General features: G+C 71.3%; 54 protein-coding genes and 1 riboswitch (1 of these 55 cut by a window edge). Of the genes, 29 read left to right on the forward strand and 25 right to left on the reverse strand.

Going from position 1 to position 55,679, the window contains the following annotated elements; genetic code table 11:
• A protein-coding gene (locus tag AB0C75_RS05935; protein ID WP_362887475.1) for an aminotransferase class V-fold PLP-dependent enzyme crosses the window boundary here: on the reverse strand, positions 1 to 19 show its 5' end (the start). 1,088 nt of this gene lie to the left of the window's left edge; only the first 19 of its 1,107 coding nucleotides appear in the window; its start codon is at positions 17 to 19; the stop codon falls past the left edge of the window.
• Between the two features lie 100 nt (positions 20 to 119).
• Between AB0C75_RS05935 and AB0C75_RS05940 the strand changes: the two genes are divergently transcribed.
• A complete protein-coding gene (locus tag AB0C75_RS05940) occupies positions 120 to 1,220 on the forward strand; it encodes an amidohydrolase family protein (RefSeq protein ID WP_362887477.1) in 1,101 nt (366 codons plus the stop codon).
• A 321-nt stretch (positions 1,221 to 1,541) separates the two neighbouring features.
• Positions 1,542 to 2,576, forward strand: a complete 1,035-nt coding sequence (locus AB0C75_RS05945; RefSeq protein ID WP_362887479.1) for an SCO1860 family LAETG-anchored protein — start codon at positions 1,542 to 1,544, stop codon at positions 2,574 to 2,576.
• Positions 2,577 to 2,638: 62 nt separating this feature from the next.
• Here the strand turns inward: AB0C75_RS05945 and cobC are convergent, their stop codons facing one another.
• Positions 2,639 to 4,150, reverse strand: a complete 1,512-nt coding sequence (gene cobC, locus AB0C75_RS05950; RefSeq protein ID WP_362887481.1) for an Rv2231c family pyridoxal phosphate-dependent protein CobC — start codon at positions 4,148 to 4,150, stop codon at positions 2,639 to 2,641.
• A 152-nt stretch (positions 4,151 to 4,302) separates the two neighbouring features.
• Here cobC and AB0C75_RS05955 point away from each other — a divergent pair, with 152 nt between their 5' ends.
• A complete protein-coding gene (locus AB0C75_RS05955) occupies positions 4,303 to 5,025 on the forward strand; it encodes a ZIP family metal transporter (RefSeq protein ID WP_362887483.1) in 723 nt (240 codons plus the stop codon).
• Positions 5,026 to 5,027: 2 nt separating this feature from the next.
• On the opposite strand, the gene AB0C75_RS05960 is transcribed toward AB0C75_RS05955, so the two are convergent.
• From AB0C75_RS05960 to AB0C75_RS05990, 7 genes are all read right to left on the reverse strand, one after another.
• Positions 5,028 to 6,374, reverse strand: a complete 1,347-nt coding sequence (locus AB0C75_RS05960) for a cobyrinate a,c-diamide synthase (protein ID WP_362887485.1) — start codon at positions 6,372 to 6,374, stop codon at positions 5,028 to 5,030.
• A complete protein-coding gene (gene cobO / locus AB0C75_RS05965; RefSeq protein WP_147962028.1) occupies positions 6,368 to 6,967 on the reverse strand; it encodes a cob(I)yrinic acid a,c-diamide adenosyltransferase in 600 nt (199 codons plus the stop codon). Before cobO ends, AB0C75_RS05960 begins: the two co-directional genes overlap by 7 nt.
• Positions 6,967 to 9,033: a putative cobaltochelatase gene (locus tag AB0C75_RS05970; protein WP_362887487.1), complete on the reverse strand. Its 2,067-nt coding sequence runs from the start codon at positions 9,031 to 9,033 to the stop codon at positions 6,967 to 6,969. The genes cobO and AB0C75_RS05970 overlap by 1 nt, the downstream gene beginning before the upstream one ends.
• Positions 9,030 to 10,640 carry a cobyric acid synthase gene (locus AB0C75_RS05975; protein ID WP_362887489.1) on the reverse strand — a complete coding sequence of 537 codons (1,611 nt, stop codon included), beginning with the start codon at positions 10,638 to 10,640 and terminating at the stop codon, positions 9,030 to 9,032. Before AB0C75_RS05975 ends, AB0C75_RS05970 begins: the two co-directional genes overlap by 4 nt.
• On the reverse strand, positions 10,637 to 11,581 hold the full coding sequence (locus AB0C75_RS05980; protein WP_362887491.1) for a cobalamin biosynthesis protein: 945 nt from the start codon (positions 11,579 to 11,581) through the stop codon (positions 10,637 to 10,639). Before AB0C75_RS05980 ends, AB0C75_RS05975 begins: the two co-directional genes overlap by 4 nt.
• A 143-nt stretch (positions 11,582 to 11,724) precedes the next feature.
• A riboswitch (cobalamin riboswitch) is annotated at positions 11,725 to 11,854 on the reverse strand.
• Between the two features lie 150 nt (positions 11,855 to 12,004).
• Positions 12,005 to 12,229: a hypothetical protein gene (locus tag AB0C75_RS05985; protein WP_362887493.1), complete on the reverse strand. Its 225-nt coding sequence runs from the start codon at positions 12,227 to 12,229 to the stop codon at positions 12,005 to 12,007.
• Between the two features lie 12 nt (positions 12,230 to 12,241).
• Positions 12,242 to 13,486: an inorganic phosphate transporter gene (locus AB0C75_RS05990; RefSeq protein WP_362887495.1), complete on the reverse strand. Its 1,245-nt coding sequence runs from the start codon at positions 13,484 to 13,486 to the stop codon at positions 12,242 to 12,244.
• A 208-nt stretch (positions 13,487 to 13,694) separates the two neighbouring features.
• Between AB0C75_RS05990 and AB0C75_RS05995 the strand changes: the two genes are divergently transcribed.
• The 6 genes from AB0C75_RS05995 (at position 13,695) to AB0C75_RS06020 (ending at position 20,546) form a co-directional block, all read left to right on the forward strand.
• Positions 13,695 to 14,354, forward strand: coding sequence for a class II aldolase/adducin family protein (locus AB0C75_RS05995; protein WP_362887497.1), 660 nt, complete (start codon positions 13,695 to 13,697; stop codon positions 14,352 to 14,354).
• A 70-nt stretch (positions 14,355 to 14,424) separates the two neighbouring features.
• Positions 14,425 to 15,579: an alpha/beta fold hydrolase gene (locus tag AB0C75_RS06000; RefSeq protein ID WP_362887499.1), complete on the forward strand. Its 1,155-nt coding sequence runs from the start codon at positions 14,425 to 14,427 to the stop codon at positions 15,577 to 15,579.
• 185 nt (positions 15,580 to 15,764) lie between these two features.
• Complete coding sequence (locus AB0C75_RS06005; protein WP_362887619.1) at positions 15,765 to 17,081, forward strand: hypothetical protein; 1,317 nt, start codon at positions 15,765 to 15,767, stop codon at positions 17,079 to 17,081.
• A 332-nt stretch (positions 17,082 to 17,413) separates the two neighbouring features.
• Entirely contained in the window at positions 17,414 to 19,012 is a 1,599-nt protein-coding gene (abc-f, locus tag AB0C75_RS06010; RefSeq protein WP_362887501.1) for a ribosomal protection-like ABC-F family protein, read from the forward strand.
• Between the two features lie 358 nt (positions 19,013 to 19,370).
• Positions 19,371 to 19,592, forward strand: a complete 222-nt coding sequence (locus AB0C75_RS06015) for a helix-turn-helix domain-containing protein (RefSeq protein ID WP_006123601.1) — start codon at positions 19,371 to 19,373, stop codon at positions 19,590 to 19,592.
• A gap of 162 nt (positions 19,593 to 19,754) precedes the next feature.
• On the forward strand, positions 19,755 to 20,546 hold the full coding sequence (locus AB0C75_RS06020) for an enoyl-CoA hydratase/isomerase family protein (protein ID WP_362887503.1): 792 nt from the start codon (positions 19,755 to 19,757) through the stop codon (positions 20,544 to 20,546).
• A 69-nt stretch (positions 20,547 to 20,615) separates the two neighbouring features.
• Here the strand turns inward: AB0C75_RS06020 and AB0C75_RS06025 are convergent, their stop codons facing one another.
• Complete coding sequence (locus tag AB0C75_RS06025; protein ID WP_362887505.1) at positions 20,616 to 21,311, reverse strand: hypothetical protein; 696 nt, start codon at positions 21,309 to 21,311, stop codon at positions 20,616 to 20,618.
• 92 nt (positions 21,312 to 21,403) lie between these two features.
• On the opposite strand from AB0C75_RS06025, the gene AB0C75_RS06030 reads away from it, so the two are divergent.
• Genes AB0C75_RS06030 through amaP form a run of 5 tightly spaced genes read left to right on the forward strand, consistent with a single transcriptional unit; the run spans position 21,404 to position 23,739 of the window.
• Positions 21,404 to 21,898 (forward strand): Asp23/Gls24 family envelope stress response protein, encoded by a 495-nt coding sequence (locus tag AB0C75_RS06030; RefSeq protein ID WP_362887507.1) that lies wholly within the window; start codon positions 21,404 to 21,406, stop codon positions 21,896 to 21,898.
• 33 nt (positions 21,899 to 21,931) lie between these two features.
• Positions 21,932 to 22,123, forward strand: coding sequence for a hypothetical protein (locus tag AB0C75_RS06035; protein WP_073720205.1), 192 nt, complete (start codon positions 21,932 to 21,934; stop codon positions 22,121 to 22,123).
• The gene (locus AB0C75_RS06040; RefSeq protein WP_362887509.1) at positions 22,120 to 22,473 is read left to right on the forward strand and encodes a hypothetical protein; all 354 of its coding nucleotides are present in this window, start codon (positions 22,120 to 22,122) and stop codon (positions 22,471 to 22,473) included. The genes AB0C75_RS06035 and AB0C75_RS06040 overlap by 4 nt, the downstream gene beginning before the upstream one ends.
• Positions 22,470 to 23,156 carry a DUF6286 domain-containing protein gene (locus tag AB0C75_RS06045; protein ID WP_362887511.1) on the forward strand — a complete coding sequence of 229 codons (687 nt, stop codon included), beginning with the start codon at positions 22,470 to 22,472 and terminating at the stop codon, positions 23,154 to 23,156. The genes AB0C75_RS06040 and AB0C75_RS06045 overlap by 4 nt, the downstream gene beginning before the upstream one ends.
• Positions 23,157 to 23,160: 4 nt before the next feature.
• Complete coding sequence (gene amaP, locus AB0C75_RS06050; protein WP_362887513.1) at positions 23,161 to 23,739, forward strand: alkaline shock response membrane anchor protein AmaP; 579 nt, start codon at positions 23,161 to 23,163, stop codon at positions 23,737 to 23,739.
• 54 nt (positions 23,740 to 23,793) lie between these two features.
• On the opposite strand, the gene AB0C75_RS06055 is transcribed toward amaP, so the two are convergent.
• The 5 genes from AB0C75_RS06055 to AB0C75_RS06075 form a co-directional block, all read right to left on the reverse strand.
• Positions 23,794 to 24,549, reverse strand: coding sequence for an SDR family oxidoreductase (locus AB0C75_RS06055; RefSeq protein ID WP_362887515.1), 756 nt, complete (start codon positions 24,547 to 24,549; stop codon positions 23,794 to 23,796).
• Positions 24,550 to 24,554: 5 nt separating this feature from the next.
• A complete protein-coding gene (locus AB0C75_RS06060; RefSeq protein ID WP_362887517.1) occupies positions 24,555 to 26,348 on the reverse strand; it encodes a glycoside hydrolase family 15 protein in 1,794 nt (597 codons plus the stop codon).
• A gap of 76 nt (positions 26,349 to 26,424) precedes the next feature.
• Positions 26,425 to 27,240, reverse strand: a complete 816-nt coding sequence (locus AB0C75_RS06065; RefSeq protein WP_362887519.1) for an SURF1 family protein — start codon at positions 27,238 to 27,240, stop codon at positions 26,425 to 26,427.
• Between the two features lie 69 nt (positions 27,241 to 27,309).
• Positions 27,310 to 27,543, reverse strand: a complete 234-nt coding sequence (locus AB0C75_RS06070; protein WP_014156997.1) for a hypothetical protein — start codon at positions 27,541 to 27,543, stop codon at positions 27,310 to 27,312.
• Positions 27,544 to 27,606: 63 nt separating this feature from the next.
• Complete coding sequence (locus AB0C75_RS06075) at positions 27,607 to 28,614, reverse strand: DEDDh family exonuclease (protein WP_362887521.1); 1,008 nt, start codon at positions 28,612 to 28,614, stop codon at positions 27,607 to 27,609.
• A 142-nt stretch (positions 28,615 to 28,756) separates the two neighbouring features.
• On the opposite strand from AB0C75_RS06075, the gene AB0C75_RS06080 reads away from it, so the two are divergent.
• The gene (locus tag AB0C75_RS06080) at positions 28,757 to 29,476 is read left to right on the forward strand and encodes a VIT family protein (protein WP_362887523.1); all 720 of its coding nucleotides are present in this window, start codon (positions 28,757 to 28,759) and stop codon (positions 29,474 to 29,476) included.
• A 5-nt stretch (positions 29,477 to 29,481) separates the two neighbouring features.
• On the opposite strand, the gene AB0C75_RS06085 is transcribed toward AB0C75_RS06080, so the two are convergent.
• Entirely contained in the window at positions 29,482 to 32,577 is a 3,096-nt protein-coding gene (locus tag AB0C75_RS06085) for an NACHT domain-containing protein (RefSeq protein WP_362887525.1), read from the reverse strand.
• Positions 32,578 to 32,726: 149 nt separating this feature from the next.
• Between AB0C75_RS06085 and AB0C75_RS06090 the strand changes: the two genes are divergently transcribed.
• Positions 32,727 to 33,623, forward strand: a complete 897-nt coding sequence (locus tag AB0C75_RS06090; protein WP_362887527.1) for a sterol desaturase family protein — start codon at positions 32,727 to 32,729, stop codon at positions 33,621 to 33,623.
• A complete protein-coding gene (locus tag AB0C75_RS06095; protein ID WP_362887529.1) occupies positions 33,620 to 34,309 on the forward strand; it encodes a lysoplasmalogenase in 690 nt (229 codons plus the stop codon). Before AB0C75_RS06090 ends, AB0C75_RS06095 begins: the two co-directional genes overlap by 4 nt.
• 144 nt (positions 34,310 to 34,453) lie before the next feature.
• On the opposite strand, the gene AB0C75_RS06100 is transcribed toward AB0C75_RS06095, so the two are convergent.
• Positions 34,454 to 35,989, reverse strand: coding sequence for a S8 family serine peptidase (locus AB0C75_RS06100; RefSeq protein ID WP_362887531.1), 1,536 nt, complete (start codon positions 35,987 to 35,989; stop codon positions 34,454 to 34,456).
• Between the two features lie 302 nt (positions 35,990 to 36,291).
• Here AB0C75_RS06100 and AB0C75_RS06105 point away from each other — a divergent pair, with 302 nt between their 5' ends.
• The 3 genes from AB0C75_RS06105 (at position 36,292) to moaA (ending at position 39,446) form a co-directional block, all read left to right on the forward strand.
• The gene (locus AB0C75_RS06105; protein ID WP_362887533.1) at positions 36,292 to 36,657 is read left to right on the forward strand and encodes a DUF485 domain-containing protein; all 366 of its coding nucleotides are present in this window, start codon (positions 36,292 to 36,294) and stop codon (positions 36,655 to 36,657) included.
• Entirely contained in the window at positions 36,654 to 38,297 is a 1,644-nt protein-coding gene (locus AB0C75_RS06110; RefSeq protein ID WP_362887535.1) for a cation acetate symporter, read from the forward strand. Before AB0C75_RS06105 ends, AB0C75_RS06110 begins: the two co-directional genes overlap by 4 nt.
• Before the next feature lie 87 nt (positions 38,298 to 38,384).
• The gene (moaA, locus tag AB0C75_RS06115) at positions 38,385 to 39,446 is read left to right on the forward strand and encodes a GTP 3',8-cyclase MoaA (RefSeq protein WP_362887537.1); all 1,062 of its coding nucleotides are present in this window, start codon (positions 38,385 to 38,387) and stop codon (positions 39,444 to 39,446) included.
• On the opposite strand, the gene AB0C75_RS06120 is transcribed toward moaA, so the two are convergent.
• Together AB0C75_RS06120 and AB0C75_RS06125 are read right to left on the reverse strand one after the other, a co-directional pair.
• Positions 39,429 to 39,677, reverse strand: a complete 249-nt coding sequence (locus AB0C75_RS06120; RefSeq protein WP_362887538.1) for a hypothetical protein — start codon at positions 39,675 to 39,677, stop codon at positions 39,429 to 39,431. The genes moaA and AB0C75_RS06120 overlap by 18 nt on opposite strands.
• A gap of 219 nt (positions 39,678 to 39,896) precedes the next feature.
• Complete coding sequence (locus tag AB0C75_RS06125) at positions 39,897 to 40,274, reverse strand: DUF3099 domain-containing protein (protein WP_362887540.1); 378 nt, start codon at positions 40,272 to 40,274, stop codon at positions 39,897 to 39,899.
• A gap of 213 nt (positions 40,275 to 40,487) precedes the next feature.
• Here AB0C75_RS06125 and AB0C75_RS06130 point away from each other — a divergent pair, with 213 nt between their 5' ends.
• Positions 40,488 to 40,772 (forward strand): GlsB/YeaQ/YmgE family stress response membrane protein, encoded by a 285-nt coding sequence (locus tag AB0C75_RS06130; protein WP_362887542.1) that lies wholly within the window; start codon positions 40,488 to 40,490, stop codon positions 40,770 to 40,772.
• A gap of 75 nt (positions 40,773 to 40,847) precedes the next feature.
• On the opposite strand, the gene tyrS is transcribed toward AB0C75_RS06130, so the two are convergent.
• The 3 genes from tyrS to AB0C75_RS06145 are packed head-to-tail and all read right to left on the reverse strand — an operon-like array spanning position 40,848 to position 45,132.
• Positions 40,848 to 42,116 (reverse strand): tyrosine--tRNA ligase, encoded by a 1,269-nt coding sequence (tyrS, locus tag AB0C75_RS06135; protein WP_362887544.1) that lies wholly within the window; start codon positions 42,114 to 42,116, stop codon positions 40,848 to 40,850.
• A 53-nt stretch (positions 42,117 to 42,169) separates the two neighbouring features.
• Entirely contained in the window at positions 42,170 to 43,564 is a 1,395-nt protein-coding gene (locus AB0C75_RS06140; RefSeq protein WP_362887545.1) for a metallopeptidase TldD-related protein, read from the reverse strand.
• On the reverse strand, positions 43,561 to 45,132 hold the full coding sequence (locus AB0C75_RS06145) for a TldD/PmbA family protein (protein WP_362887547.1): 1,572 nt from the start codon (positions 45,130 to 45,132) through the stop codon (positions 43,561 to 43,563). Before AB0C75_RS06145 ends, AB0C75_RS06140 begins: the two co-directional genes overlap by 4 nt.
• A gap of 221 nt (positions 45,133 to 45,353) precedes the next feature.
• Between AB0C75_RS06145 and fabG the strand changes: the two genes are divergently transcribed.
• From fabG to AB0C75_RS06160, 3 genes are all read left to right on the forward strand, one after another.
• The gene (fabG, locus tag AB0C75_RS06150; protein ID WP_362887549.1) at positions 45,354 to 46,073 is read left to right on the forward strand and encodes a 3-oxoacyl-[acyl-carrier-protein] reductase; all 720 of its coding nucleotides are present in this window, start codon (positions 45,354 to 45,356) and stop codon (positions 46,071 to 46,073) included.
• A 5-nt stretch (positions 46,074 to 46,078) separates the two neighbouring features.
• A complete protein-coding gene (gene fabI / locus AB0C75_RS06155) occupies positions 46,079 to 46,846 on the forward strand; it encodes an enoyl-ACP reductase FabI (RefSeq protein ID WP_362887551.1) in 768 nt (255 codons plus the stop codon).
• Positions 46,847 to 47,050: 204 nt separating this feature from the next.
• Complete coding sequence (locus AB0C75_RS06160) at positions 47,051 to 47,425, forward strand: hypothetical protein (protein WP_362887553.1); 375 nt, start codon at positions 47,051 to 47,053, stop codon at positions 47,423 to 47,425.
• A 10-nt stretch (positions 47,426 to 47,435) separates the two neighbouring features.
• Here AB0C75_RS06160 and AB0C75_RS06165 read toward each other — a convergent pair whose 3' ends face one another.
• Positions 47,436 to 48,110 (reverse strand): FadR/GntR family transcriptional regulator, encoded by a 675-nt coding sequence (locus tag AB0C75_RS06165; RefSeq protein WP_362887555.1) that lies wholly within the window; start codon positions 48,108 to 48,110, stop codon positions 47,436 to 47,438.
• Between the two features lie 58 nt (positions 48,111 to 48,168).
• Here AB0C75_RS06165 and AB0C75_RS06170 point away from each other — a divergent pair, with 58 nt between their 5' ends.
• The 4 genes from AB0C75_RS06170 (at position 48,169) to AB0C75_RS06185 (ending at position 50,549) form a co-directional block, all read left to right on the forward strand.
• Entirely contained in the window at positions 48,169 to 49,428 is a 1,260-nt protein-coding gene (locus AB0C75_RS06170; RefSeq protein ID WP_362887557.1) for an MFS transporter, read from the forward strand.
• 17 nt (positions 49,429 to 49,445) lie between these two features.
• Positions 49,446 to 49,562, forward strand: a complete 117-nt coding sequence (locus AB0C75_RS06175) for an SGM_5486 family transporter-associated protein (protein WP_362887559.1) — start codon at positions 49,446 to 49,448, stop codon at positions 49,560 to 49,562.
• 150 nt (positions 49,563 to 49,712) lie between these two features.
• Entirely contained in the window at positions 49,713 to 49,931 is a 219-nt protein-coding gene (locus AB0C75_RS06180; RefSeq protein ID WP_362887561.1) for a hypothetical protein, read from the forward strand.
• A 99-nt stretch (positions 49,932 to 50,030) separates the two neighbouring features.
• The gene (locus AB0C75_RS06185) at positions 50,031 to 50,549 is read left to right on the forward strand and encodes a histidine phosphatase family protein (RefSeq protein WP_362887563.1); all 519 of its coding nucleotides are present in this window, start codon (positions 50,031 to 50,033) and stop codon (positions 50,547 to 50,549) included.
• A gap of 90 nt (positions 50,550 to 50,639) precedes the next feature.
• Here AB0C75_RS06185 and serB read toward each other — a convergent pair whose 3' ends face one another.
• Positions 50,640 to 51,899, reverse strand: a complete 1,260-nt coding sequence (gene serB, locus AB0C75_RS06190; RefSeq protein ID WP_362887565.1) for a phosphoserine phosphatase SerB — start codon at positions 51,897 to 51,899, stop codon at positions 50,640 to 50,642.
• 324 nt (positions 51,900 to 52,223) lie between these two features.
• On the opposite strand from serB, the gene AB0C75_RS06195 reads away from it, so the two are divergent.
• On the forward strand, positions 52,224 to 54,815 hold the full coding sequence (locus AB0C75_RS06195) for an FHA domain-containing protein (protein WP_362887567.1): 2,592 nt from the start codon (positions 52,224 to 52,226) through the stop codon (positions 54,813 to 54,815).
• A 142-nt stretch (positions 54,816 to 54,957) separates the two neighbouring features.
• Here AB0C75_RS06195 and AB0C75_RS06200 read toward each other — a convergent pair whose 3' ends face one another.
• Complete coding sequence (locus AB0C75_RS06200) at positions 54,958 to 55,650, reverse strand: transglycosylase SLT domain-containing protein (protein WP_362887569.1); 693 nt, start codon at positions 55,648 to 55,650, stop codon at positions 54,958 to 54,960.
• Between the last annotated feature and the right edge of the window lie 29 nt (positions 55,651 to 55,679).

Below are 55,679 nucleotides of genomic sequence, written 5' to 3' on the forward strand. Positions count from 1 at the left end.
CGAGGAACGGGTGTGTCACGGTGCTGCTCTCTTCGGGTAGGCCGGTGCGCGGTCAGCGCTCGCCGTCGAGGGTACCCAGCACTCCCCGGGCCCCTGGCGGCCCTCGTACAGTGCTGCCCATGAGTGATCACGAGCTGGCGCCGGTGCTGCGGATCAAGGGGCGGGTACTCGTCGGACCCGACGAGGTGCGGGACGGACTCTGGGCGGTCGACGGGCGGATCACCTACGAGAGGCCGCAGGGCGCCGACGACGCCGTGACGCTCACCGGATGGGTGCTGCCCGGCCTCGTCGACGCGCACTGCCATGTGGGGCTGGGTCATGAGGGGCCCGTCGACGCGGCGACCGCGGAGAAGCAGGCGCTCACCGACCGGGAGGCCGGCGCGCTGCTCATCAGGGACGCGGGATCGCCCTCCGACACCCGGTGGACGGACGAGCGTGAGGATCTGCCGAAGATCATCAGGGCGGGGCGGCACATCGCCAGGACGCGTCGCTACATCCGTGACTTCGCCCATGAGATCGAGCCCGGCGACCTCGTCGCCTACGTCGCCCAGGAGGCGCGGCGCGGCGACGGCTGGGTGAAGCTGGTGGGCGACTGGATCGACCGGGACGCAGGTGACCTGGCCGCCTGCTGGCCGCGCGGCGAGGTGGAGGCCGCGATCGCCGAGGCGCACCGGCTCGGCGCCAGGGTCACCGCCCACTGCTTCGCCGAGGACTCGCTGCGGGATCTGGTGGAGGCCGGGATCGACTGCGTCGAGCACGCGACGGGGCTGACCGAGGACACCGTTCCGCTCTTCGCGGAGCGTGGGGTCGCGATCGTCCCGACCCTGGTCAACATCGCCACCTTCCCCCGCCTCGCGGCAGGGGGCGAGGACCGGTACCCCCGCTGGGCGGCCCATATGCGGCGGCTCCACGCGAGCCGGTACGACACCGTGCGCGCGGCGTACGACGCCGGGATCCCGGTCTTCACCGGCACGGACGCCGGCGGGTCGCTGGCCCACGGGCTGATCGCCGATGAGGTCGCCGAACTGGTGAAGGCCGGCATCCCGCCCGTCGACGCGCTCTCCGCGACCGCCTGGGGCGCACGGCGCTGGCTGGGCCGGCCGGCGCTGGAGGAGGGGGCCCCGGCGGATTTGGTGATGTACGACGAGGACCCGAGGCGGGACGTACGGGTGCTGGCGTCCCCGCGCGCGGTGGTGCTCAACGGACGGGTGAGGGGCTGATCACCGGTCGACCCGGGCGCAGGCGCCGTGTTGACCGGCGGTGACTCCGGGCGTCGCCGGTCGTTGAAACACTTCTGTGTAGGCGCCCCGGAACTCCGACGGTGAGCTCCGGACGCGGTGAAACGGGTGAATCCGAGGAACTCCTGTGCTGGTGGATTCGAATGTGCACGCGGAAACCCCTCTTTGGGGTGAACTAGCGCTAGGTATCTGTCTGTTCACCCTCCGTGCGTAAAGATTCACGGGTCGAGGCCACCGGGGCCGGCGATGTCCCCCATTGGACGGTCCCGGTGGCTCCATGTCTCTTGTGGGGGTTCCACCACCTTGAACAGCAACACCTTCCGTTCGGCTGCCCTGGCGATCGCGGCCGCTCCCGTCGCACTGCTCGTCGCCGTCCCCGCGCACGCAGCCACCGCGACGACCCCGGCCACCCCGGCCGGTGGCCACGGAAAGGCGAGCGCGGTCGTACTCCGCGCCGGCCTCGACGTCTCGCTCCTGAACAAGTCGGTCCAGGTGCCGCTCAGGACCACGCTCAACGAGGTCCACGCACCGGCGAGCGCGGAGAGGACCGCGCTCACCGTGGAGCTCGACGGCGTCGACCAGGGCCGTCCCGTCCATGTCCTGAAGGCCGATGTCGCCACCGCCGACGCCACGGTGGACAAGAACAAGGCCGAGGGGCACAGCAACCTCGCCCGGGCCCGGGTGCACGTGCCGGGGCTGCCCCTGCTCTCCCTGATCGAGGTCGAGAAGGTGACCTCCAAGGCCGTGTGCGAGGCGGGCCACAAGCCGGTCGCGGAGTCGAACGTGCTGGGGCACGTGACGGTCCTCGGCAAGAAGACCACGCTCACCTCGGGCGGCACCACGAAGATCGAGGTGCCGGGCGTCGGTGACGTGACGCTCGACCTGTCGAGGACGGAGACGACGACACGCACGGCGGCTGCGACGGCGCTCCAGCTGCGGGTGTCGGTGAACCCGCTGAAGCTGAACGTCGCCGAGGTGGAGGGAGAGGTCACGCTGGCCGAGGCGACGTGTGAGACGCCCCAGGGCAGCGGCGCGGGCGAAGGGTCGGACGACAGCGGCTCGGACGACGGCGGTTCCGGCAACGGCGGCTCGTCCGGCAACGGTGGCTCGGACGCGGGCGGTTCGCACGGGAGCGGCTCGGGCGACGGCGGCTCCGACGGCAAGGCGGAGCCCGTCGACGTGAAGCCCCAGACCGGTTCCGACCCGGTCCAGGCCTCCGACGACCTCGCCGAGACCGGCTCCAGCTCCTCGACCCCGTACATCGCGGGTGCAGCCGTCGTCCTGCTGGCAGCGGGCGCGGGCGCCACGGTCCTCGCCCGCAGGCGCGCCCGGGGCTGATCGGCTTCGACGGAGAGCGGTGACCGCACGGCGGAGCACCGCTCTCCGTACCCGGAGACCCGTCAGCCGACGGGTCTCCGGGGCAGTCCCTGCAAGGCCAGGTCGAGCGCCTGCAGGAACCTGTTGGTCGTCACACGGTCGCGCACGGCCAGCCGCAGCCACTCGCTGCCAAGACCGGGAAACGTGTCTCCGCGCCGAGCCGCGAATCCGCGTGAGCGGAGCAGACCCCGTACCTCGTCCGCCCGCTCCAGCCGCAGCAGTACGAACGGCGCGGCGGCCGGCTCCACCACCCGTACCTCCCCGAACTCCGCGAGTCCGGCCAGCAGATGCGCCCGGTCCACCGTGACCCGGTCCGCCGCGTCGGCCGCCTCCACCAGCGCGCGCGGCTCCATGCACGCCTCGGCCGCGGCCAGCGCGGGGGAGGACACCGGCCACAGCGGCTGCGCCTCCTGCAACAGGGCCACCGTCGCCGGCTCGGCCAGCACATAGCCGATCCGCAGCCCCGCAAGACCCCAGGTCTTCGTCAGGCTCCGCAGCACCACGAGACCGGGCACATCCGTGCGCCCGCACAGCGCCTCACGCTCACCCGGCACGGCGTCCATGAACGCCTCGTCGACCACCAGCGTCCGCCCGGGCCTGGCCAGTTGCTCCAGCACCCGCGCCGGGTGCAGCACGGACGTCGGGTTGGTCGGGTTGCCGACCACCACCAGATCCGCGTCCTCGGGCACCGCCGCCGGATCCAGCCGGAAGCCGTCCTCCGGGCGCAGCAGCACCCGGCCCACCTCGTGCCCCGCCGCGCGCAGGGCCGCCTCAGGCTCGGTGAACTGCGGGTGCACGACGACCGGCCGCCGCGCGGGCAGCGCCCGTGCGATCAGTACGAACGCCTCGGCCGCGCCCGCCGTGAGCAGAACCCTTTCCTCGGGCAGCCCATGATGCCCGGCGACCGCGGTCCGCGCCTGCCGCCCGTCCGGGTAGGCGGCCAGCGACCCCAGCGACGCGGCTATCCGCTCCCGCAGCCAGTCGGGGGGCGTGTTGGTCCGTACGTTGACGGCGAGGTCGGTCAGGTCCTGACCGCGTACTTCCGCGTCGCCGTGGTGCCGCAGATCGGGCCCGGCGCTCTCGATGTGCTTCGTGGGGGGCAGCATGGCAGTAATGGTGAACGGCTCGGCGCCATTCGTCGATGCCGTGGGAGGCCCCTGTGGCCTCCGGCGGGCCACCGCGCAGGTCGCCGAAGCCGATTTCCGCTTGGGCACCAGCAGTTCACCGGCGTCCACGAGCGCCGCGGCCTCCGCGACCGATCCGGTGGACACGGCCCTGCGGACCGCTCCCGACGGGCCGGGAACGCTGACCTCGGCCAGCACCTCGGCCGGGTAGGCCCGCACGGGCACGCCCAGGCGCGCCGCCGCGCCGACGATGCCCGGCTCCCGCGCTCTGGTGTCGAGGGTGGCCAGTTCGGTCACTTCACCGGCCGCGGGTCCCGCCTCGTCGAGCGTCCTGCGGATCAGCTCGGACACCTCGTCGGCCCGGACGCCGCGACGGGCACCGACGCCGACGACCAGCGCGGCCCGGGTCATGGACGGGTCCTTCCGGGAGACAAGGGCGGAGACGGGGGTGGAGACAGGGGCGCGGGCGGGGCGGACATCGCCTGCCGCGGCACCAGCGCCCCGGCAGGCAATGTTCGCCCCGTCGCGACGAACATTGCCTGCCGCGGCACTAGAAAGGGCCCATGGCGGTATTCGTCGCGCTCGGCGCGTTCCTGATGACCCTGGCGGGCGGCTGGGTCGCGCAGCGCGTCAGCGACCGCAGGCACCTCGTGCTCGGCTTCGCCGGCGGACTGATGCTGGGCGTCGTCGGTCTCGATCTGCTGCCCGAGGCGGTGGAGGCAGCGGGCGGCCCGGTCTTCGGTGTGCCCGCGGCCCTGCTGCTGTTCGTCGGCGGATTCCTGACGGCTCATCTCGTGGAGCGCTCGCTCGCCGTACGCCAGGCGGCACACGGGGCGGGCGAGGAGCGGGTGCCGCAGGTCGGGCTGACGGCGGCGGCGGCGATGGTGGGCCACAGCCTGATGGACGGCGTCGCGCTCGGCGCGGCCTTCCAGGTCGGCGGCGGGATGGGCGCCGCCGTCGCGCTCGCCGTCATCACGCATGACTTCGCCGACGGCTTCAACACGTACACGATCACCAGCCTCTACGGGAACGCCCGACGCAAGGCGCTCCTGATGCTGTACGCGGACGCATCGGCCCCGATTCTCGGAGCGGCGACCACGCTGCTGTTCACCCTTCCGGAGGAACTGCTCGGCTGCTATCTCGGATTCTTCGGCGGGGCGCTCCTCTATCTCGCCGCGGCGGAGATCCTTCCCGAGGCGCACCACGAGCACCCGGCCCGCTCCACGCTGCTGTGCACGGTCGTGGGGGTGGGCTTCATCTGGCTGGTGGTCGGCATCGCGGACTGACATCACCCCCGGCACCGCTCCACGAAACGCCGCGCCACCGAGGGCGCCGCAGCCCAGTGCGTGTGCAGATAACTCGCGTGCACGCCCTGCTGTACGAAACCCTCCACCCGCCGCTCCGGCTGATGCAGACCCCAGGCGGGCGTCGCACCGGCCCCCGGCTCCAGCACCGTGCGGTGGAACTCGTGCCCGCGCAGCCGCGTCCCGGCCTCCGCCAGCACACTGTCGGACACCGCCACCGCCTGCCGGTAGCCGAGCGTCAGCCGCTCGGACATCCGGGCCGATGCGTCCAGCACCCCGCACATCGGGCGCCCGTCCAGCTCACGGGCCAGATAGAGCAGCCCCGCGCACTCCGCCGCCACCGGCGCGCCCGACAGGGCCAGATCCGTCACCGCTCGGCGCAGCGGCTCGTTCGCCGACAGCTCGGGCCCGTACACCTCGGGGAAGCCGCCGCCGACGACCAGCCCCGCCGTGCCCGCGGGCAGCTTCTCGTCGTGCAGCGGGTCGAAGACGGCCACGTCGGCGCCCGCCGCCGTCAGCAGCTCGGCGTGCTCCGCGTAGGCGAAGGTGAACGCGGCGCCGCCCGCCACGGCCACCACGGGCCCGGCCCCCTCCTGGGGGTACGCCTGAGGCTCCCACGCCTCGTCGGACAGGTCCGGCGCCGAACGGGCCAGCGCCATCAGCGCGTCCAGATCGCAGCCCTCACGTACGCGTTCACCCATCGCGCGTACGGCGTCGAGCGCGTCCGTCTGCCGCTCGGCGACCGGGACGAGGCCCAGATGGCGCGAGGGGGTCGCCACCTGCGGCGCCCGCCGCAGCACTCCGAGCACCGGCAGCCCGGACTCGTCGAGCGCCTCCCGCAACAGCGCCTCATGGCGGTCGGACGCCACTTTGTTGAGGATCACCCCGCCGATCCGCACCTGAGGGTCCCAGGACGCGAAACCGTGCACCAGGGCCGCGACCGAACGCGACTGCGAGGACGCGTCGACGACCAGTACGACGGGTGCCCGCAGCAGCTTGGACACCTGGGCGGTCGAGGCGAGTTCCCCTTGGCCCGAGGCCCCGTCGTACAGCCCCATCACGCCTTCGACGACTGCCAGGTCGCAGCCGTGCGCACCGTGCGTGAACAGCGGGGCGATCAGATCGGGCCCGCACATGTACGCGTCGAGGTTGCGCCCCGGGCGTCCGGTGGCCAACGCGTGGTAGCCCGGATCGATGTAGTCGGGCCCCACCTTGTGCGGGGACACCGCGAGGCCACGCCCGGCGAAGGCCGCCATCAGACCCGTGGCGACCGTGGTCTTTCCGCTGCCCGACGCGGGCGCCGCGATCACCAGACGAGGAACACTCACCACTCGATGCCTCTCTGGCCCTTCTGACCCGCGTCCATCGGGTGCTTGACCTTCGACATGTCGGTCACCAGGTCGGCAGCCTCGATCAGCTTCTGCGGGGCGTTCCGTCCCGTGATCACCACATGCTGCGTCCCCGGGCGGTCCCGCATCACCTCGACGACCTCGTCGGTGTCGATCCAGCCCCAGTGCATCGGATACGCGAACTCGTCGAGCACGTACAGCTTGTACGTCTCGGCCGCCAGGTCACGCTTGACCTGCTCCCAGCCCTCGCGCGCCTTCTCCTCATTGTCCAGCTGGTTGTCCCGCTGGACCCACGACCAGCCCTCGCCCATCTTGTGCCAGTCGACGCTGCCGCCCTCGCCGCTCGCGCCCAGCACCTTCAGCGCGTTCTCCTCACCGACCTTCCACTTCGCCGACTTCACGAACTGGAACACCCCGATCGGCCAGCCCTGGTTCCAGGCGCGCAGCGCAAGGCCGAAGGCCGCCGTCGACTTGCCCTTGCCGATGCCCGTGTGGACGAACAGCAGCGGACGGTTGCGCCGCTGGCGTGTCGTCAGTCCGTCGTCCGGTACCGATACCGGCTGTCCCTGTGGCATCAAGCGGCCTTTCGTGTAGCAGTGATGTCCTTGACAAGCCCGGCGATCGAGTCGGCGCGCAGCTCGTCGAGCGTGACCGCGCTGCCTCCCAGATCCCGTGCGAGCTGTACGGCGAGACCGAGGCGTACGAACCCCGACTCGCAGTCCACGACGACGGACGCGGTGCCATCGGATGCGTGTAGCCGTCCGGCCCGCGCCGCCAGCGCCACCGGGTCGACACCGCCGGTCGCCCGGCCGTCCGTCACCACGACGAGGAGCGCCCGCCGTGAGGGATCACGCAGCCGCTCCACCCGCAGCACGTCGTGCGCCTTGAGCAGCCCGGCGGCCAGCGGGGTGCGCCCGCCGGTCGGCAGCGTCTCCAGCCGTGCGGCGGCGGCGTCGACCGACGAGGTGGGCGGCAGCACGACCTCCGCGTCCTTGCCCCGGAAGGTGACCAGGCCGACCTTGTCCCGGCGCTGGTACGCGTCGAGGAGCAGCGACATCACGGCGCCCTTCACCGCGCTCATCCGCTGCCGTGCCGCCATCGACCCGGAGGCGTCCACGACGAACAGCACGAGATTGCCCTCGCGCCCCTCCCGCGTCGCCTGCCGCAGATCGTCCCGCCGTACGACCAGACCACGCCCCGAACGGCCGCGCGCCCGCTGGTGCGGCGCGGCCGCCTGCACGGTCGCCGCCAGGTGCAGCTTCGTCAGCGCCCCCTCGGGCCGGCGCGACCCGGTGGTCCGGCCGTGCTCGGTACGCGCCCGGGAGCGCCGCCCCGCCGCGCCCTCGCCCAGGCCCGGCACGCTGAGCATCTTCGTACGGAACGGCTCGCCGGCCCGCACGGGCTGCTGCTCCCCGCCCCCGCCCGGCGCGGGCGCGTCGCCGCTCCCGGTCTCCTGCCCGCCGGGCGCGTCGGAGCCGTCGGCCTCGGGGCCGCCCGTGTCCTGCCCGCCGTCGTCAGGACCGTCCGTGCCCTTGCCGCCGTCGTCGGGGCCGCCGCCCTGCGGGGGCACCCCGCCGCCGGGCCCGTCGGGGTCCGGGTCGTCGTCGCCCCCGTCATCTCCGCCCTGCGCGTCCGCGGCCTCGTCGAGCGCCTCGTCCAGCTTGTCCTCGTCCAGGCCTGGCGCGTCGAAGGGATTGCGCCGGCGCCGGTGGGGGAGTGCCAGGAGCGCGGCCTGCCGCACATCGTCCGCGACGACCTCCTCACGCCCCGCCCACGCCGCCAGCGCCGTCGCGGTGCGGGCCATGACGATGTCGGCCCGCATCCCGTCGACCTCGAACGCCGCGCACGTCGCCGCGATCTGCCGCAACACGCCGTCGCCGAGCACCACACGGGGGAGCAGGGCGCGCGCGGCGACGATCCGCTCGCGCAGCGCGGCCTCCTCGTCGGCCCACCGCGCGGCGAAGGCGTCCGGGTCGTCGTCGTGGGCGAGCCTGCGCCGTACGACCTCGACGCGCAGGTCCGTATCGCGTGAGGCCGCCACCTCGACGGTCAGTCCGAAGCGGTCCAGCAACTGCGGGCGGAGCTCGCCCTCCTCCGGGTTCATCGTCCCGACCAGCAGGAAGCGTGCCGCGTGACGGACGGAGACGCCCTCACGCTCGACGTACGAGGCGCCCATGGCCGCCGCGTCGAGCAGCAGGTCCACCAGGTGGTCGTGGAGGAGGTTGACCTCGTCGACGTAGAGGATGCCGCGGTGGGCGTCGGCGAGCAGCCCCGGCTCGAAGGCCTTCACGCCCTCGGAGAGCGCCCGTTCGATGTCGAGGGCACCGACCAGCCGGTCCTCCGACGCGCCGACCGGAAGCTCCACGGTCCGCGCCGGACGCGACACGCCCGTACGCGTCTCGTGGGGCCCGTCGGGGCACGCCGGATCGGGCGCCCCCGGGTCGCACGAGAAGCGACACCCCGGCACGGCCTCCACCTCGGGCATGAGCGCGGCCAGCGCCCGTACGGCGGTGGACTTCGCGGTCCCCTTCTCCCCACGGACCAGGACCCCGCCGACGGCGGGACTGACGGCGTTGAGCAGGAGCCCGAGCCGTAGATCGTCCTGTCCGACGATGGCGGTGAAGGGATACGGCGTACTCACAGGGCCTCCTCGTTCGCAGAAACATCAGTAGTGCGGGGCTGCGCCTCAGGCCCGTCCGGCGCCCGGGGCGCCCCCGGCGCGATGAACGGCAACCCCACCGGCGCACCGCCCTCGATCAACCGCCACAACGCATCCGTGTCCGCGTGTTCCTCGATCAGATCCCCCAGCCGGTCCAGCTGTTCCTCCCGCAGAGCACCGAAAACGGTGTCCGGCGCGGCAACGAACCGCCGCCCGGCGGCCCGGGCCACCTCCGCCAGGAACCGCCGCCGGAACCCGTCGCTCTCCAGCGAGCCGTGCCAGTGCGTCCCCCAGACCGAGCCCACCCGGCACCCGTCGAGGAACGGCTCACCGCCGCTCACCTCGGCGACCCCGTGATGGATCTCGTACCCCTCCACCGGCTCCCCGAGCGCCGAACCGACGGGCCGGCCGAGCACCTTCCCGCGGCCGAAGCGGACCCGTACCGGCAGCAGCCCGAGCGCGTCGACCACCCCGGCCCGCGACTCCACGTCGTCCTCGATGCGCTCGCCCAGCACCTGGAACCCGCCGCAGATCCCCAGCACCGGGCGCCCCTCGGCTGCCCGCCGCCGCAGCGCCTCGGCGAGTCCCCGCTCGCGCAGCCACGCCAGCGCCTTCACGGTGCCCCGCGTCCCGGGCACGACGACGAGGTCCGCGTCGGCGAGCTCGTCCGCCCGGTCCACGAACCGCACCACCACACCCGGCTCGGCCGCCAGCGCGTCCACATCGGTGAAGTTCGACATCAGCGGTACCGCGCACACCGCGACCCGCAGGACGTCGTCGCCGTGGGGCGGCGCCACGACCGACTCCCGTACGGTGCCGCGCATCGACACGCTCCCCCGAGCTCTCAGCTGCGTTCGAGCAGGGGGGACCCCCATCCCGTCCTCCTCGTCGATGCCCAGACCGTGGGTGTACGGCAGCACCCCGTACGTACGACGCCCCGTGAGCCCGAGCAGCATGTCGAGCCCCGGCTCCAGCAGCGACACGTCACCGCGGAACTTGTTGACGAGATATCCGGCGACCAGCGACTGGTCCTCGGGGCTCAGCAGCGCCGTCGTGCCGAAGAACGAGGCGAAGACGCCGCCCCTGTCGATGTCGCCGACCACCAGCACGGGAAAGCGCGCGGCCCGCGCGATGCCCATGTTCACGATGTCCGTACGCCGCAGGTTGATCTCGGCAGGACTGCCCGCCCCCTCGCAGATCACGGCGTCATACGTGCCCCGCAGCTGCTCCAGGCAGTCCACGACCGTGCCCAGCAGTGCCTCCTGCCGCCCCCCGTGGTAGCCACGCGCACTCATCTCGCCGACCGGCTTCCCCATCAGGACGACCTGGCTCGACCGGTCGCCGCCCGGCTTCAGCAGCACCGGGTTCATCAGTGCCGACGGCTCCACCCGGGCGGCCTGCGCCTGCATCGCCTGGGCGCGGCCGATCTCCGCACCCTCCCGGGTGACGAAGGAGTTCAGCGACATGTTCTGCGCCTTGAAGGGCGCGACCTTCACCCCCCGGCGCACCAGCCACCGGCAGATCCCGGCGGTGACGACGCTCTTGCCCGCGTCCGAGGTGGTCCCCGCGACCAGCAGCCCGCCGCTCATGTGGCTCTCCGTCCCATGGCCGAACGCCCCGCCGCACACACGGCGAGGGCCAGCGCACTCACCCGGCGCGACAGCCGCACCGCGCGTTCGATGTCCGTGGTCCGTACGTCCCGGCCCGTCGCGCCGCCCAGCACCGGCCGGTGCTCGACCCGCCCGCCGTACGCCAGCGTGCCGCCGAGCCGCACGCCGAGCGCTCCCGCGAACGAGGCCTCCACCGGGCCCGCGTTCGGGCTGGGATGGCGGCCGGCGTCGGCCCGCCAGGCCCGTACGGCCTCGCGTGGCCGCCCGCCCGCGGCCACGGCGAGCGCGGCGGTGAGCCGGGCCCCTGGCCAGCCGGCGACATCGTCGAGCCGGGCGGACGCCCAGCCGTAGCGCCGGTGGCGGGGGGACTTGTGGCCGACCATCGCGTCCAGGGTGTTGACGGCGCGGAAGGCGACAAGACCCGGCACCCCGCCGAGCGCGCCCCACACCAGGGCGCCCACGACGGCGTCGGAGGTGTTCTCGGCGACGGACTCCACCACCGCGCGGGCGATCCCGGGGCCGTCCAGCGACTGCGGATCACGCCCGCACAGATGCGGCAGCAGCTCCCGGGCGCGCTCGATGTCCCCCGCGGCCAGCGCCCCGCCGATGGCACGGGCCTCGCGGCCCAGCGAGGTGCCCCCGACGACGGACCAGGTGGCGGCGGCGGTCAGCGCGACCGCGGCGGCCGGACGGTCGCGCACGGCACGGGCGGCCAGCGCTGCGGCGCCCGTGGCGCCCCCGGCGCAGACGAGCGTGTGCAGGGCGCCCCAGCCACGGTGATCGCGCCACAGCCGGTTCTCGACGCCCGCCGCTGCCCGCCCGAAAGCGGCGACGGGATGGCCCCGCCGGGGATCACCGAGCAGCAGATCGCCGATCAGACCGGCGGCGGCGCCGTACGCGAAGACGCGGTCGGCTCGCACCGCTCAGCCGGCCGTCTCGCCTCGAAGGACCCCAGGGCCTGTCGTCCTGGGGGCAGGGGGTGCGCCGACCGACGCAGGGCAGCCAGACATGGCGTATGTCCTCACTCAGGGTCCGCGCCCTGGTTCGACGTGACCGGCGACGAGAGTCTCCTGGCTTCCGGATCCGCAGTTCCTCCGGCCTTCCAGCCCGCGATGGCGGACCGTGACTTCCGAATGGAGGCTGCTCCCCGGTGACAGTGGCGGGACCGCGCCGGATTCGCACCGGCTTCCTCTCCTGTCGCCGTAAACGGCCCCGGCAGTCCACCACGCCCCGTGAACACCAGTCAACCTGCCGTTGACCTGCGAGGCTTCAGTGTGCTGAGACGCACACCGGGCCGGACACACCCGCGGTGTGTCCGGCCCGGCGCCCTGTCCGCGTGGCGGTCAGGCGACGATCAGATAGATCCCGTACGCGACCGCCGCCAGGCACAGCCCGAAGCAGGCGTAGGCGCCGGTGCGCGTCAGGGCGCCGGCCTCGCCGCCGCCCTGCGCCGTCGGCGTCCGCCTGGCCAGACCGGTGACGCCGAGGGTGAAGAGGCCGACCAGTGCGACGGTGGCCACGAGACTGACGCCGAAGACGGTGGCGAGAGCTGCCCAGTCGATGTTCATGCGGTTGTGTCCTTACACCGTGGCCGGGTCGGCCGGGGTACCGGCCGTCGGGGCCGGGATGGTGGTCTTGAGGTCCGGTACGGCGGCACCGGCGGGGGGCGGGCTGACCGCCGCGACGGCGGTGGTGACGACGCCCGCGGGCTCCGCGCCCACCGTCACGTTGGTGTGGTCGACCGGCTTGCGGCGCGACAGCGTCCAGATGGCACCCGAGCCCGCGATCAGCAGGACGGCGACCGCCGTGACGCCCCAGGGGCCCTGCTTGGTCAGGAACTCGGCACCCGCGCCGACCAGTCCGGCGGCCGGCAGCGTGAGACCCCAGGCGACGAACATCCGGGTTGCGGTGGACCAGCGGACCGTGCCCCCCTTGCGCCCGAGTCCGGCGCCCATGACGGCGCCGGAGCAGGACTGCGTGGTGGAGAGCGAGAAGCCGAGGTGCGAGGAGGCCAGGATGACCGTGGCCGCGCTGGTCTGGGCCGCGAAACCCTGCGGCGGACGCAGCTCGGTGAGGCCGCTGCCCATGGTGCGGATGATGCGCCAGCCGCCGAGGTAGGTGCCCATCGCGATGGCGATACCCGCACAGGTGATGACCCAGACGGGCGGGTTGGAACCGGGGGAGAGGACCCCGCCGGTGACCAGGGCCAGGGTGATGATGCCCATGGTCTTCTGTGCGTCGTTGGTGCCGTGGGCGAGCGAGACGAGACCGGCCGAGGCTATCTGGCCGGCGCGGTACCCCTTGGCGGTCGACTTCAGCTGCGCCTCGTCGGTGATCTTCCGGTTGAGGCGGTACGTCAGCTTCGTGGCCAGCAGCGCGGCGACACCGGCCACGACGGGCGCGGCGACGGCGGGCAGCAGGACCTTCGTGACGACGGTGCCGCCGTTGATCGAGGACCAGCCGGCCGACATGACCGCGGCGCCGATGAGGCCGCCGAAGAGTGCGTGGGAGGAACTGGAGGGCAGGCCGACCAGCCAGGTCAGCAGATTCCACAGGATCGCGCCGACGAGCGCGGCGAAGATGACCTCGGTTCTGAGGCCGTTCTCATTGATGATCCCGCCGGAGATCGTCTTGGCGACCTCCACCGACAGGAACGCGCCGACGAGGTTGAGAACGGCGGACATGGCCACCGCTGTCTTGGGCTTGAGTGCGCCGGTCGAGATGGTGGTGGCCATCGCGTTGGCGGTGTCGTGGAAACCGTTCGTGAAATCGAACACGAGAGCCGTCACGATCACGATCGCGAGCAGCAGCGTGATGTGTTCCATTTACCCAGGCAATCGTTCGACGTCAGTGGCACGTGGAACGTAAGCAACCTGGGTGAACGGAAGATGAACTGGGCAGGGCGGCATGGTGACCCCAACCGCGTACGTCCGTTCCGCTTGTGTGTGCGAGGGGTCGCAGCTCGTCCTGGGCCCGGGTCCGGCCCTCCCGGGAGACATCGGTCACCCGGAGGCGAGACCCTACGATCGCCGCATGAGTGACGTGAGCGCGGACGCGATCGGGCAGGCCTGGGACGGTGTCGTCGCGACGGCCCGGCGGACGGCTGCGGAGGGCCTGGTCGTCGGCACCTCGGGCAATGTGTCGGCCAGGGCCGGCGGGATCGTCCTGGTCACGCCCAGCGGGGTGCCCTACGACCGGCTGGGCCCGAAGGACGCCGTCGGCGTCGACCTCGAAGGGCGTCAGGTGCTCGGCGACCTGGCCCCGACCAGCGAACTCCCGCTCCACCTGGCCGTCTACCGGGACACCGACGCCACCGCCGTCGTCCACACCCACGCCGTGCACGCCACGGCCGTCTCCACCCTCGTCCCCGAGGTACCGCTCGTCCACTACGCCGCCGCCCTGCTCGGCGGCCCCGTCCGCACCGCCCCCTACGCTCGCTACGGGACGCGGGAGCTCGCCGACCACATGCTCGCCGCCCTGCGCGACCGCACCGGCTGCCTGCTGCAGAACCACGGCACCGTCACCTACGGCGCCACCCTCGACGAGGCCTACGACCGCACCGCCCAGCTCGAATGGATGTGCAGGCTCTGGCTCACCGCGAGCTCCGTGCCCGGACACCGGCCGAACCTCCTCACCCCGGCCCAGCTCCGCGACGTACAGGACGCCCTGAAGGGGTACGGCCAGCCCGGCTGAGCCCCGGCCCCCCGCACCGTACGGTCGCCGCCCACTGGCACACGCCGCCGCCACCCGGGACACTGGAGCCGTGCGCCCGGCAACAGCGGCGGCAGTGGCCGCAACCTCGATCCTCGGCGCCGGCGCGGCAGCGGTCGCCGCCGGCCGCTACGCCAGCGACGCCGCCCTCGGGGCGCCCTCGCACTCGCCACGGCCCTTCCCCGGTGACCGCCGTCTCACCGTGCACGCCACCGCGGCCGGCCGGATCACCCTGACCCGCTCCTTCCCGGCGCTGCGCCCCGGTACGTACGGCCTGACCGGCCGCGGCGTCCACGCGGTGGTGGGCCCGGCGGTCGAACAGTCGCCCGATGGCTCCGCGGCCTCCGAGGTCTCCGCCGACACCGTCGTACGCCGGCTGGAACGCGTGAACCTCGGCAGCCTGAAGCCCGGCACCAGGGTCCGCCTCACCCCGGAGATCCACCGCGGCGACCCGCTCGCCGCACTCGGCCTCGCGCACAAGGAGGTCGAGATCCCCGGCGAACTGGGCGCCCTGCCCGGCTGGTTCGTGCCCGCGGTGCGCAACACCTGGGTGATCACGGTGCACGGCCTCGGTACCAGCAGGGATCACCCCATGAACGTGATGGAGTTCCTGCACGCCCAGCAGTTCCCCGTGCTCGACCTCGCCTACCGAGGCGATGTGGGCGCCCCGCGCTCCCCGGACGGTCTCGGCCACCTCGGCGAGTCCGAATGGCGCGACCTCGACGCGGCCATCCGCTACGCCGTGCGCTACGGCGCGGAGAACGTCATCCTGTACGGCTGGTCGACCGGCGCCTCGATGGCGCTGCACGCGGCCGTCAACTCCGCGCTGCGCGACCGCATCAGCGGACTCGTCCTCGACTCCCCGGTCCTGGACTGGCAGACCACCCTGCGCGCCCTCGCCTCGGCCCGGGGAGTCCCCTCCGCGCTGCTGCCCCTCGCCGTCCGGGCGGCCCAGGGCCAGACCGGGCTGCACGGAGCGCCGCTCCTGCGCACCTCGGTGCCGACGGCCCTGCACACCCCCACCCTCATCGTCCACGGCCCCGACGACACCCTGGCGCCCTGGCAGCCGTCCCAGGAGCTCGCCGCGCGCCGCCCCGACCTGGTGACCCTGCACCCCGTGGCCGATGCTCCGCACGCGGCGATGTGGAATGCGGGTCCGGCCGATTACGAAGAGGTACTCCGGCGCTTCCTCACGCCCCTGATGTGAGCTGATGGCCCGGAACCGCCCGGTTGGTGCCCCGGCTCGAAGGCCCTGCGAACGGCGGTGACACGGCCTCCGTTTGGGCTTTCGGCCCGTCAGAGGCAAGACTGCTCCTCGTGACGTCCCGTACCCCGCGCGACTCCAGGCTGCGACTTGTCCGCCCGCGACCCCAGGCGACCGCCCGCAAGGCCGTGACGACCCGGCGCACCAGGCCGGCCCCCCGGCCGCCGGAGGGCACACCGCCCCCGGCGGAACTGGCACGCCAGGCCAGGGCCGTACTGGCCGACTCCGTACGGATCGCCCACTGGGCGGCGAACGGCACGAGCCCGGGCACCGTCCCACTCGCGGCCCAGGCACTCGAACGGGCCTCCGCCGCGCTCGAGCTGTCCCCGGCGCAGGTGCTGGCCGGATGGGACCGGGCCAGGCTGGCCGGCCTCATCGAGCTGCACGGCGACACCGCCCGCCCCGGATGGCGGCTGCGCGCCTGGGACCGCGACGACTCCGCGGTGCTCCGCGGCTGGGTCGCGCTCTTCGACGCCTGGTCCCTCGTCCACGCCTCACCCGACGGCATCGAGGCCGGCGCGGTGGCGGAAGCCGTCGAGGCCGTACCTCAGGTGCTCTCCCTCCTCCAGCTCTCCGAGGGCACCGTCACCGTGCCCGCGCTCCTCGACCTGCTCGGACAGCGCGTCGCGGAACTCCACGAGGAGCGGTGCGAGGTGCCGTACGGGCCGCAGGAGCAGCCCGCACCCGCCGACTCCGCCGGACCGTCAGCCGGACCGTCCGCCGACCTGAACGCCCTGCTGCTCGACTGGGCACTCGAAGGCCTCGCCTCCGTAGGCGCCCTCACGCTCGGTGGCGGCCACGCCACCCTCACTCCGCTGGGCAGCTGGGCCGTCTGGGTCAAGCTGGAGCAGATCTGCGTCGCCGCGCAGAGTCCGGCCGGCAACATCGAGCAGCCGGCGGCCGACATGCTGCTCGGCTGCGCACGGCTCACCCCGGGCCCGGCCCGCGCCGAATACCGGGCCTGGCTGGCCGCCCGCCCCGTCGGCAGCGCCGTGGCCGAACTCCTGGCCGTCGCCCGGGGCGAGGACGCCCTGCTGCGCGGCCTCGCCTTCGAGGCGCTGCGCGTCGTCGGCGCCCCGGCGGAGCCCGTCGTCCGCTCCGTCGTCACCGAAGCGTCGCTGCGCCCCTACGCGCTGCTCTGGCTCGCCGAGTACGAGGGCACCGACCCGGACGACGCCCAGGACGTCCTCAGCCGCGAGGAGGCCACCTGGCTCTGGGTCGACACCGCGGCGGCCGTGGCCGACCACGGCGAGACCGGGCTGCTGGTCCGCCATCTCGACTCCGCCGTCCAGGGCACCGTCCCCGCGCTCCTGGACGAGGTGCGGGCCGTAGGACACCCGAGGACCGTCCAGGTGCTGGTCGCCCTTGCCGCCGCGCACCCGGACCCCGCCCTGGCCAAGGCCGTACGCCGGGCCGCCTTCCAGGTGCACACCGGCGGGGCGTGACGGGGCCCGCGCGGGCCCCGGGGGAGTCGGTGCGAGGCGCCCGGGGCGTACGCCCCGAAGCTCCGGACGCCGCCCTCCGCGTCCCGATGTGATCTCCCTCTCAGTCTTGCACCGGCCACCGACACCGTCGGTCGAAGTTGTCGCAGGGGCCGGGTACCTCGCACCCGGAACCACCCTCCGCAGGGTGACCGTGGGCCGGGCGTACGCGGTAAAGCAGATGGACACCGCCAGTAGACTGGGTCTCATGGCATTTCTCCTTGAGCAATGAGTAACGGCGTCGAGTCGTGAGTCCGTAGTCCCTCCGCCGTCCATAACCGCCCTGGAGTTTTTCCGTGATCACCGCTTCCGGCATCGAGCTGCGCGCCGGCGCCCGCATGCTCATCGAGTCCGCCTCCTTCCGTATCGCCAAGGGCGACCGCATCGGCCTGGTCGGCCGTAACGGCGCGGGCAAGACCACCCTCACCAAGTGCCTCGCGGGCGAGGGGACGCCGGCCGGCGGCACCATCACCAACAGTGGTGAGGTCGGCTACCTCCCGCAGGACCCGCGCACCGGCGACCTCGACGTCCTGGCCCGCGACCGCATCCTCTCGGCCCGCGGGCTCGACGAGATCCTGCGCAAGATGCGGGAGAACGAGGAGCGGATGGCGAACGGCAAGGGCGCCACCCGCGAGAAGGCGATGAAGCGGTACGAGCGTCTGGAGACGGAGTTCCTCACCAAGGGCGGATACGCCGCCGAGGCGGAGGCCGCCACCATCGCCGCCGCGCTGAGCCTGCCCGACCGGGTGCTCGGCCAGCCCCTGCACACGCTCTCCGGCGGTCAGCGCCGCCGTGTCGAGCTGGCCCGCATCCTGTTCTCGGACGCCGACATCCTGCTCCTCGACGAGCCCACCAACCACCTGGACGCGGACTCGATCGCCTGGCTGCGTGACTACCTCAGGAGCTACCGCGGCGGCTTCATCGTGATCTCCCACGATGCCGAGCTCATCGAGACGGTGGTCAACAAGGTGTTCTACCTCGACGCCAACCGTGCGCAGATCGACATCTACAACATGGGCTGGAAGCTCTACCAGCAGCAGCGTGAGGCCGACGAGAAGCGCCGCAAGCGCGAGCGTCAGAACGCCGAGAAGAAGGCCGCGTCCCTGAACTCCCAGGCCGACAAGATGCGCGCCAAGGCGACCAAGACCGTCGCCGCCCAGAACATGGCCAAGCGGGCCGAGCGCCTGCTCTCCGGGCTGGAAGCGGTGCGGGTCTCCGACAAGGTGGCCAAGCTGCGCTTCCCCGAGCCGTCCCCGTGCGGCAAGACCCCGCTGATGGCCGAGGGGCTCTCCAAGTCCTACGGATCGCTGGAGATCTTCACCGACGTGGACCTCGCCATCGACAAGGGGTCGCGCGTCGTCATCCTCGGCCTCAACGGTGCGGGCAAGACGACGCTCCTGCGGCTCCTCGGCGGCGCCGAGAAGCCCGACACCGGTGAGGTCATCGAGGGTCACGGCCTCAAGCTCGGCTACTACGCCCAGGAGCACGAGACCCTGGACCCGGAGCGGACCGTCCTGGAGAACATGCGCACCGCGGCGCCCGACCTCGACCTCGTCGAGGTCCGCAAGACGCTCGGTTCCTTCCTCTTCTCCGGTGACGACGTCGACAAGCCCGCCGGAGTCCTCTCCGGCGGGGAGAAGACCCGGCTCGCCCTGGCGACGCTCGTCGTCTCCTCCGCCAACGTGCTGCTGCTCGACGAGCCGACGAACAACCTCGACCCGGCCAGCCGCGAGGAGATCCTCGGGGCGCTGCGCACCTACAAGGGCGCCGTCGTCCTCGTCACCCACGACGAGGGCGCGGTCGAGGCGCTCCAGCCGGAGCGGATCATCCTGCTGCCCGACGGGGTCGAGGACCTCTGGAGTGCGGGTTACCGCGAGCTGGTCGCCCTCGCCTGACCCCTGGGCGCCCCTGGATCCGGTGCGGAACCCGGTGATCCAACACGTCTGGATCATTCGGCCCATCGGTGATCCATCATCTGGGCGAGCGTGTCTCGTACCCCGGCGCGGCGCCCGGCGGATAGCTGCCGGGCGCACTCATTTCGGGCCACCGGGCCTCGTACGGCCCTGACCTGCCCGTTTTTCTCTGAGACGGCCCCGCAAGGGCCCGAGTGCCCCTCCGAATGCCTGATTCCGCTTGTGTCCGGCCGCTTGTGGACGCGGAATCCGGTCGCACGGACCTTGCCGAATGGGTGGCCAGGAAGCCCAGGAGGGGTGATCATGAGAGTCCAGAGCGCACTTCCTTGAGGAGGCACGGGTGGCCGAGACTCTGAAGAAGGGCAGCCGGGTGACCGGCGCCGCGCGCGACAAGCTCGCGGCAGACCTGAAGAAGAAATACGACTCCGGTGCGAGCATCCGGGCGCTGGCCGAGGAAACGGGCCGCTCCTACGGATTCGTCCACCGGATGCTCAGCGAGTCCGGAGTCACGCTGCGGGGACGCGGCGGAGCGACTCGGGGCAAGAAGGCCGCTTCGGCCTGACGGTGGTGAGCGGCCGGTGTCCTGGGCCGGTCCGAACCAGCTCCGAAGGGTGTCCGGAACACCGGGTGGCCACCCGGTCGATCGTCAGGTCGTCCGGGTGGTTACTGTTCAGTTCAGTTACTTGCCAGTAAGTGCTGACTGCACCCGATCCGGAGGCGCCCCATGACCTCGCACGACTCTGTGCTCGACAAGGACGGTGTACGGCTCACCGTCGATGACGCGGTTGCCACGGTGACGCTCACCAACCCGGCCAAGCGCAACGCTCAGTCTCCCGCTCTGTGGCGGGCGTTGACAGAGGCCGGACGGGCACTGCCCGGCAGCGTGCGGGTCGTCGTGCTGCGCGGCGAGGGCAAGTCCTTCTCCGCGGGCCTCGACCGGCAGGCGTTCGAACCCGACGGATTCGACGGCGAGCCGTCCTTCCTCGACATGGCGCGCGGCCCGGAGGCCGAGCTCGACGCGACCATCGCCGAGTACCAGGAGGCGTTCACCTGGTGGCGCCGCAACGACATCGTGTCGATCGCGGCCGTCCAGGGCCACGCCATCGGGGCCGGCTTCCAGCTCGCCCTCGCCTGCGATCTGCGGATCGTCGCCGAGGACGTGCAGTTCGCCATGCGTGAGACCAGCCTGGGGCTCGTCCCCGACCTCACGGGCACGCACCCCCTCGTCAACCTCGTGGGGTACGCACGCGCGCTCGAGATCTGCGCCACCGGCCGCTTCGTGCACGCCGATGAGGCCGAGCGCACCGGCCTCGCCAACCTCGTCGTCCCCGCGGACCAGCTCGACGCTGCCGGGCTCGACCTGGCCGCTGCGCTGCTCGCCGCCCCGCGCGACGCCGTCGTCGAGACCAAGGCGCTGCTGAGCGGCGCCGTCTCGCGGACGTACGAGCAGCAGCGCACCGCCGAGCGGGCCGCCCAGGGCCGTCGGCTGCGCGACCTCGCGGGCCTCTCCGACTGATCCGACCGAGACCGGCCGGGGCGACGAGACCGGCGGGCCCCGCCCCTCACCGGACGGTGGGGGGCGGCGTCAGTCCCGGTCCGTGACGGCCGTGACCAGTACGGCGACCGTCCCAGGTCCCTCCACGGCCTCGGCCACCGCCGCGCGCACCGCCCGCGCCACATCGAGCGCCCGGTGGTTCCCGGACGTCGCGAGCTCCACCCGGACATGACCCTCCGTGTGCTGCACGGCGCTGCCCAGCACATGCGTCAGCGAGACGACGCCCGGAACCCCGGCCGCCGCAGTCCCGGCGACATCGTCCGGCCGGGCCGCGCGGAGGTCGGCGTCCGGCTCGGCGTCCGGCTCGGGCTCCTCCTCCAGCAGCGCCGTCACCGTCAGGTCCACCGCCTCGACCACCAGACCGAGCCGCCGGTCCGCCGCCGTCAGCAGGGTGGCGCGCAGGGCGTCCGCCGTGGCGGGCAGTGGCCGCCGTGCCGTCGCGGAGAAGGCCGCCTCGATCCGCAGCGGTCCAGGACGCAGTGCGCTGGGATGCCCGGGCACCACCGGATCAGGGGCGCCGTCCTCGTCCACCGGGGCGATCCTGAGCGTCCCGAGGACGGCCCCCGAACCGGCCGCGGCGTCCCGCAGCACCGCTGTCGCCGCCCGTTCCGCGATCCAGGAGCCGTCGTTCGGACCGCCCAGAGGGAGCAATCTGCCCAGGCCGAGCCGTTGGCGTACCGCAGACGTCCATTGCTCGGCCCTGTACGGGCTGTCAGCCGTTGTCATTGCTCCACCCTGCCCCATCCATGGCGCACGATCGGGCAAGCGCACTTACTGTGGGCCACGGAAGTTCACCCGCCCCGAAGGGAAGAGCGGCGATGACCGAGAGTTCACAGCGGAACAGGCCCGAAGACACCGGCAGCGAGTCCGGTGGGGACGACGGCAGGCAGAGCCAGTTCAGCAAGCGCGGCGGGGGAGCCCCCGCGACGCGCGGCCGTACCACCATCGCCGACGGCGTGGTCGAGAAGATCGCCGGAATGGCCGCCCGGGATGTCATCGGGGTCCACGCGATGGGCAGCGGCATCTCCCGGACGTTCGGTGCGGTACGCGACCGCGTCCCCGGCGGCAACAAGTCCGTCACCCGCGGCGTCAAGGCGGAGGTCGGCGAATCGCAGGCCGCCCTCGACCTGGAGATCGTCGTCGACTACGGCGTGGCGATCGCCGAAGTGGCCCGTGACGTACGCGAGAACGTCATCTCGGCCGTCGAGCGGATGACCGGCCTCGAAGTCGTCGAGGTCAACATCGCCGTGAGCGATGTCAAGCTGCCCGACGAGGAGGACGACGAGGACGAGTCCGAGTCACGCGTCCAGTAGCTCTCCCCCCGCGCGGTAGTTGAGGAGCACACGATGAGCATGGCTGTGGTCGGCCTGTTGGCCGGTATGGCGCTCGGTTTCGCCGGGTACTTCGGCGGATTCGGGGCCTTTCTACTGGTTGCCGCGCTGGGCGCGGTCGGCTTCATCGCCGGCCGCTTCCTGGACGGCGACCTCGAACCAGGCGACTTCTTCCGGAGTCGCGAGCGCGGCGACCGACGACGGTGACGGGCGTGACAGACCGGGTCGGCGCCGCCGAGCGAGGGCAGACCCGGATCGCCGACCGGGTCGTCGCGAAGATCGCCGCGCAGGCGGCGAAGGAAGCCGTCGACGAACGGCCCAAGGACGCTGACGCACCACGCGCCACCGTCACCGTGCACCGTGACACCGCACGGGTGCGGGTCAGCATGGACCTCGCCTACCCCTGCGACATCGGCCGTCAGTGCGGCGCGGTGCGTCGCCGTGTCGCCGAGCGGGTAGAAGCTCTGGCGGGGATGCAGGTTCCCGAAGTGGCGGTGCAGGTCGACCGGCTGCATCGGTCGGGAGCCGGCACCGCACCGGAGGGGAGTACCCGATGACCGAGCCCCAGGACCCGGAGAACAGCACACGCCGTCTGCCCGCAGTCGAGGCTGCGCCGGCCGGCGGAGTGCTGGAGATGGACCAGTCCGCCTCCGGCTCCAGCTACGAACCGGCCCCGGCGCAGGACCGGACGGACGGCAGAGCGGGCCGTTTCTGGTCCGGGCGCAGGATTCCCGCGGCCCTGACCGCCCTGGTCGTGCTGGGCGGCTCCGGAATCCTGCTCTACGACATCGCGGCGGTCAGGGCCGACCGCCCGGCCATGCAGTGGCGGCGTTCCGTCGCCGACGACCTGGCGAGCCGTCACCTCGACGACGTATGGGTCCTCGCGGGATCGGCGCTGGCGGCGGCACTCGGCCTGTGGCTGCTCCTGCTGGCCCTCACCCCCGGGCTGCGCGCCCTGCTCCCCATGAGCCGCAGGCACCCGGGTGTGCGGGCAGGACTCGACCGGACCGCCGCCGCCCTCGTCCTGCGGGACCGGGCCGTGGAGGTGTCCGGAGTGCAGTCCGTCCGGGTGAGGATGACCCGGAAGAAGGCCACCGTGCGTGCTCTCTCGCACTTCCGTGAACTCGACGACGTCAGGACCGACCTGGACACCGTCCTGTCCAACGCCATCAGCGAGCTGGGCCTGGCCCGGCCGCCCGGCCTCTCCGTGCACGTACGCCGGCCGGCGAAGAAGGGGTGACCCCGTGATCAAGACCGTCAACCGGGTGCTGCTCGGCCTGGCAGGGCTGATCCTCGTCGTCGTCGGCGGCGCCGTCCTCGCGACAGGGCTCGGCGTTTCCGTACCCTCCTGGTGGCCCTTCGACGGCAAGGGTGACGTGCTGCTCAGCAAGGCAGACCGGACCAGATGGCGGGACCAGGGCTGGTGGTGGCCCACCGTCATCGCGATCCTCGCCGTCCTGGTGGTCCTCGCGCTGTGGTGGCTCCTGGCCCAGCTGCGCCGCGCGCGCCTCGCCGAGGTGCGGGTGGACAGCGGCGACGGCCAGGGAGCGCTGCTGCGCGGCAAGGCCCTTGAGGGAGTGCTCGGCGACGACGCCGGGTCCCTGGACGGGGTGTCCGACGCCAACGCCACACTGACCGGCCGGCGCACCGCCCCGCAGGCCAGGCTCCGGCTGCTGATGGATCCGCACGCGTCCCCCGGGCTGGTGCTGCGCGGCGTCTCCGAGGGAGCGCTGACCCATGCGCGGACCTCGGCCGGGCTGGACGAGCTGCCTGCCGAGGTCCGTCTGAAGGCGGTCAAGCACCGGGCGGAGCGGGTGACCTGACGGGCACTCCCGGCGGGGCCGCCCTCCGGGACGCCGTCAGAACCCTCGGCGCCGTCAGAAACCGTGCCGTGCGCCGCCGTCGACCGGCACCATGATGCCCGTCAGATAGGAGGCGGCGGGGGAGAGCAGGAAGGCCGAGGTCTTCCCGAACTCCTCCGGGGTGCCGTAGCGGCGCAGGGGGATGTTCGCCTCGTTGGCCTTGCGGGACGCGTCGGCGTCGCCCGACAGGGAGTCGAGCTCACGCACCCGGTCCGTGTCGATCCGGGCCGGCAGCACCCCGACGACCCGGACGCCACGCGGCCCCAGCTCGTCGGCGAGGGACTTGGCGAAGCCGGCGAGGCCGGGGCGCAGCCCGTTGGAGATGGTCAGGCCGGCGATCGGCTCGTGCACCGATCCGGACAGGACGAACCCGATGACACCCCCCTCGCCCAGCGCCTCGGCCGCCGTACGGGCCAGCCGGACGGCGCCGAGGAAGACCGACTCGAAGGCCGACTGCCACTGATCGTCCGTGTTGTCGGCGACGAGGCCGGGCGCCGGGCCGCCGACGCTGATGAGAATGCCGTCCAGCCGGCCGAAGCGCTCCTTCGCGGTGTCCACCAGCCGCCGGGCGGCCAGCGGGTCGGCGTTGTCCGCGGCGAGCCCGACGGCCTCGGGGCTCAGCTCCGCGGCGGCCTCGGCGGCCGTCTTCTCGTCACGGCCCGAGATGATCACCTTCGCACCGTCGGCGGCGAGAGCGCGCGCGGTGGCGTTGCCCAGCCCGCGGGTGCCCCCGGTGACGATGTACACACGGTCCTTCAGTCCAAGATCCATGACCCCTATCCTGCCAAGTGCTCACCGGCGAGGTCGACCGCACTGTTCACCAGGCCGACGTGGCTGAAGGCCTGCGGGTAGTTGCCGAGCTGCCGCCCGGCCACCGGGTCGTACTCCTCGGCCAGCAGCCCCACGTCGTTGCGCAGCTCCAGCAGCCGTTCGAAGAGGACTTCGGCCTCGTCCCTGCGGCCCGTCCGCGTCAGGGCGTCGACCAGCCAGAACGAGCATGCGAGGAAGGCGCCCTCCTCGCCCGGGAGGCCGTCCACCGACCCGCCCTCGGTGCTGTAGCGGCGGATCAGACCGTCGTGGCCGAGCTCGCTGCGCACCGCGTCGACGGTCCCCCTCACCCGTGGGTCGTCGGGCGGCAGGAAGCCGGTACGCACGATGAGGAGCGTGGCGGCGTCCAGCTCCTGGGAGCCGTAGTACTGGGTGAAGGTATTGCGTACGGGGTCGTAGCCCTTCTCGCAGACCTCGGCGTGGACGGCGTCCCGCATCGCCCGCCACCGGTCGGCGTCCCCCGGCAGATCGGGGTTCTCCTCCAGGGTGCGCACCGCGCGGTCGGCCGCGACCCAGGCCATCACCTTGGAGTGCACGAAGTGGCGGCGCTGCCCGCGCACCTCCCACAGGCCCTCGTCCGCCTCGCGCCAGGTGGACTCCAGGAAGCCGAGCAGACTCAACTGCAGATTCCAGGCGTGCGGCTTGTCGTGGAGCCCCGCCTCGCGCGCCACCCTCAGCGAGTCGATGACCTCGCCGTACACGTCGAGCTGCTGCTGGCGCACCGCCGCGTTGCCCGTGCGGACCGGCAGTGAATTCTCGTAGCCCCGCAGCCACGGCAGCTCCGTCTCGGGAAGCCGGCGTTCACCGGCGAGCCCGTACATGATCTGGAGGTCCGCGGGGTCACCGGCCACGGCCCGCAGCAGCCAGTCCCGCCAGGCGGCGGCCTCCTCCATGTATCCGACCGAGATCATGGCGCCCAGGGTGAGGGTGGAGTCCCGCAGCCAGCAGTAGCGGTAGTCCCAGTTCCGTACGCCCCCGATCTCCTCCGGCAGCGAGGTCGTCAGGGCCGCGACGATCCCCCCGGTGGGGGCGTAGGTGAGGGCCTTCAGGGTGATCAGGGAGCGGAGCACCGCCTCCCGGTGCTTGCCGTGGTACGTGCAGCGCGCCGACCACTTCGCCCAGTCGGCGAGGGTGTGCTTCAGCGCCTTGTGGGGGTCGATCAGCTTGGGGCGCGGTGAGTGCGAGGGGTGCCAGGTGAGGACGAACGCCACCCGCTCGCCCTCGGCGACCGTGAAGGAGGAGCAGGTGCTGAACTGCTGGCCCCACGTCTTCACCGAGGGCTCGCTGCGCAGCCAGACGGAGTCGGGTCCCGCGACCGCCACCCGGTGGCCGTGCGAGCGGCGCATCCAGGGGACCACCGAGCCGAAGTCGAACCGCAGCCGCAGGACGGAGCTCATGTCGACATTGCCGCTGACACCCTCGATGATCCGCATGACGTCGGGGGCCTTGTCGCGCTGCGGCATGAAGTCGATGACCTTGACGGTCCCGGTCCTGGTCTCCCAGAAGGTCTCCAGGACCAGGGAGTCGCCCGCATAGGCGCGCCGGGTGCAGACGTCCGTGCTGTCCGTGCCCTGGGGAGCGATGCGCCAGTGGCCGTTGTCCTCGTCGCCGAGCAGCGCCGCGAAGCAGGCACCCGAGTCGAAGCGGGGCAGGCAGAGCCAGTCGACGGAACCGTTTCTGCCGACCAGGGCGGCGGTCTGGAGATCGCCGATGACGGCGTAGTCCTCGATACGTGGGGTCACGCTCTGGCGTCTTCCCGAACCTGAGCCCCGCTAAGCAGCGAAAGCCGTGCGAACAGCGGGGAGCGGACCGGGACGCCTACACGGTCGCGGGCTCCGGCTCCTGCGCATCGTCGTTGTGCTGGGCGTTCTCGGCGTCCTTGGCAGCGGCCTCTTCGCGGTCGCGCTTGTCACGGCGGGCGAGGATGACCCAGCCGACCGGGACCCCGGCGGCGAAGAGCCACCACTGGACCGCGTATGCCATGTGCGGACCGATGGAGCCGTCGTCGGGGGCGGCGATCGTCTCCGGGCTGCCGCCGGCGGGTTCGGGATCGGTCAGCTCGACGTACCCGCCCAGCACGGGGTGGCCGAGCAGGTGCGACTGCTGGGAGCTGTTGATCAGCATCACCTGGCGGTCGGGCAGGCCTTCGAGGTCCTTGATGCCGCTGGCGCTCGTCGTCTCGTCAGCCTTGAGCCGGCCTGTGAGCGTGACCTCGCCGCGCGGCGGAGCGGGGACCTTCGGGAAGGCCTGCTGGTCGTCGGCGGCCGGGGCCCAGCCGCGGTTGACCAGGACCGTGCCGCCGCCCTTGAGGTCGAGCGGGGTCAGGACCAGGACGCCGATGCGCTCGTCCCGCGAGGTGCGCCGGCGTACGACCACCTCGTGCTCGGTGTCGTACGTCCCGGTGGCCGTCACGGTGCGCCAGTAGTCGGAGCGGGGGACCGTGTGCCCGGGAGAGGTGAGACGGGTGACGGGGACCGGGTCGGCTTCGAGGTTCCGCGTGATCAGTGAGTTCTGCTCGACCTTGTGTTCGTGCCGGTGCAGCTGCCAGAAACCCAGCTCCACCATCGTGGGGATCAAGGCGAGGACGAGGAGGGTGAGAATCACCCACTGCCGGGTCAACAGGAAGCGGTACACCCCATGACCGTACAACCGGGGCCATGGGGTGCGGCACGGAGGGGTCCCGTGCGGACGGGGGGCGGCCCGTCATACTTTGTCCACGATGCCCGCCCTTCCCTCGGCGCGGGCGCAGTGGCCGCCGCAGTACCAGTGGCCTTCGACCTCGACGCCCTGGCCGATCACCTGGACCCGGCAGTGCTCACAGATGGGCGCCATGCGGTGAATGGCGCAGGAGAAGCAGTCGAAGACATGCACAGCGCCCTGCGCGTGCACCTCGAAGGACATCCCGTAGTCGTTTCCGCAAACCTCACAACGTGCCATGCGCCACAGGGTGGGATGCCGGGCGGCGACGGGCGAGCCGACGCGGGGCGAGTCGCCCCCGGTTCACTCCGATGACGGTGACGGCTTCGGTACCGCGACCGACCCGGCCGGTGCCACATCCCTCAGCAGATGGGTGAAGGCGCTCTCCTCCAGGATCGGGGTGCCGAACGACTTCGCCTTCACCGTCTTCGACGTCGCCGAGTCCGGGTCGTTGGTGACGAGCAGACTCGTCAGCCGCGACACGCTGGTCGCCACGTGCAGGCCGGCCTCCACCGCGCGGTCCTCCAGCAGCTCCCGGTCGACCGAGGTGTCCCCCGAGAAGGCCACCCGCATGCCCTGCATGAGGGGCTTGTCCGACTCGTAGCGCCCGGGGTTCGGATAGGGGCACGCGGGCCGCTTGCGCGAGGGACGCCAGCTGCCCTGGCTCTGCGACGGCCGGTAGCCGGCGCGCGGGACGACCGGGGAGTCGTACCACTCCGTCAGCGGGCGGCACTCCAGCAGCGGCAGTCGTACACCGTCCCTGGCCGCCGCGTGCAGACTCGGCCGGAACGCCTCGGCCAGCACCCGCGCGTCGTCCAGCGCGTGGTGAGCGTTTCGCTGCACCACACCGAAGTGCGCGGCCAGCGACTCCAGCTTGTGGTTGGGCAGCGGGAGGCGGAGCTCCTTGGCGAGCGCGATGGTGCACAGCCGCTGCTCGACGGGCGCGGTGACCGTCGCACGCGCGTACTCCCGGGCGATCATCGACCAGTCGAACGCGGCGTTGTGGGCGACGAGCACCCGGCCCGCGAGCCGCTCGGACAGCTGCGCGGCGACTTCGGGGAAGAGGGGGGCGCCCTCCAGGACGTCGCTGGTCAGCCCGTGGATCCAGACGGGTCCTGGATCCCGCTCGGGGTTCACCAGCGTGTACCAGTGGTCCTCGACGTCCCCTCTCGCGTCCAGGCGGTACACGGCAGCGGAGATTATCCGGTCGTCGCGGGCGAGTCCGGTGGTCTCCACGTCGACGACCGCGTACCCCTGGGGATACGCGGCCGGCCACGGCGCTGCGGTCTGACGGTCGTCGAGCATGGTCACAGAGAATACGGGCCGACACCGACAGCGGCCTATCCGGGCGTCTCCCGCGGCGAACCCGGCCACGGTGCGGAGCAGTTGACGCCGGCAGGGGAAACGCGGGTCGGGGATGCGGCGGGGGAGGGCGTGGTGAGACGCTCCCGGGGTGACGGACACACAGGCGCAGACACACGACGAACCCCACCACGGCGGGCTCGGTGCCCGGCTCAACTGGCTCCGGGCCGCCGTGCTCGGCGCCAACGACGGGGTGGTCTCCACCGCGGGCATCGTCGTCGGCGTGGCCGGGGCCACCGAGAACCGTTCCGTCCTGCTGACGGCGGGCCTGGCCGGGCTGCTCGCGGGGTCCATGTCGATGGCGGCCGGCGAATACGTGTCGGTGTCCACCCAGCGCGATTCGGAGAAGGCCGCGCTGGCGACGGAGCGGCGGGAGCTGGAGGAGACCCCGGAGGCCGAGCTCGTCGAGCTGACCGGGCTCCTGGAGAAGAAGGGGCTCAGTCACCGCCTCGCCCGGGAGGCCGCCGTGCAGCTCACCCGACGCGACGCGCTGCGCGCCCATGCCGAGGTCGAGCTGGGTATCGACCCGGACGAACTGACCAACCCCTGGCACGCGGCGGGAGCGAGCTTCCTGGCCTTCACCGTGGGCGCGCTGCTCCCGCTGCTGGCGATCGTGCTGCCGCCGTCCGCGGTGCGGCTGCCCGTCACCGTGCTGTCCGTGCTCGCGGCGCTGGCCCTCACCGGTTGGTGGAGCGCCCGGCTCGGCGAGGCGCCGGCAGGGCGCGCGATGCTGCGGAACATGGCCGGGGGAGCGGTGGCCATGGCGGTGACGTACGGGGTGGGGGCGCTGCTGGGGGTGACGGGGGTGTGAGGGCCTCAGTGCAGGCGCACGATCCGCTCGGGCGGGAACAGGTCATCCCCGATGGTCCCCGTATCGCTGCCTAGGGTGATCGTGAGCCGGTCGAGACCGGCCAGGGGCGTCAGGTCGTAGGGGCCCCCTCCGGGCCGGGCGTACAGGGTGAGCTGGGTCAGGGCCGGCAGCTCTCTCAGAGGTGCCAACCCCTGAGGCGTGTCGCACCGGTAGAAGGCAAGTTCGCTCAACGCGGAGAGGCCGGCAAGCGCGGTCAGATCCAGGACGTCCAGTCCATCGAGGGCAAGCCGGTGGAGGCGACGGAGGGACGGAGCCGCGCATACGTACCGGAGGTGCGACTGGCTCTCGACGCGAATTTCTTCCAGCTCGGTCCACTGTTCGATTCCCTCCAGGCTCAGCTCGGAGACTTGCCCAATCAGGTAGAGCACTCTGAGGCGGCTGCTCAGGGCCAGTTCCCCGACGCTTTCGACCGGGAAGCGGTGGCCCAGAACCACATCGCGCACGTCCGCGAACGGTTCCAGCTGCTCCGCGGGCAGGCCACGATGCAATTGGATCAGGGACAGCCAGGTCAGCGGAAGGCCTGACAACGGGCTCAGGTCACGGATCTCGGGGCACATGCTGAAGCCCACCTCGGTGAGCGATCGCATGCTGCCCACCGGGGTGATGTCGGTCAGGTCCTTGTTGTCGAAGACGAAGAGCCTGCCCAGTCCCTGGCGGGCGACCAGCGGGGACAGGTCCCGGTGGTCGCCTTGAAGGCGGATCGAGCGGGCCTCAGGCACGTATCGTAGAGCGGCCATCTGCTCGGCGGTCTCAGCGGAGACGTAGGCCTTGTTCCAGCGCTGTGCCGCGAGCACCTCCCGGGCGTAGAGGCTGGTGTCGAAAGAGTTCCACGCCTCGCACAGCAGGGAGGCGACCCAGGTCCGCTCGTCGTCCCGGAAGCGCTTGACCACCTCGTAGGCCGCCTCGCCGCCCACCAGGGCCGCAGTCAACACGACGTAGCCCGCCGCATACTCGTCGGGCACCTCCTCAGGCCCCGGAAGCAGCTCCAGGACCAGTTCGCCGACCTGGGCCAACTCCTCCGCCTCCGTCCGAGTGCGCGGCGGCAGCAGATCCGCCGTCTGGCGCTGTACCTCGGCCCGTACGGTCGGGTCCAGCTCCGGTGCGTGTTCCAGGCTCGCCGCGGCCAGCAGCACCAGCCGGTGCCTGTGCTTGCGCGTCCGGTCCGCGCGCTTGAGCAACTGGCGCAGAAGCCGGGCCCGTTCGTCGGCGCGTGCGTGGCCCACCGCCATCTGGACGACGTCGTGCCACTGGTCGTCGTGTGCGTGCTTGACCAGCACTCCGAAGTCCCGGGCCTCCACGGCGGCCTTCGCTCCGAGGTAGTCCTGGAACGTCCGGTGCACGAACCCCACCGCACCCGGGGCGGGTTCACGGAGCAGTCCGCTCCTGATCAGCAGGTGCGAGAAGACCTCATCGGCCGTACCCCGGACCTGCGGCATCGCCGTCAGCCACTCGGCAACCATGGCCGCGGCCTCGTCGCGGTCCGCCTCCGCCTCGCCGTTGCGGATCAGCCAGTACGCCAGCCGCTGCAGCAGCGCCGTCTGCTCCTCCCGGGTCAGGTCGACGCCCTCGACCCCGGCGATCTCGCGCTCCGTGTCGCGCCGTACGAGCAACATGTCCAGCGCGGCGTCGTACAGCTCCTTACGGGCGCGGGGCAGCTGCATACGCCGGTCGCGGTTGAGCGCGCAGAGCAGGGCGCACATCAGGGGGTTCGTCGCGAGCCGCCCCAGGTCGCGTCGCGTTCCCACGGCACGGCGCAGCGAGGCCTCGTAGCCGTCGAGCTCCTCGCGCTGCTCGGCGGACACGCACTCGGACCGGGCGGCGGCGTGCCAGTGGCCGAGGAAGGCGTGGATGTTCCTCCGGTCCATCGCCAGCAGCGAGTGCGCTTCGAATCCGAAGCCGGACAGCCAGCTCTCCGGGACGGCGGACGGCCGGGTCGTCACCACGAAACGGGACTCCGGATAGGCCGCGATCAGGTCCTTGAGCCACTTCTCCGTACGGTGACGCAGCCGCATCGGGACCTCGTCGACCCCGTCCACCAGGACCAGGCCCCGCCCCTCGGTCAGCAGCCCGTCCACCCAGCCGGCCGGTGCCGCGCCGTGCAGCGGGATGCCGGCAGCACGCAGGAAGTCCTCAGGAGTGGGCAGTGCTCCCTGCGCGGTGAAGGCGCGCAGCCGCAGCACGAACGGCACGCAGCGGTTCCAGTCCGCGAGATCTCCGCCGAAGGTCCGGCGGGCCGCGTTGAGCGCCAGCCACTGCACCAGCGTGCTCTTGCCGGAACCGGCCGGACCGCGCAGCAGCAGCCGCCCCGTCCCGGACAGCGCCTGCTCCACGGAAACCGTCACCGGGGCGGCGTGATCCAGCGCATCCTGCCGGACGGCCTCGCCGCTCACGCTCAGACTGATGTACGCCGTCTCCAGCGGCCACTCGCTCGCCGACCGCCCGAGCGTCAGCCCGAACAGCCCCATCCGGCTGTTCGCCGTGGCCGCGAAATCGGCGTACCGCTGCTCGAAGGCGAGCGCCGCCGCGTCCGGCCGGGGGCCGACCCGGGCTCGTAAGTCCTCCACCAGCTCCCGCGTCCGCGCGCTCGCCCGGGTCTGCTCCACCGTCGCACGCGCCACGAACGACGGATGGGCGGTGAGCTGTTCCAGCACATGGGCGCAGCACCGGTGCAGGAGCTCGTCGTACAGCTCGGCCGCCCGGCCGGAAAGGCCCGCGGCAGGACGGGACAGCTCGGCGTGCAGCCGGTCCGTGTCCAGACCCAGTGCGAGCAGCCGGTCGGCGGACAGCTCACCCGCGGCGGCGAAGGTGTCGTGCACGGAGTCGAGGGCCGCGAGACGCTCGTGCCGGGGCAGGTCCGCGTACCGCTCCGTGAGCCGGCCGCCGAGCACCCTCACCAGCCGTTCCGGCCCCGCAGGGCGGGGTAACGGCCGGACCGGGTCCGGGACCAGCGCCGCGCCGGGCCGGGGGGCCAGCAGCGCTCTGGCGGCAGCGCCGACGACCGTGGTGGCCAGCCGGAGCAGCGCAACTTCCGTACCCGTCACGTGCGTTCCTCCCCCTCGATGACGCGCGTGCCGGAAATCCTACGACGGACAGTTGGCGGAACCCACCAAATCTTGATGACGCCACGTCTCACATACTTGTCAGTAACAACGTCTATCCCCGGTACCCGGAACGACCCTACGGTGCTCACATGGAGCCGAACCTGCCCGATGTCGTGTTGTGGTCGATCCCGGCCTTCGTCCTGCTCACCGTCCTCGAAATGGTGTCCCACCGGCTGCACCCGGACGAGGACGCCGCCGGGTACGACACCAAGGACGCCGCCACCAGCGTCACCATGGGGCTCGGCAGCCTGGTCTTCGACCTGCTGTGGAAGATACCCATCGTCGCGATCTACGCGGCCGTCTACGAGCTGACCCCGCTGCGTATCCCCGTCCTGTGGTGGACGGTCCCGCTGATGCTGTTCGCCCAGGACTTCTTCTACTACTGGTCCCACCGGGGCCACCACGTCATCCGGATCCTCTGGGCCTGCCACGTGGTGCACCACTCCAGCCGGAAGTTCAACCTCACGACGGCGCTGCGCCAGCCCTGGACCTCGCTGACCGTCTGGCCGTTCTACGTCCCGCTCATCGCCTGCGGGGTCCACCCGGCCGCGCTCGCCTTCTGCTCGTCGGCCAATCTCGTCTACCAGTTCTGGGTGCACACCGAGCGGATCGGCAAGCTGCCCCGGCCCTTCGAGTTCGTCCTCAACACCCCCTCCCACCACCGGGTCCACCACGCCTCCCAGGGCGGATACCTCGACCGGAACTTCGGCGGGATCCTGATCGTCTGGGACCGGGTCTTCGGCTCCTTCACCGCCGAGACCGAGCGGCCGGTCTTCGGGCTCACCAAGAACATCGACACCCACAACCCGCTCCGCGTCGCGACCCACGAGTACGCCGCCATCGCCCGCGACATACGGGCGGCCACCACCTGGAGCGAGCGGGCCGGACGGGTCTTCCGGGGACCCGGCTGGCAGCCCGCGAGTGCCCGTGCGGCGTCGACGACCGCGCCGGGGCAGGCCCGCGTCGCCACCGAGCGCACCGGATGACGCCCCGCGCGGGTGCGCCCCGGCTCGTGCGCCCGCTGCTCGCGGCCTTCCTCGCCGTGGCCGTCGTCGACCTGGCCGGACTCCTGGCCGGGGCGGGGACCGTGCACCTCGTCGCCAAGCCGCTGCTGATGCCGCTGCTCGCCGCCTGCGCCGCGGCGCGCGGCGGTCCCCGGCTGCTCGTGGCCGCGCTGCTGTGCGGCTGGGCGGGGGACGTGCTCCTGATGCCCGAATCGGACGCCGCCTTCCTCGCCGGGATGGCCTGCTTCGCGGCGGGCCACGTCTGCTATCTCCTGCTCTTCGGCCGTGCCGGGATCAGGTCCGCCGTGGGACTCCTCTACGCCGCCGCCCTCGTGGCCTTCCTCGTGTACCTGTGGCCAGGACTGCCCGGCGGGCTGCGGATCCCGCTGACCGGATACAGCCTGCTGCTCGCCGCCATGGCCTGGCGGGCCGGCGCACTCGGACGGCACGCCGCGCTCGGTGGCGCGCTCTTCCTGCTCTCCGACGCGCTCATCGCCACCGGCATCGCCGGCCGGCCGCAGCTGCCCGCCCACGATTTCTGGATCATGCTGACCTACCTGGCCGCGCAGTACCTGCTCACCCGTGGAGCGCTCGGCGGAACAGCGCACTCCACCGGCGGCGCCCCCGGGGCGTACCGCGAAGGGAGTATCAGAATCCGAGACGAATGAGGACCCGGGGTGCCGGGTGGCCGCAAGGCGATGGACGAGCGCACCGCTCTCAAGGTCCTCATCAAGCCGTAGCGGGGGCCGTACGCGGGAGGGGCCGGGGGCAGTTCGCCCCCGGCCCCTCATTCTTGCTTCTGCCTGTGCGCCCTACTTGCGGACCGCGTCCAGCGCGTCCACGACACCGGCTCCGTAGAAGCTGTTGTACCGCTTGCCGCCCTCGCAGACCGCGTCGACGGTGCCGTCACCGTCGATGTCGTACGGCGCGCCGCACGCGGTGGCGTCGGCCTGATGCGTCAGCAGCGCCTTCACCGCCGCCGCCGAGGTGTGCGGGTGGGTCGACCTGATCAGGGCCGCGACACCCGCGACGTGCGGGGACGCCATCGACGTACCGGCCATGTAGCCGAATTCGCCGCCGGGCAGCGTGGACAGGATCAGACCGTTGTCCGCCGGTGCCTCGGGCGTCTGGTAGGCGGTCGAGTCACCGCCGGGGGCCGCGACGTCGATGACGCCCAGACCGTAGTTGGAGTACGAGGACTTGAGGTTCTTCGCACCCGTCGCCGAGACCGTCACCACACCCGGCAGCATGGTCGGGATGTCGGGGCAGACGCTCGGGTCGACCGTGCGGGTGACCGTGGTCCCGTCGTTCGGGCTCGTGGTGTCCTCGATGGCGTCGACCGCCAGGTCCTCCTCGGAGTTGCCGGCCGCCGCGACGTTGACGACGCCCTTGCCCTCCGCGTAACGGGTGGCGCGGGTGACCGCCTCGACCAGGGCGCCCTGGTCCGGGTCGTCCTTGCAGGTGAACTGCCACGGGTCGGTGTAATAGCTGCTGTTCGTCACATCGACGCCGTGCTCGGCGGCCCAGACGAAGCCGCAGACGACGGCCTCGGTGTAGAAGTAGCCGTCCGACGTGGACACCTTGATGCCGGAGACCTTCACGCCGGGAGCGACGCCGGTGACCCCCGTGCCGTTCTTCGCCGCGGCTATGGTGCCCGCGACGTGCGTGCCGTGCGGGCTCTCACCGGCCGTGGGACGCCAGGCGCCGTCCGTGGTGTCCGGGGCGCCGGACACACAGTTCACCGAGGCCTTGCGGTCGAAGTTCGGGGCCAGGTCCGGGTGCGTGTCGTCCACACCGGTGTCGATGACGCCCACCGTGACCTTGCTGCTGCCGAGCGACTTCTTGTGGGCCTTGTCCGCCTTGATGGCGGGCAGGTCCCACTGCAGGGGCTCCAGGGCGTCCTGGCCCGCCGCCGCGCCCTTCGACGCCGTGCGCGCCTCCGCGGCGGTGAGGGGCTGCTGGACCCCGATGTCCTTCGTCGCCTGCGGAACGATAGGGCTGGTGCGCGTGGCACCCGCCGACCGGACACCCCTGGCCTTGCGGATCGTCGTGCCGAAGTCCGGGTTCTGCGAGTGGACGACGACGACGCCTATCTTGTCGTACGACGTCACGACGGTTCCGCCGGCCGCGGATATGGCCTTCCGCACTCGCTTGAGGGTGCCGTGGTCCGTCCGCGTGTTCACGACGTACGACAGCTCCGGGCCGTCCGTCCGAACCGCCGCCGCCGCCGGCTCGTCCGACGGTGCCGCGGCCGCGGCACCCGTCGGGAGGAAGCCGAGCGAGGCGGTGAGCGCGAGTCCGACGGGCAGCGTGAGTAGGCGAGTCCGTCTGGATGCCAGATGAGCCATGGGTTCTCCACATCATCCGTGCCGGTGGGGCCGGACACAGCTGTGCCCGGTCCGGTACATGACCAGTGAAGTTATCGCTGATCTTCCCGGCGCATCAATGAATACGGGCAAGTGAGTTCGAGGTGTGACCTCCGGGAGTCGTGTCCGGGGGAGACGGACAGAGAAGACCGAACCTGCGGTGAACCGCTTCGCCGCGCTCTCCGTGCCGTTGCACAGGGAGTCGTGCAGCCGCCCCCAGAGCAGAGGACTCCCCAGTGAAATCCACCGTCCCCACCACCGCACCCGCGTCGCGAGGAGAATCCGTGGCCACCGAAGTACCGCCGCCCCAGCCCCCTGAGGACGGCAGTCCCGTCCAGCCCACGACCGAGGCGTTCCTCGAGGCGCAGAAAAGTCCGGAGTTCGCCGAACTGCGCCGCTCCCACCGCTCCTTCGCCTTTCCGCTGACTGTCGGCTTCATTGCCTGGTATCTGCTGTACGTGCTGCTGTCCAGCTATGCCGACGACTTCATGAGCAAGATCGTCTTTGCGAACTTCAACGTCGCCTTCGTGTTCGGCCTCGCCCAGTTCGTCACCACGTTCCTCATCGCGTGGTTCTACTCGCGCCACGCCACGAACAAGCTCGATCCGCAGGCGACGGCCATCAAGTCCCGTCTGGAGGCCGACGCATGAGCGCCGCGTACAGCACGCACACCGTGACCCAGCTCGCCGCCACGGCGTCGTCGACGACCGAGCACCGGCCGCTGATCATCACCCTCTTCGCGATCTTCGTCGCGGCGACGCTGGCCATCACCGTCTGGGCCGGCCGGCAGACCAAGAGCGCGTCGGACTTCTACGCGGGCGGACGGCAGTTCACCGCGTTCCAGAACGGACTCGCCGTCTCCGGCGACTACATGTCGGCAGCGTCCTTCCTCGGTATCGCCGGGGCCATCGCGCTCTTCGGCTACGACGGCTTCCTCTACTCCATCGGCTTCCTCGTCGCCTGGCTCGTCGCCCTGCTGCTCGTCGCCGAACCGCTGCGCAACTCGGGCCGCTACACCATGGGCGACGTCCTCGCCTACCGGATGCGGCAGCGCCCGGTGCGTACCGCCGCGGGCGTCTCCACCATCATCGTGTCGATCTTCTACCTGCTGGCCCAGATGGCGGGCGCGGGTGTGCTGGTCGCCCTGCTGCTCGGCATCACCGGCGACATGGGCAAGATCCTCATCGTGGCGCTGGTCGGCGTGCTCATGATCCTCTACGTCACCATCGGCGGCATGAAGGGGACCACCTGGGTGCAGATGGTCAAGGCCGTGCTGCTCATCGCGGGCGCCCTGCTGATGACCCTGATGGTGCTGTGGAAGTTCGACTTCAACGTCTCCGACCTGCTCGGCACCGCCGCCGAGAAGAGCGGTCACGGCTCCGCGTTCCTGGAGCCCGGCCTCAAGTACGGCGCCACCGACGTGTCGAAGCTGGACTTCATCTCGCTCGGCATCGCGCTCGTACTCGGCACCGCCGGACTCCCGCACATCCTGATCCGCTTCTACACCGTCCCGACCGCCAAGGCCGCCCGTAAGTCCGTGAACTGGGCCATCGGCATCATCGGTGTCTTCTACCTCATGACGATCGCCCTCGGCTTCGGCGCCGCCGCGCTCATCGGCCCCGAGGAGATCATCGCGAAGAACCCGGCGGGCAACGCGGCAGCGCCACAGCTCGCCGAATATCTCGGCGGACTCGGCACCACCGGGGGCGCCGTCATGCTGGCGGTCATCTCCGCCGTCGCCTTCGCGACGATCCTCGCCGTGGTCGCGGGCCTCACCCTCGCCTCCTCGTCCTCCTTCGCCCACGACATCTACGCCAATGTCATCCGCAAGGGGAAGGCCACCGAGAAGGAGGAGATGCGCGCGGCCCGCTGGGCCACCGTCGCCATCGGCGTCGTCTCCATCGCGCTCGGGGCGATGGCACGCGACCTCAACGTCGCGGGGCTCGTGGCCCTGGCCTTCGCCGTCGCAGCGTCGGCCAACCTGCCGACCATCCTCTACAGCCTCTTCTGGAAGCGCTTCACCACCCAGGGCGCCCTCTGGTCCATCTACGGCGGTCTCGCCTCGTCCGTCCTCCTGGTGCTGTTCTCCCCGGTCGTCTCCGGGAAGGCCTCCTCGATGTTCCCGGACGTGGACTTCGCCTGGTTCCCCCTGGAGAACCCCGGCCTGATCTCCATCCCGCTGGGCTTCCTGCTCGGCTGGGTCGGCTCGGTCCTCTCCAAGGAGGAGCCGGACAAGGCCAAGTACGCCGAACTCGAGGTCAAGTCCCTCACCGGCACCGGAGCCCACTGACCGGTCCGCCGGCACGGCACACGGGGCCCCGTCGTAGAGACCTACGACGGGGCCCCGTCGTACCTCGTGCCAACCGGGCCCCGCCCGATGTCACCGGCCTCGCGTAGTCTCGGACGTGTCAGCACCGCAACCGCGTACCAGCGAGGGAGGGGGTCCACAGTGCTCATCGACACCTTCGACCGGGTGGCCACCGACCTGCGTGTCTCACTGACCGACAAGTGCAATCTCCGCTGCACCTACTGCATGCCCGAAGAAGGCCTGCAGTGGCTCTCCAGGACCGACCTGCTCAGCGACGACGAGATCGTCCGGCTCGTCGAGATCGCCGTCACCCGGCTCGGCATCACGGAGGTCCGCTTCACCGGCGGCGAGCCGCTCCTGCGCCCCGGTCTTGTGTCCGTCGTCGAGCGGTGCGCCGCCCTGGAGCCCCGCCCCCGTATGTCGCTCACGACCAACGGCATCGGGCTCAAGCGCACCGCGGCCGCCCTGAAGGCGGCAGGCCTGGACCGGGTCAACGTATCCCTGGACACCCTGCGCCCCGACGTCTTCAAGACGCTCACCCGCCGCGACCGGCACAAGGACGTGCTGGAGGGGCTCCAGGCCGCCCGCGAAGCAGGACTCACCCCGGTCAAGGTCAACTCCGTCCTCATGCCGGGGCTCAACGATGACGAGGCCCCCGACCTGCTCGCCTGGGCCGTGGACAACGCCTACGAGCTGCGCTTCATCGAGCAGATGCCGCTCGACGCCCAGCACGGCTGGAAGCGCGACGGAATGATCACCGCAGGCGACATCCTCACCTCGCTGCGCACCCGCTTCACCCTCACGGAGGAAGGGGGCGAGGAGCGCGGATCGGCCCCGGCGGAGCGCTGGACCGTGGACGGCGGCCCGCATCGCGTCGGCGTCATCGCCTCCGTGACCAGGCCCTTCTGCCGGGCCTGCGACCGCACCCGGCTCACCGCCGACGGACAGGTCCGCACCTGCCTCTTCGCCCGTGAGGAGACGGACCTGCGCGGCGCCCTGCGGTCCGACGCGCCGGACGAGGAGATAGCCAGGATCTGGAAGCTCGCGATGTGGGGCAAGAAGGCAGGCTCAGGCCTCGACGACCCCACCTTCCTCCAGCCCGACCGCCCCATGTCAGCGATCGGTGGCTGAGGACTCCCACTCCGCGAGCGTCACGACATCCTTGAGGAAGCCGCGCACCCCGAGGAACGACGACAGGTGTTCCCGGTGCTCGTCGCAGGCCAGCCAGGTCTTGCGGCGCTCCGGGGTGTGCAGCTTCGGATTGTTCCAGGCGAGCACCCACACGGCGTCGGCACGGCAGCCCTTGGCGGAACAGACCGGTGCGCCGGTGGCGCTCTCGGCGGAGGAGTCGGGGAATATCACGGCCTCAACCCTAAGCGCTCCCGCACAGGACCCCCGCAGCGCATCCCCGCCGGAGAATGGCGACGCCGAGCAGCCACGGGGGGAGCTGCCCGGCGTCGGTCCATCGCTCCGACGGGGGATGCGGAGCGCTCACGAAGTATGCCATGGGGCATGGGGTGCGGTGCACTGGAACTTCATGATTGATCTGAGCTTTTCTTGAGCTTTGCAGAGCGTCGGGACTCAGCCCGCGGGGCGCGGATCGCCCGTGTGGCCGGCAGACCCCGGCTCCGGGCCGGGTTCCGCGGGACCGGTCGTGGCAGCCGTACCGAGAGCGGCGGGCCGCACCGGTGCCGGCACGAACGTCGAAGGGAGCGAAGGGGCGTTCTCCCGCCCGGCGTTGGCGATGACCACCGCGACATAAGGGAGCAGAAGACCCAAGGCGAGCGCCACCACGGCCACATGCCTCTCGACATTCCACAGAGTCGTGGCCAGCACCACCGAGACGGTACGCACGGACATCGAGATGATGTAGCGCCGCTGCCTGCCACGCACATCGTCGGCAAGCCCCTGGCGGGCACCCGTGATCCGGAAGACCTCCGTACCGCTCTGCTTCCGCATCGTGATTCCACCACCAGATCTCTGTGCCGGACGTCCCCGGACGGTGCGGCTCCCACGGTACGCCCGGCCTGCGCCGCATTCGAGACCGGGGCGAGTCCCTTACGCCGGATCCAGGACGCGGTCCCACGTACGGCCCTGTCCGGCATGCGGCGTACGTCCCGCAGGGCAAGACTGGGCGGACGCGCGCACCTCTGCGCCGCACGAGGAGGCGATATGGGCTGGTTGTGGGCAATCATCGTAGGGCTCGTACTGGGTGTCATCGCCCGGGCGATCCTGCCGGGGAAGCAGAACATCCCCCTCTGGCTGACGGTGGTGTTCGGCATCCTCGGCAGCATCCTCGGCAACGCCGTGGCGACGTGGATCGGGGTCAACGACACCAAGGGGATCGACTGGATCCGCCATGTGCTGCAGCTGATCGGTGCCCTGGTCGTCGTCGGTGTCGGATCCACGCTCTGGCAGTCGATCAGAGGAAATCGAGGCAACAGGCAGCGAACCTGACGCCGACGAGTGCAGCGCGGCACCGCGGCCGGCCACGCGTCACGCGTGACCGGCCGCCGTGCCGCGCTGCACTCGTCAGCCCGCGGTGACCTCGACGGCGGCCAGGTTCTTCTTGCCGCGACGAAGGACCAGCCAGCGCCCGTGCAGCAGCTCCTCCTGCGCCGGGGCGCTCTCGCCGTCCGTGACCTTCGTGTTGTTCACGTAGGCCCCGCCCTCCTTGACCGTACGGCGGGCGGCCGACTTGCTGGCCGAAAGGCCGACCTCGACCAGAAGGTCCACCACAGGGCCCAGCTCGGTGACCCGGGCGTGCGGGACCTCGGACAGGGCGGCGCTCAGCGTCGCCTCGTCCAGCTCACCGAGATCGCCCTGGCCGAACAGCGCCTTCGACGCCGCGATGACCCCCGCGCACTGCGCACCGCCGTGCACCAGCGTCGTCAGCTCCTCGGCCAGCGACCGCTGCGCCGAACGCGCCTGCGGACGCTCCTCGGTGAGCTTCTCCAGCTCGTCGAGCTCCTCGCGGCTCTTGAAGCTGAGGATGCGCATGTACGTCGAGATGTCCCGGTCATCCACATTCAGCCAGAACTGGTAGAACGCGTACGGCGTCGTCATCTCCGGGTCGAGCCAGACGGCCCCGCTCTCGGACTTGCCGAACTTCGTGCCGTCGGCCTTCACCATCAGCGGCGTCGCCAGCGCGTGCACGGCGGCGCCCGGCTCCAGGCGGTGGATCAGATCGATCCCCGCCGTGAGGTTGCCCCACTGGTCGCTGCCGCCCTGCTGGAGGGTGCAGCCGTGGCGCCGGTACAGCTCCAGGAAGTCCATGCCCTGCAGGAGCTGGTAGCTGAACTCGGTGTAGCTGATGCCCTCCTGCGACTCCAGCCGGCGGGCCACCGAGTCCTTGGCGAGCATCTTGTTGACCCGGAAGTGCTTGCCGATGTCCCGGAGGAACTCGATCGCGGACAGGCCCGCGGTCCAGTCCAGGTTGTTCACCATCGTGGCGGCGTTCGGGCCCTCGAAGGTGAGGAAGGGCTCGATCTGCCCGCGCAGCCGCTGGACCCACGCGGCGATGGTCTCCGGGTCGTTCAGCGTGCGCTCCGCGGTCGGCCGCGGATCACCGATCTGACCGGTCGCCCCGCCGACCAGGGCGAGCGGCTTCAGCCCGGCGAGCTGGAGCCTGCGCATGGTGAGCACCTGCACGAGATGGCCCACGTGCAGACTCGCCGCGGTCGGGTCGAAGCCGCAATAGAAGGTGACCGGGCCGTCCGCGAGAGCCTTGCGCAATGCGTCTTCGTCCGTGGACTGGGCGAACAGCCCGCGCCACTTCAGCTCGTCGACGATGTCCGTCACGGTCGTTTCTCTCCTCGAACGGTTCGATGGGTTGTCCGGTCAGTCTATGGCGGTCATACGCCCCGGCTGACCGAGCTCATGTGGAAGTCGGGGATACGCAGCGCGGGCATGGCGGCCCTGGTGAAGTAGTCGCCCCACTCGCGCGGCAGCGTCTTCTCCGTACGGCCGGCCTCCGACGCCCTCGACAGCAGCCCGACCGGCGACTCGTTGAACCGGAAGTTGTTCACCTCGCCGACGACCTCGCCGTCCTCCACCAGATAGACCCCGTCCCGGGTCAGACCGGTCAGCAGCAGTGTGGCCGGATCCACCTCCCGGATGTACCAGAGACAGGTCAGCAGCAGGGCCCGGCCCGTCGTCGCGGCCACCATCTCCTCCAGGGACCGTTCACCGCCGCCGTCCAGCACGAGATTGTCCATCGACGGCGCCACCGGCAGACCGGTCAGCCCCGCGGAGTGACGGGTCGTGGTCAGCCGCTCCAGCCTGCCGTCCTTGATCCAGTCGGTCGGAGCCAGCGGCAGCCCGTTGTCGAAGACCGAGGAACCGTCGCCCGACGCGTGCGCGATCACGAAGGGGGCCGCTTCGAGACCCGGGGCGTGCGGATCGCTGCGCAGGGTCAGCGGCAGCTCCGAGAGCGTCTCGCCGACCCTCGTGCCTCCACCGGGCCTGGAGAAGACCGTCCGGCCCTCCGCGGCGTCGCGTGCACTCGCCGACCAGTACTGATAGATCAGCAGGTCGGCCACCGCGGTCGGCGGCAGCAGCGTCTCGTAACGCCCGGCCGGCAGCTCGATCCTGCGCTCCGCCCAGCCCAGGCGCCGCGCCAGCTCCGCGTCCAGGGCCGCCGGGTCGACGTCCTTGAAGTCCCGGGTGGCCCGGCCGGCCCAGGCCGAACGCGTCCGGTCGGGGGACTTGGCGTTCAGCTCCAGCGTCCCGTTCGGCTGGTCGTGGCGCAGCCGCAGCCCCGCCGATGTGCCCAGATAGGTGGAGTTCAGCTGGTGGTGGGCGAAGCCGTACAGCTGGCGGCCCCCCGAGCGGGCCCGCGCGAAGGCGTCACCGAGCGCCGGGGCGAAGGCGGCGAAGACCTCGGAGCCGGTCTCGGCCGGAGGTTCCGTGAAGTCGGCCGAGACCGGGACCCCGGAGACCAGCGGCTGCGCGTCCTCGGCGGGACCGGCACCGCGTGCGGCGGCCTCGGCGGCCCGCACCAGCGGCTCCAGGTCGTCGGCGGTGACGGCGGAACGGGACACCACACCGGACGCCGTTCCCTCGGCGCCGTCCACGGTCGCGATCACGGTCAGGGTCCGCCCCCGCGTCACCCCGTTCGTGGTGAGGGCGTTGCCTGCCCAGCGCAGATTGGCGGAGGAGTTCTCCTCCGCGACGACCACGCAGCCGTCGGCGGTGGACAGCTCCAGCGCGCGCTCGACGATCTCGTACGGCTTGCTGACGCGGCTCATCGCCCGCCCTCCTGCGTGGTGTTGAGGATGTTCACGCCTCGGAAGAGGGCGGAGGGGCAGCCGTGCGAGACGGCCGCGACCTGACCCGGCTGGGCCTTGCCGCAGTTGAACGCGCCGCCCAGCACATAGGTCTGCGGGCCGCCGACCTTCTCCATCGAGCCCCAGAAGTCCGTCGTCGTCGCCTGGTAGGCCACGTCCCGCAGCTGGCCCGCCAGCCTGCCGTTCTCGATCCTGAAGAACCGCTGCCCGGTGAACTGGAAGTTGTACCTCTGCATGTCGATGGACCACGACCGGTCACCGACCACATAGATCCCGCGCTCCACCCCGCCGATCAGGTCCTCCGTGGAGAGCCCGCCCGGGTCGGGGCGCAGCGACACGTTCGCCATGCGCTGGACGGGGACGTGCTCAGGGGAGTCGGCGTACGCGCACCCGTTGGACCGGCCCTGGCCCGTCAGCTTCGCGATCCGCCGGTCCGTCTGGTAGCCCACCAGAGTCCCGTCCTTGACGAGGTCCCAGGACTGGGCCTCGACGCCCTCGTCGTCGTACCCGATCGTCGCGAGGCCGTGCTCGGCGGTGCGGTCACCGGTCACGTTCATCACGGGGGAGCCGTACGCCAGCTTCCCCAGCTGGTCGAAGGTCGCGAACGACGTGCCCGCGTACGCCGCCTCGTATCCCAGCGCACGGTCCAGCTCGGTCGCATGGCCGATCGACTCGTGGATGGTCAGCCAGAGATTGGACGGGTCGACGACCAGGTCGTACGTCCCGGCCTCGACGCTCGGTGCCCGCATCTTCTCTGCCAGCAGCCCCGGGATGCGCTCCAGCTCGGCGTCCCAGTCCCAGCCCGTGCCCGTGAGGTACTCCCAGCCGCGGCCCACAGGCGGGGCGATCGTCCGCATCGAGTCGAACTCACCGGTCGCGGAGTCCACGGCCACCGCGGTCAGCTGCGGATGCACCCGCACCCGCTGCTGGGTGGTGACGGTGCCGGCGGTGTCCGCGTAGAACTTGTTCTCGTGGACCGTCATCAGTGAGGCGTCCACATGGGCCACCCCGTCCGCCGCCAGCAGCCGCGAGCTCCACTCCGCGAGGAGCCCGGCCTTCTCCTCGTCCGGTACGGAGAACGGGTCGACGTCGTACGCCGACACCCAGGTCCGCTCTCCGTGCACGGGCTCGTCCGCCAGCTCGACGCTCCCGCCCGTCTCCCGCCACCGCCCCTCAGAGGAAGCGCTTCGCGCACTCTCGTCGGAACCGGCCGCCGCGATCACCCTCGCCGACAGCTTCGCCATGGCGACGGCCCGCGAGGCCACCTTCGCCGCCGCGTCCATCGTCAGGTCCACCCCGGACGCGAACCCCCAGGCCCCGCCGTGCACCACCCGGACCGCGTACCCGGTGTCGGTGGTGTCCGATGCTCCCGAAGGACGGGCGTCCCGCAGCCGCCAGGAGGCGCCGCGCACCCGCTCGAACCGGAAGTCCGCGTGTACGGCGCCGAGCGCACGGGCGCGGGCCAGGGCCGCGTCGGCGAGGGCACGCAGCGGCAGGGCCAGGAACGACTGATCTACCTCGTGGGCCACGCGGGCCTCCCCTTCTCCACTTCTGAAAATGTCTCCGCAGTGAATCATGGGGGTTCGCGGCGCTTCGGTGCTCCGGTTTTACGCTGCCGTGCCCCGGCCGGGCCGTTCTGTAGGGATCCAACAGTCGTGGCCCGGCGGCGCTGTCAGAGGCCGATTCCTTGGATGAGGGGTGGTACCGATAGGTTTTCGATGTACCAGACCGCCAAGGAAAGGGTGATCCGTTGAGCCGCTCGGTTCTCGTCACCGGAGGAAACCGGGGCATCGGCCTCGCCATCGCCCGCGCCTTCGTCGACAACGGCGACAAGGTGGCCGTCACCTACCGCTCGGGGGAGCCGCCGCAGGCGCTCACGGATGCGGGCGTCCTCGCGGTCCGGTGCGACATCACCGACACCGAGCAGGTGGAGCAGGCCTACAAGGAGATCGAGGAGAAGCACGGTCCCGTGGAGGTGCTGGTGGCCAACGCCGGTATCACCAAGGACCAGTTGCTGATGCGCATGTCCGAGGACGACTTCACGTCCGTCGTCGACACCAACCTCACCGGCACCTTCCGCATCGTCAAGCGGGCCAACCGCGCGATGCTGCGCGCGAAGAAGGGCCGTGTCGTCCTGATCTCCTCCGTCGTCGGCCTGATGGGGTCGGCCGGACAGGCCAACTACGCGGCGTCCAAGGCGGGCCTGGTCGGCTTCGCCCGGTCGCTGGCCCGTGAGCTCGGCTCGCGGAACATCACGTTCAACGTCGTCTCGCCCGGGTTCGTCGACACCGACATGACCCAGGTGCTCACCGACGAGCAGCGCAAGGGCATCGTGTCGCAGGTGCCGCTCGGCCGCTACGCGCAGCCCGCCGAGATCGCCGCCGCGGTGCGCTTCCTCGCGTCCGACGACGCGTCTTACATCACTGGAGCCGTCATTCCCGTTGACGGCGGATTGGGCATGGGTCACTGATCACCATGAGCGGAATTCTCGACGGCAAGCGCATCCTCATCACGGGTGTGCTGATGGAGTCGTCCATCGCTTTCCACACCGCGAAGGTGGCCCAGGAGCAGGGCGCCGAGGTCATCCTGACGGCCTTCCCCCGGCCGACGCTGACCCAGCGGATCGCCAAGAAGCTCCCGAAGCCCGTCAAGGTCATCGAGCTCGACGTCACCGACGACGAGCACCTGGACCGGCTCGCCGGCCTGGTCAAGGACGAGCTCGGTTCGCTGGACGGCGTCGTGCACTCCATCGGCTTCGCGCCGCAGGACGCGCTCGGCGGCAACTTCCTGAACACCCCGTTCGAGTCGGTCGCCACCGCGATGCACGTCTCGGCGTTCTCGCTGAAGTCGCTCGCGATGGCCTGCAAGCCGCTGATGGGCGACGGCGGCTCGATCGTCGGCCTCACCTTCGACGCGCAGTTCGCCTGGCCGCAGTACGACTGGATGGGCCCGGCCAAGGCGGCCCTGGAGGCCACCTCCCGCTACCTCGCGCGTGACCTGGGCAAGGACGGCCTGCGCTGCAACCTGGTCTCCGCCGGGCCGCTCGGCTCCATGGCCGCCAAGTCCATCCCGGGCTTCGTCGACCTCGCGGACGTCTGGAACCACCGCTCGCCGCTGGAGTGGGACATGGACGACCCCGAGCCGGCCGGCCGTGCCATCGTCGCGCTGCTCTCGGACTTCTTCCCGAAGACGACGGGCGAGATCATCCACGTCGACGGCGGTGTGCACATCATCGGCGCCTGACCCGCCACGGCTCACGGCGACGGCCGCGTACCCCTCGCCGGGGGTGCGCGGCCGTCGCCGTGTCCGCGGGCCGTCCCCGCGCTCTCCCGGGCCTCCCGGCCCCCGCGCTCATCAAGCCCTGGCGCTCGAGTCGAAAAGATGGCCGTTCCACCGCAGAATGTGGTGGAACCGGACTTTTGGTCAGGCTGTGGGGAGGAGATCGCTGTGCGCTCCACACGTCGCCGAACCTGGACTCTGCTCGCAGCGGCGGCCGTCGTCGCGGGGCTCCTCGCCCCGGTCGCCGTGAGTGCGGCCAACCGGGCGGGGAGCGGGGCGGCAGCGCCCCTCGTGAAGCCGAAGCCCGAGCCCTCGGGCGCCGAATGCCGTACGTCGGTCGAGGGATCCCGGGTGGTCGCCTACTGCCACAATCCGTATCCCACCACCGATCTCGTCCGGCTCCACACCGAGTGCGCACGCTGGTGGGACGTCGACGCCGACGGCGCCGCGGTCGCGGTGCAGCCGGGCCGCACGGTCAAGATCGAGGACCGCTGCTGGAAAGAGGTCGGCTCGGCCTGGGTCAGCCACTCGGTGACCTCGTGAGCGGGCAGCCTCAGACCCGCTCGCGCAGGCAGTCCAGGGCGTGGGCCGCGGCCTCGGCGGCGGCCGTGTCCGCGTCGCCCGCACGGATCGCCTCGACCAGTCGGGCGTGGTCCATGAGTTCCGTGGGCCCCACCTTCGAGCCCACGTCCTCGCGCAGGTAGTCGCGGAGCAGGTCGTTCAGGTCGGCGTAGAGCTCGGTCAGTACGTCGTTGTGGGAGGCGGCCACCACGGCGAGATGCAGGGTCGCGTCCGCTGCCACGAAGGCCTCCGCGTCCCCTGAACCCCAGGCCTCCTCGCGCCGCGCCATCAGCAGGTCCAGCTGCCGCAGGTCCCGGTCCGTGCGGCGCAGGGCGGCGAGCCTGGCCGCCGACGACTCCAGGGTGGAGCGCAGCTCGCCGACATGCCGGGGGTCGGCGTCCGCGAACCGGCGCTGCATCACCCCGGCCAGCTCACTGGTCGCCACCACATACGTGCCGGAGCCCTGGCGGATGTCCAGCAGCCCGTTGTGCGCCAGGGCGCGCACCGCCTCGCGCACCGTGTTGCGGGCGACCCCGAGCTGCTCGACCAGTTCGGGCTCTGTGGGGATCCGGGAGCCCACGGGCCACTCACCCGCGGTGATCTGGTTCCTCAGCTGGGCAATCACCTGGTCGGCGAGAGCCGAACGCCGCGTCGAGGTCAGCGCCATGATGCTCCTTGCTCCGGGAGTGGACAGTCAATCATCCCATGATTCTATGATGGGTCTCATGCGTCACGACGAGTCCCCGACCCTGAGTCCACCCACCGCCCCCGGCACACCCACCTCCGACAGCCCCACGCCGGGACCCTCACCCTGGGTGCTGCGGATCCTCACCGTCGGCCTGGTACTCGCCGCGCTCAACCTCCGGCCCGCCATCACCAGCCTCGGCCCCCTCCTCGAAGAGGTCCGGGACACCCTGCACATGAGCGGCAGCGTCGCCGGTGTCCTCACCTCGGTGCCGCCGCTCTGCTTCGCGGTGTTCGGCTTCATGGCGCCGCGGCTCGCCCGGCGGTTCGGGCCCGGTGCCGTCATCTGCGCGGGCATGGTGGCGATCGCCAGTGGCCTGCTGCTGCGCCCGTTCGTGGGCGGCACCGCGGGGTTCCTGGCCGCCAGCGCCCTCGCCCTGATGGGCATCGCCGTCAGCAACGTCCTGATGCCCGTCATCGTCAAGCGCTGGTTCCCCGACCGGGTCGGCACCGTGACGGGTCTCTACTCGATGGCCCTCGCTCTCGGCACCGCTCTCGCCGCCGCCCTCACCGTGCCCCTGACGGACGCGCTGGGCGGCAGCTGGAAGACCGGGCTGGCCGTCTGGGCGGGTCTTGCCGCCGTCGCGATCCTGCCCTGGCTGCCCTTCGTGAAGGACCGCCGAAACGCCTCGGGGCCGGCCGCGGGAGCCCCTGCCCCCGCGCTCCGCATCACCCGCAGCCGTACGTCCTGGGCGCTCGCCTGCTTCTTCGGGCTCCAGGCGACCGCCGCGTACATCACGATGGGCTGGATGCCGCAGATCTTCCGTGACGCGGGGATCGCGGCGGGCACCGCGGGCGTCCTGCTCGCCGTGACCATGGCCATGGGCGTCCCCCTCGCCTTCGTCATCCCCCGGGTCGCCACCCGGCTGCGTACCCAGGGCCCGATCGTCCTCGTCCTCAGCAGTTGCGGCCTTCTCGGCTACGGGGGCCTCTATCTGGCCCCGGCCGGAGGTGCCTGGGTCTGGGCGCTGCTGCTGGGAATCGCCAACTGCGCGTTCCCGCTCGCCCTCACCATGATCGGGATGCGTGCGGGGACCGGTGCGGGCGTGGTCAGGCTCTCCGCCTTCGCCCAGTCCACCGGCTATCTGCTCTCGATCCCCGGTCCGCTGCTCGTCGGCGTGCTCTACCAGCACAGCGGCGGCTGGGGCCTGCCGCTCACCCTCATGGCGGCCCTCCTCGTACCGCAGACGGTCGCGGGAATGCTCGCGGGACGGGACCGGAAGATCGAGGACGAATGCTGAGATGCGAGACTGTGCGCATGCCAGTGCTCGATCCGAATCCTCAGAACGGCCAGAAGAAGCTTCTCCTCGTCCTCGGGACGATGCTTCTCATCTCCGTGATCATCGGTGTGATCGCCACGATCGCCTCACCCTGATCCGGCCGTCGCTCCGCCCCAGGGGTGGGGCCAGCCCCCTGTCCCCTAGGGGGTCAGGTTCAGGGTCGAGTGGGTGGGTCACCGGATGGGACCGCCGCCGGCCGGACCGTAGGTTCTCGGTAACACAGCCGAGGACCCACGGAGGCGGACATGTCGGCCCCTACGCACCCCCAGACGCCCCGCCGGGCCACGGACACCGTGGACGTCCGGCTGCCGTGGTGGGCCGTCGCGCTGCCCGGCCTCGCCTTCGCCGCGCTCCTCCTGCTGATCGTGGAACCCGGCCAGGCGCACGCCACCGGCGGCTCCTCGATCGGGGGCTCGGCGATCGCGCAGCTGCTCGGGCACATCCTGGGTCTGATGCCCGCCTGACCGGGCCCGTACACGCCCCGGAGCCCGGCATTCACTCCCGGCGAACGAGCACGTCAACACCCTGCGCCCGGCCGCACAATTCGTGCGAAGCTGAGGTGTATGAGCGTCGATACACCTCGCAGGATCGTCCTTCTCAGGCATGCAAAGGCGGAATGGTCGCAGCAGTCCGACCATGAGCGGCCACTGGCGGAACGGGGCAGGAAGGACGCCCCCGTCGCCGGCCGCAAGCTGGCCGATTCGGGAACCGTCTTCGACCTGGCCCTGTGTTCGACCGCGGCCAGGACCCGCGAGACCTGGAAGCTCGCGGTCCACGAATTCGCGCAGCGCCCCAGGACCGTGTACGAGGAAAGACTGTACGAGGCCTCCCTCGGCGAACTGATCGCCCTGTTCGGTGAGACCCCCGAAGATGTGCGCAATCTGCTGGTCATCGGCCACAACCCCGGCATGCACGGTGCCGCGGACGCGCTCTCGGGCGGGGCCGACGGCGATACGCTCGCCCGTATGACCAGGGACGGCTTCCCGACGGCCGCCTACGCCGTCATCGAGTTCCCCGGCCCGTGGAAGAGCCTGGAACACGGCGTGGGCAAGCTCGTCGAGTACTGGACGCCGAACGACTGACCGACGGCACACGCGACGGCACACGCACGAAGGGGCGCCGGCACACACCATGGGTGCCGGCGCCCCTCGCGTCGTGCGGGGCCGGGCAGGTCAGTCCACCACCACGCCGTCGGCGGTCTCGACCTCTTCGCGGGTGATCCCGAGCAGATACAGCACGGTGTCGAGGAACGGGACGTTCACCGCCGTGTGGGCGGCCCGGCGTACGACCGGCTTGGCGTTGAAGGCGACCCCCAGACCGGCGGTGTTCAGCATGTCCAGATCGTTCGCGCCGTCACCGATCGCCACCGTCTGCTCCAGCGGCACCCCCGCCTGCTCGGCGAAGCTGCGCAGCAGCCGCGCCTTGCCCGCCCGGTCCACGATGTCGCCCACGACCCGGCCGGTGAGCTTGCCGTCGACGATCTCCAGCGTGTTGGCGGAGGCGAAGTCGAGCCCGAGGCGCTCCCTGAGGTCGTCCGTGACCTGGGTGAAGCCGCCCGAGACCACGCCCACCTGGTAGCCCAGCCGCTTCAGTGTCCTGATCAGGGTGCGGGCGCCGGGCGTCAGCCGGACCTCGGCCCGCACCTTGTCCACCACCGACACGTCGAGCCCGGCCAGCAGCCGCACCCGCGCGTGCAGGGACTGCTCGAAGTCGAGCTCGCCTCGCATCGCCTGCTCGGTCACCGCGGCGACCTCGGCCTCACAGCCCGCATGGGCCGCGAAGAGCTCGATCACCTCGTCCTGGATGAGCGTGGAATCCACATCCATGACGACCAGCCGCTGCGCACGGCGGCTCAGCCCGGCCGACATGACGGCGATGTCGACGCCGATGTCGGCGGCCTCCGTCGCCAGCGCGGTCCGCAGCCCCTCCGTGGCGGTGCCGGACACCGCGAACTCGACGGCGGTGACGGGGTACTTCGCCAGGCGGAAGATGCGGTCGATGTTGCCGCCCGTGGAGGTGATCCTGGCCGCTATGGCCGCCGTGGACTCCGCGGTCAGCGGCTGCCCCAGCACGGTCACATGCGAACGGCCGTAGCCCCGGGGGCGGTTGTCGCCCGTGCCCGAGATGATCTCGGCCTGCAGCTTCAGCGACTCCGCCCAGCTGTGCACGGTCGCCCGGAGGTCGCCCTCCGCAGTGCCGCCGGGATCCGGCGAGGTCACCAGGGCGCACAGGACGATGCGGCCACGGGTGACGACCTGCTCGATGTCCACGACATCGACGGCCCAGGCGGCCAGGGTGTCGAAAAGTCCGGCTGTGATGCCCGGCCGGTCCTTCCCGAAGATCTTGACGAGAAGGGTGGGGGCGTCCGTGCCCCGAGGAGGCTCGGGAGGCTCAGGAGACCGGGGTGACCGAGGTGGCTGAGGTGCGCTCATGGTGGTCCCCACCGTATAGGTCCACGGGGCGAGCTCCGAAGCCGTCCCGAGTGACGGACAGCCGCCGTTCGGGGCCCCGAATGAGCGGCAGGTCCGGCGAACTGGCGTCTCGGATCCGGGAAACGGGCGCCTCGGATCCGGGAAACGGGCGCCTCGAATGGACGCCCACGACTCATTTGTCCCGAGTCGCCGGAGGCACTGCCGAGCCTCCGCGCCGTCTTCACGCCGCCCGGCTTTCCGTTACGGGACCGCTCCTGGAATAGTTCCCCACGATGTTCAGCATCCCTAGGCTCCCTGCGACGGGGGCGACACGGGGGACAACTAGTGGGGCGCGGAGTGCCGGAACTCGTACTGGAATTGAATGGAAGGACCTGGGCGCTCGATCCGTCCAGGCCGTACACCCTCGGACGTGATCCGCAGGGCGACCTGATGATCGACGACGCCAGGGTGTCGTGGCGGCATGCCACGATCAGCTGGAACGGCCGTGCCTGGTCCATCGAGGACCACGGCAGCACGAACGGCACCTATGTGCAGGGCCGGCGTATCCAGCAGATGGAGATCGCCCCGGGGACCTCGGTCCACCTGGGCAACGCCACTGACGGCCCGCGCCTTAATCTCACCGCCGCGGCGGCGGGCGCCGCGGTCCATGGCGGGAACGCGGCCGGGGCACCGCAGGCGTCCGCGCCCCCGGTGCAGCAGCATGCCCCGGCCCAGCAGCCGCAGCCGCAGCCGCCGCAGCAGCAGGCCCCGGCCGGCTGGTCCGGCGGTCAGGCGCAGCAGCAGGGCGCCTGGCAGCAGCCGCAGCAGATGCCGCAGCAGCCCCCGGTCCCGCACCAGCAGGGCCACGCCGGCCCGCCCGGTGCGGGCGGGCCCGGTGGTGCCGGGACACCGCCGGTGTACGGCGACCGGAGTCCGACGACGTTCCACCAGCTGGACCTCGGCCGGGTCATGCGTATCGGTCGTGCGCTGGAGAACGAGCTGGTGGTCTCCGACCTCCAGGTCTCGCGCCTGCACGCCGAATTCCGGGCGACGCCCGACGGCCGCTTCGAGATCCGTGACCTCGGATCGCACAACGGCACCTACGTCAACGGCCAGCCGCTCAGCAAGTCCGGCTCCGCGCTCATCGGCCCGAACGACACCGTCGGTGTCGGTCACTCGACCTTCCGGCTGGTCGGGGACCGGCTGGAAGAGTTCGTCGACACCGGTGAGGTCTCGTTCTCGGCCCGCCACCTCACCGTCACGGTCGACGGCGGCAAGAACATCCTCAAGGACGTCTCGTTCGGCGTCCCCGAGAAGTCCCTCATCGCCGTCATCGGCCCGTCGGGCTCCGGCAAGTCCACCCTGCTCAAGGCGCTCACCGGCTACCGGCCCGCCAACCAGGGTGACGTCCTCTACGACAACCGGAACCTGTACAAGCAGTTCGCCGAGCTGAGGCAGCGCATCGGCCTGGTCCCGCAGGACGACATCCTGCACAAGGAACTCACGGTCACCAAGGCGCTCAGCTACGCGGCCAAGCTCCGCTTCCCCGCGGACACCACCGAGGCCGAGCGCACCGCCCGGATCCATGAGGTACTCGCCGAGCTCAAGCTCGACATCCACAAGGACAAGAAGGTCACCTCGCTCTCCGGCGGCCAGCGCAAGCGCGTGTCGGTCGCCCTGGAGCTGCTGACCAAGCCGTCCCTGATCTTCCTGGACGAGCCGACCTCCGGCCTCGACCCGGGCATGGACCGCGATGTCATGCAGCTGCTGCGTGGTCTCGCCGACGACGGCCGTACGGTCCTGGTGGTCACGCACTCCGTGGCCGAGCTGGCCATCTGCGACAAGCTCCTGGTGATGGCGCCCGGCGGATCCGTCGCCTACTTCGGCCCGCCCGAGGAGGCGCTGAACTTCTTCGGCTACACCTCCTGGGCCGACGTCTTCTCCGCGTTCGAGAACTACCGCGACTACGACTGGGCGGGCCGCTGGCGCGGCTCGCAGCACTACCAGATGTACGCCGCGGACATCGACGCCGTCGCCGCGCAGCCCGTGCACATGCCCCCGCCGCAGCAGATCCGTCCCCCGAAGCCCTCGGGCTGGGCGGCCCAGCTGTGGACGCTGATGCGCCGCTACATCTCGGTGATCGCGTCCGACAAGGGCTTTCTCGCCCTGATGGTGATCCTGCCCGCGGTGCTCGGCATCGTCAGCGTGGTCATCCCGGCGGAGTTCGGCCTGGTCCCACCCGATGTGCCGAACAAGCAGTTCAACAGCAAGGCCGGCACCATTCTGCTGATTCTCGCGGTCGGTATGTGCTTCGCCGGTTCCGCCAACTCCGTACGAGAACTGATCAAGGAACGGGTGATCTACGAGCGGGAACGGGCCACAGGTCTCTCCCGTTCCGCCTATCTGACCTCCAAGGTGATTGTCCTCGGCGTGATCACTGCCCTCCAGGGCGTGATCATCTGCGGGATCGGTCTGTCCACCCGGAAGCTGCCCGACGAGGGACTGTTCATGTCCCCGGCCGTGGAGATCTGCCTGGCGATCATCGCGCTCGGGTTCACCTCGATGATGGTCGGGCTGATGATCTCCGCGCTGGTGAAGACCGCCGAGAAGACCATGCCGCTGCTGGTCATGTTCGCCATCGTCCAGGTGGTCTTCACCGGGGTGCTCTTCCAGCTCTACGGTTCGCCCGGGCTTGAGCAGTTCGCCTGGCTGATGCCTTCACGCTGGGCGGTGGCCGCGGCCGGGGCCACGCTGGACCTCGGCCACCTGATGCCGCCGTGGGACACGGACAACCCGACGGACCTGGACCCGCTCTGGGAGAGCTCGGCCGGCCAGTGGGGGATGAACATCTCGGTGCTGCTGGTCATGGCCGTGGTCCTCTTCTTCGTCGTCTCGCGACTGCTGCGGCGCCACGAGCCCGAGGTGATGCGCAAGTAACGCCCGCCGGGCCCGCACCGGACCCGGAAACGCCCGAGGGCGGCACCCCGCGGGGTGCCGCCCTTCGGCATGTGCCGGCCGGTCACGCGACGCTGCGGACCGGCAGGTCGGCCGCTATGCCAGGCCTTGCTCGGTGCGTGGCTCAGTAGGCGCTGTCGACCTTGTCGATCGAGCCGTACTTGTCGGCGGCGTAGTTGGCGGCCGCGGTGATGTTGGCGACCGGGTCGTACTGGTCCTTCTTGGTGCCCTTGACGTGGTAGAAGTCGAAGGTCGGCTTGATGACCTGCAGCAGACCCTTCGAGGGGATGCCGTTGATCGCGTTGATGTCCCAGTTGTTGATGGCACGGGGGTTACCGCTGGACTCACGGATGATGTTGCGGTGCAGGCCCTCGTACGTACCGGGGATCTTCTTTTCCTTCATGATCGCCAGGGACTCGCGGATCCAGCCGTCCAGGTTGTTGGCGTAGACCGGCTTGCGGTCGGCCGCACGGCTGGACTTGCTGGCGGAACGCTTCTTCGCGTCGGCCTTGGCCTTGGCGGTGGCCTTCTTCTTCTCGGCGGCGTCCTTGGCCTTGGCCGCGTCGGCGGCCTTCACCAGCTGCTCGGCCGTCGAGTTCTTCTCTATGGCGCTGGACTGGACGCTCTTGGCCTTCGAGCCGGTGTAGGCGACCGGCGCGGCGGCCGACGCGGCCTGCGGCTCGGCCGTGGCCGAAGCGTCGTGGGGGATGAGCGAGAAGGAGACAGCGGCGGCGGCCAGGGTCGAGACCCCCGCGACGGAGAGCTTCTGCGCCTTGTTCAGACGACGGCTACGGCTGGAGATTCGGGACACGGACATACAGTCGTACCTCTTCGAATTGCAGGGGG

Origin of the sequence: Streptomyces sp. NPDC048565, assembly GCF_040650935.1 — a bacterium.
Taxonomy (GTDB): domain Bacteria; phylum Actinomycetota; class Actinomycetes; order Streptomycetales; family Streptomycetaceae; genus Streptomyces.

What these genes read in the sequence shown, in the direction of transcription:
- AB0C75_RS05940 (WP_362887477.1), top strand. Translation starts at nt 120, where the DNA reads ATGAGTGATCACGAGCTGGCGCCGGTGCTGCGGATCAAGGGGCGGGTA.
- AB0C75_RS06070 (WP_014156997.1), bottom strand. Translation starts at nt 27,543, where the DNA reads ATGGCACGTTGTGAGGTTTGCGGAAACGACTACGGGATGTCCTTCGAG.
- AB0C75_RS06030 (WP_362887507.1), top strand. Translation starts at nt 21,404, where the DNA reads ATGACCGAGAGTTCACAGCGGAACAGGCCCGAAGACACCGGCAGCGAG.
- AB0C75_RS06140 (WP_362887545.1), bottom strand. Translation starts at nt 43,564, where the DNA reads ATGAGCCGCGTCAGCAAGCCGTACGAGATCGTCGAGCGCGCGCTGGAG.
- AB0C75_RS06130 (WP_362887542.1), top strand. Translation starts at nt 40,488, where the DNA reads ATGGGCTGGTTGTGGGCAATCATCGTAGGGCTCGTACTGGGTGTCATC.
- AB0C75_RS06165 (WP_362887555.1), bottom strand. Translation starts at nt 48,110, where the DNA reads ATGGCGCTGACCTCGACGCGGCGTTCGGCTCTCGCCGACCAGGTGATT.
- AB0C75_RS06175 (WP_362887559.1), top strand. Translation starts at nt 49,446, where the DNA reads ATGCCAGTGCTCGATCCGAATCCTCAGAACGGCCAGAAGAAGCTTCTC.
- AB0C75_RS06185 (WP_362887563.1), top strand. Translation starts at nt 50,031, where the DNA reads ATGAGCGTCGATACACCTCGCAGGATCGTCCTTCTCAGGCATGCAAAG.
- AB0C75_RS06100 (WP_362887531.1), bottom strand. Translation starts at nt 35,989, where the DNA reads ATGGCTCATCTGGCATCCAGACGGACTCGCCTACTCACGCTGCCCGTC.
- cobO (WP_147962028.1), bottom strand. Translation starts at nt 6,967, where the DNA reads ATGCCACAGGGACAGCCGGTATCGGTACCGGACGACGGACTGACGACA.
- AB0C75_RS06035 (WP_073720205.1), top strand. Translation starts at nt 21,932, where the DNA reads ATGAGCATGGCTGTGGTCGGCCTGTTGGCCGGTATGGCGCTCGGTTTC.
- serB (WP_362887565.1), bottom strand. Translation starts at nt 51,899, where the DNA reads ATGAGCGCACCTCAGCCACCTCGGTCACCCCGGTCTCCTGAGCCTCCC.
- moaA (WP_362887537.1), top strand. Translation starts at nt 38,385, where the DNA reads ATGTCACCGGCCTCGCGTAGTCTCGGACGTGTCAGCACCGCAACCGCG.
- AB0C75_RS05995 (WP_362887497.1), top strand. Translation starts at nt 13,695, where the DNA reads ATGAGTGACGTGAGCGCGGACGCGATCGGGCAGGCCTGGGACGGTGTC.
- AB0C75_RS06095 (WP_362887529.1), top strand. Translation starts at nt 33,620, where the DNA reads ATGACGCCCCGCGCGGGTGCGCCCCGGCTCGTGCGCCCGCTGCTCGCG.
- AB0C75_RS06090 (WP_362887527.1), top strand. Translation starts at nt 32,727, where the DNA reads ATGGAGCCGAACCTGCCCGATGTCGTGTTGTGGTCGATCCCGGCCTTC.
- AB0C75_RS06020 (WP_362887503.1), top strand. Translation starts at nt 19,755, where the DNA reads ATGACCTCGCACGACTCTGTGCTCGACAAGGACGGTGTACGGCTCACC.
- AB0C75_RS06200 (WP_362887569.1), bottom strand. Translation starts at nt 55,650, where the DNA reads ATGTCCGTGTCCCGAATCTCCAGCCGTAGCCGTCGTCTGAACAAGGCG.
- fabI (WP_362887551.1), top strand. Translation starts at nt 46,079, where the DNA reads ATGAGCGGAATTCTCGACGGCAAGCGCATCCTCATCACGGGTGTGCTG.
- AB0C75_RS05955 (WP_362887483.1), top strand. Translation starts at nt 4,303, where the DNA reads ATGGCGGTATTCGTCGCGCTCGGCGCGTTCCTGATGACCCTGGCGGGC.
- AB0C75_RS05975 (WP_362887489.1), bottom strand. Translation starts at nt 10,640, where the DNA reads ATGAGCGGCGGGCTGCTGGTCGCGGGGACCACCTCGGACGCGGGCAAG.
- AB0C75_RS05985 (WP_362887493.1), bottom strand. Translation starts at nt 12,229, where the DNA reads ATGAACATCGACTGGGCAGCTCTCGCCACCGTCTTCGGCGTCAGTCTC.
- cobC (WP_362887481.1), bottom strand. Translation starts at nt 4,150, where the DNA reads ATGACCCGGGCCGCGCTGGTCGTCGGCGTCGGTGCCCGTCGCGGCGTC.
- AB0C75_RS06045 (WP_362887511.1), top strand. Translation starts at nt 22,470, where the DNA reads ATGACCGAGCCCCAGGACCCGGAGAACAGCACACGCCGTCTGCCCGCA.
- AB0C75_RS06180 (WP_362887561.1), top strand. Translation starts at nt 49,713, where the DNA reads ATGTCGGCCCCTACGCACCCCCAGACGCCCCGCCGGGCCACGGACACC.
- AB0C75_RS06170 (WP_362887557.1), top strand. Translation starts at nt 48,169, where the DNA reads ATGCGTCACGACGAGTCCCCGACCCTGAGTCCACCCACCGCCCCCGGC.
- AB0C75_RS06110 (WP_362887535.1), top strand. Translation starts at nt 36,654, where the DNA reads ATGAGCGCCGCGTACAGCACGCACACCGTGACCCAGCTCGCCGCCACG.
- AB0C75_RS06125 (WP_362887540.1), bottom strand. Translation starts at nt 40,274, where the DNA reads ATGCGGAAGCAGAGCGGTACGGAGGTCTTCCGGATCACGGGTGCCCGC.
- AB0C75_RS06025 (WP_362887505.1), bottom strand. Translation starts at nt 21,311, where the DNA reads ATGACAACGGCTGACAGCCCGTACAGGGCCGAGCAATGGACGTCTGCG.
- AB0C75_RS06055 (WP_362887515.1), bottom strand. Translation starts at nt 24,549, where the DNA reads ATGGATCTTGGACTGAAGGACCGTGTGTACATCGTCACCGGGGGCACC.
- AB0C75_RS05990 (WP_362887495.1), bottom strand. Translation starts at nt 13,486, where the DNA reads ATGGAACACATCACGCTGCTGCTCGCGATCGTGATCGTGACGGCTCTC.